This window comes from Pseudovibrio sp. Ad13 (genome assembly GCF_001623225.1).
Lineage (GTDB): Bacteria > Pseudomonadota > Alphaproteobacteria > Rhizobiales > Stappiaceae > Pseudovibrio.
Window position 1 is genome coordinate 1 of record NZ_LMCC01000009.1, and the last position, 56,810, is coordinate 56,810.

Genomic DNA, 56,810 nt, shown 5'->3' on the forward strand with positions numbered 1-56,810 from the left:
GGATGGGGGCAGGGCGCACAGAAGTGGCCCGTGCAATCTTTGGCGCTGATCCGCTGGATTCAGGTGAAGTCTGGGTTGATGGCCACAAATGCAAAATCAACAGCCCGTCGGACGCCGTGCAGGTTGGCATTGGTTATTTGTCAGAGGACCGCAAGCACTTCGGTCTGGCAACAGGCATGGATGTACGCGCCAATGTGGCTATGGCCAGTTTGGACCAGTTCTGCAATCGCCTTGGCGTGCTGAATGAAGCTGGCATGGCAGAGGTCGCGGCTAAGTACATCAAGCAGCTGGAAATCAGAACACCTTCTGACAAGCAGGAGCTTCAGTTCCTGTCTGGCGGCAACCAGCAAAAGGTGGTCATTGCCAAGTGGCTGTTACGCGACTGCGACATCCTCATTTTTGATGAGCCCACACGCGGCATTGATGTGGGGGCAAAATCCGAAATTTATAAGCTGTTGAACTCACTGGCAGAGCAGGGCTGCGCGATCATCGTCATCTCCTCCGAGCTGCCAGAGGTTATGCGCCTCAGCCATCGCATCGCGGTGATGTGCGAAGGCCGCCTGACAGGCATTTTGCCGGGTGGCAGTTCAACATCGCAAGAAGACATTATGCGCCTCGCAACACAACGCGACCCAGCTGCGCAAATTGTGAGTGAAGTACAATGACAGACACCACCTTAACCCCGCAAAAGAACCTTATCGGTCGTTTTGTGAGCTCCGGCGCGCACCAGAAGCTGCTCGCCTTTGCCAGCTTGATTGTGCTGCTCATCGGCTTTGGTCTGGCTTCGCCAAACTTCATGCAGATGTCCAACATGATCGCCATTTTGCAGGCGACATCGGTCAACGGCGTTCTGGCCATTGCAGCAACGCTTATCATCATCACCGGCGGTATTGATCTTTCCATCGGCACCATGATGACCTTCTGCGCCGTGATCGCCGGTGTGGTGCTCACATATTGGGGTCTGCCCCTGCCGCTTGGTGTTGTCGCTGCCATTGGCGCTGGTGCGCTCTGCGGTCTGTGTTCCGGCACATTCGTTGCCAAAATGAAGGTACCACCCTTCATCGCAACGCTTGGCATGATGCTGATTTTGAAGGGCCTGTCCCTCGTCATCTCCGGCACACGCCCAATCTACTTCAACGACACGCCGGGGTTTGATCTCATTTCCCGTGGCTCCGTGATCGGGGCTGTCTTTCCGGGCTTTCAAATCCCGAATGGTGTGTTGATCCTGTTCCTCGTTGCGATTGCAGCTGCCTATGTTCTGGGAAGAACTGTTTTGGGCCGCTACACCTTCGCACTTGGGTCCAACGAGGAATCCGTGCGCCTGTCCGGCGTCAACACGGATGCCTGGAAAATGGGAATTTACGCGCTTGCAGGTGGGATCTGCGGCATTGCGGGAATTCTCATCGCGTCCCGCCTCAATTCCGCTCAGCCAGCCCTTGGTCTTGGCTATGAGCTGGAAGCAATCGCTGCTGTGGTGATTGGCGGAACGTCTCTGGCCGGTGGTCGCGGCACCATCATGGGAACGCTGATCGGAGCACTGATCATGGCCGTGCTGACCAACGGTCTGCGTGTGCTTTCCGTTGCTCAGGAATGGCAGACCGTGGTGACCGGCGCGATCATCATTCTGGCCGTCTATGCGGATATGGCCCGCAAGAAAAAAGCTCATGCTTAAAAGCGGTTGGGGCGCTTTTGTCCCAGCATCTTTAGTGGAGCGAATTCTTATCGTTTGATTGAATCCAATCCAGCGGAACACGCTCTAAATTATTTCATTGGGAGGAAATATTATGTTTACACGTCGTACTTTGATTGGGGCCTTGGCCTCAGCAACATTGCTTGCAACCAGCTCGCTTTCATTTGCAGCGGATAAGGTTTACATCCCGCTGATCTCCAAGGGCTTCCAGCACCAGTTCTGGCAAGCTGTAAAGGCAGGTGCGGATAACGCAGCCGCTGAGCTGAACGTTGAAATCACTTTTGAGGGCCCGGACAGTGAAGCCATGGTTGATCGCCAGATCGACATGCTGGCCGCAGCACTGGCCAAGAACCCGGCAGCCATCGGCTTTGCCGCTCTGGACAGCCAGGCTGCTATTCCACTGCTGCGTCAGGCGCAGTCAGCTGGCATTCCGATCATCGCATTCGACAGCGGCGTGGAAAGCGAAATCCCTGTGGCGCTGGCCGCAACTGACAACGTGGCAGCGGCAAGCCTTGCAGCTGACAAAATGGCAGAGCTGATCGGCAAAAGCGGTAAAGTGGCCGTGGTTGCGCACGACCAGACCAGCCGCACCGGCATTGATCGCCGCGATGGCTTCCTCAACCAGATGAAAAACTATCCGGAGATTGAAGTTGTCACCGTTCAGTATGGCGGCGGCGACCAGCTCAAGTCCACCGAGCTGACCAAAGCGATCCTGACAGCTAACCCAGACATCAAAGGCGTCTTCGGCACCAACGAAGGCTCCGCAATCGGTGTTGCCAACGGCGTACGTGAAATGGGCAGCAAAGATGTTGTGATCATCGGATACGATTCTGGCCGTGCCCAGAAAGATGCTGTCCGCAGCGGCCTGATGGCAGGTGCGATCACCCAGAACCCGGTCGGCATCGGTTATGAAACCGTCAAAGCCGCCGTCATGGCCTCACAGGGCAAAGACGTCCCATCCAACATCGACACCGGCTTCTACTACTACGACGCCTCCAACATAGACGACCCAGAAATCGCAGCAGTCCTCTACGACTAGAGCGCGTTCCGTTTGATTGAATTCAATCAAACGACAAGAATTCGCTGAAAGTAAAGAAATTAGAGCGTGAGGCGTGAATGCAAATGAGCGCAACACGCTCTAAGCGTTACTCGGTTATCTGAGACAAAAACCAAAAGGCCTCTCATCGCGAGAGGCCTTTTTTGTTTTTAGCTCTTTGCAATTGAAATTAGCTTCCTCAAATCCTGCCTAAACTCCAACCACGGTTTTGCCTTTGCGGTGGGGCGGTTCCATTTTCGTTCGGACTGGCGCATCAGGTATGCGGCGTAGGTGGCGGCGAGGATGTTGCCGGCTGCAAGACCTGCGAGGATCCACCAGAGCCCGAACTTTGAACCTATGAAGAGCAACGGGAAGACCAGCACGAAGGTGCGCACCAGCATAATCTTCAGTGCAATGCGCGGCATCTGCAGGCCGTTGAAGATGGCGACGGTGACTGCAACAAGACCCTGAAATGCGTAGGAGACTGCAACGATCTTGAAGTAGATGCTCACGAAATTGATGACTGCTGGATCATCAGAGAAAATGGTTGCGATGGAAGGGCCAAGCAGAGCGAGGACGGCGAACAGGAGGATGCCGAGATAAAACGAGGCTTTGCCTGCAAAGATGACCGCCTGGTCGATACGTTCATGTTCCTTCGCCCCAAAGTTCTGCGCAATAAACGGTGTAACGGCCATGGAAACGGCGAAGATACCGATCAGGGCGAGGGATTCAATTCGCCCAACAATCCCAAAGGCGGCAACAGCCTGCGACCCATAATCAGCCAGTAGGAAGGTTGTGAAAATGCCGGTGGTTGGCACGAGCATCTGCATGGAGATTGTTGAAAGAGAGAACTTCAGAATTTCCGCAAGGCCAGCCAGAGCGCCGTCAAGTTTGCTCAAGCCAATTAGGTTTTGCCGGGTGAGGATGAACATCACACCCAGAAAGATGAAGCCAAAGGACAGCGCTGTAGCCCAGGCCGCCCCTGCCAGACCCAGCTCAGGAAATGGGCCAATGCCAAAGATGAGCAGATAGTCAAAGACCAGATTGATCACACCGGCAATGCCAAAAACCACTTCCGTTTGCTTGGTGATGCCAACAGCCCGCGCTGCGCCGCTGCCAACAATGCCAAGCATCAGCAGTGGGAGGCCCAGATAGAGCGTGCCCATGTAGGCATCAAGCAAAGGAAGGATGTCCTTTGAAGCACCAAGTGCGGAAAATGTCGGGCCAACAAACGCGCGCCCGGCCAAGCTGAGAGAGACGGCGACAAGGACCACTAGCGCCAGAGACACCATGGTCAGCATTTTGGCCTTCTGGCGTTCACCGGAACCCACCGCCCTGGCGATGACAGAGGAAACGCCAACTGAAAACCCCATGAACACTGCGGCAAACAGAAAGAAGGCACTGGAAGAGAACGCCAGAGCCGCCAGTTCATTGGACCCCAGCTTGCCGACAAAATAGCTGTCGACGATCTGGAACAGGAAGGTGGAAAGCATGCCAAGGCTGATGGGGGCTGCCATGCGCAAAAGCATTGTGTTGACGGGTACTTCCATCATGGGGTTGGACTGCGTGTTCATGGGTTCACTCACTGGCTTGGGATGGCATGCAAGGTCGGATCAGACGCCCCCGGGTGGAGAAACTGTCACCACCCGGGGGCGCTTCGGCCCATTTGTCGTTATTGGGGGGCCATCAAGCAGCAACAGGCACTTTTGGGGATGTCCCTTGTGCTGCGTGAACTTGTTGAACAGCGGGATCAGCGGCCAGTTTGCGCACCAGAGCGTCGATGTTCTTGTACTCAGATGTTGGCTTTTCAAACCCATAGGCCCAGCTTGCCATGGCGTAGAGGAAGGCATCTGCAACGGATTTTGTCTCGCCAACCATCCAGTCCCGGCCTTCAAGATGCTGGTCAATCTGCGTCAGAGCTTTGTCGACCAGCTGCTTTGCAGCGGCTTTCACGTCGTCATAGCCATTTGCATCTGTGGTGAAGCGCATTGGCATGAACACTGGCCAGAAATACGGGTGCAGCGTGCCGGAAAGGTAGGCAAGCCAACGGTGCAGATGCACTCTGTCTGCTGTGCCTGCGGCTGGTCCAATGTTCGCTTGCGGGTTCTGATCCACCAGATGCAGGAGGATTGCCATACCTTCTGGCAGAGCAAGGTCACCATCCACCAGTGTTGGCACAACACCAGACGGGTTTAGTTTGAGATACTCTTCAGACTTCATGGTCGGGAAATCGATGTGCTCGACTTCATAGGGCTTGCCGATCCATTCAAGAGCGATGTGCATGGCGGTGGCGCAAGTGCCAGGGGCTGAATAAAGTTTCATGGGATCTCTCGCTTTAACTATGGGTTTGATTGGGTTGGAAGGGGAGCTGCTGCTCCCCAATACTGCCGGTCACCAGGTCTGGTCAGGATCCACTTTGAACAGGTGCTCCATGAAGACGTGGGTGACAGCTTGCAGCTTGTCGGTGCGGGCATGGTCGCGCTGCAGTTCAGCAGGAACAACGTTCCAGGTGATTGGCTCGACGCCGGCTTCAATCATGCGTCGCATGCCGTTTTCGTGGCTGAGCTGGGTGATGGAACCGACGGCGTCTTCGGGCACATACACATCATAGCCAGCTGCTTCCGCTTCAATTGCCGGATAGGCGAGGCAGACATCCGTCCAGAGGCCGCCCATGATGAGCTTCTTGCGTCCGGTTGCTTTCACCGCTTCAACAAATTCTGGCTCTTCCCAGGCGTTGACGCTCGTGCGGTCAATAAAAACGGCATTCGGAGCAAGCTTCTGCAGTTCTTCAATCATCGGGTCATACCCGTTCAACCCCACGGCAACGTGGCTGAAGATGATCGGGATATCGTAGATGACGGCGGTTTTGATGAGGCCGGTTGTGTTGTTGATCAGCGTTTCATGATCAATGTTCTTTACCCCTGCCAGAATTGGCGGTTGGTAGTCGATGAGGATGAGTGCAGAGTTTGATGGGGACAGAAATGGATCTTCATCTGCTGCCCGAACCGGAGTGCCCTGATACCCTTCCGGGTAAGATGCGACACCGTTGACGGTCTTGATCTTTGGTGCGTCGGCAAGGGCCGGCAAACTGGTTGAAAAGAGTGCAATCCCTACGGCTGCGATCACTGGCTTCAATGCTGAGAACATCTGGTGTTCCTCGTGGTTGGAGTTGTTCTTGTGTGATGAACTTGCTGTAGGGGAAAATTAGGCGGGAATTTATTGTTGCACAATCTGCACTAAATGCGTTTTACTGTTTCCTATGTGAGTTAATGTGATGAGGCAGATATGGCTGATCTGAATGCAATCGCAGCCTTTGTAGCTGTCGCGGATGCGGGTACATTTTCCGGTGGGGCAGAGGTCATTGGCATCCCCAAAGGCAGCATCAGTCGCAAGATCAGCATTCTGGAAGAAGACCTTGGCGTGCGTCTGTTTCACCGGACAACGCGCAAAGTCACGCTCACGGATATCGGGCGATCCTTTTATGAGCGGTGCAAGCGCGGTGTGGATGAGCTTTCCGCAGCAACCCAGCTGGTGGATGAAAGCACGGCAACGCCCTCAGGCATCTTGCGCATCGCGGCCCCGGCTGCATTTGGGGAGGGAGCCTTTGGTGATGTGGTGGCGACGTATCTTGCCCGCTATCCCAAAACCAGAGTGGAGTTGTTGCTGAGCGATGAATATGTAGACCTGATTGAGGAGCGGATTGATCTGGCGCTGCGCTTCGGCGAGTTGCAGGATTCATCGTTGATAGCCCGCAAGCTTTCCTCCACCCACCGCATTCTCTGCGCCAGTCCAAAGCTTCTGGAGGTTTTAGGAGAGCCGAAAAAGCTGGAGGATCTGGCAGAGTTTCCTTCCATTGTTCACGGAGCCACATTGGGTCAGACCACATGGCGCATGGTGAACGGCAAAGGCACAGAGTTTTTCGCACGGCATAAACCAAGGCTGGCTGCCCAAAGCATCTCCATGGCATCCAGCGCTGCCGCTTTGGGAATTGGCGTTGCCTTGCTCCCGGAAAGAGCAGCCGAGGAGGCTCTGCAAACCGGAGCGCTGACACACATCCTGACAGGCTACACCACCCCAACACAAGGCCTTTACGCCATCTACCCCAGCAGCAAACAACTCTCCCTCAACGTCCGCACCTTCATGGACCTCCTAAGCACCTCCGACCTGCTGGCGAAGTAGGGGAGGTTTTGCAAAGGCTCATGTTCTCTACGTCTTCGCCTTGCGGAATACTGCGGGGGTGGCGCCGGTCCAGCGCTTGAAGGCGACGGAGAAGGCGGCTTGGTCGGCGAAGTCGAGCAGGAAGGCGACCTGTGCGATGCTGTCTGTTCCCACCAGCAAGCGTTTTGCCAGATCGCAACGGGCAGACTCCACCAGAGACTTAAAGTTTGTTCCTTCCTCGGAGAGTTTACGCGTCAGGGTCCGGCGGGTCATGCAGAGTTCTTTGGCAACCTCATCGCCGCTCGGCAGGCTGCCGGGTAAGCGGGAGCGCACCAGTTTGATGACTTTGGCAGACAAGCCGGTTCGGTTTTGCGGCAACTGGCTCAGTCGTTCCTCTCCATGTTTCAGCAAATGCTCTCGCAAAGCTGTGTCGGAAGTCGCGATCTGAAACTCGAACCCACCAGTGGGCAACCTCACGCCGTTGATTGATTGAACGCCTGTAACCTCGCAGTCTGCCAGCTCAGAAAGACGCGTGCAGTGCTCTGTGTCCTCACATTCCAACATGACGGACATTTTTCCAAAGCCATCACCTGCAATTTGCTCTGTGCGCTTGAGTAAGCCAAATACCAGAAACTCGCGATGTCTTGGGAATTGATGCGCGCTGAGAATGTCACTGCTCAGGCAAATGGTGGGCTCAGCTTCACTGCCATCCAGATCAAAGCGAAGATCCGGGTCTTCCAATGCGTAGTATTTTTGCGCGAAGCGAAACACCTGTCCGATGTTGTCACTTGCCTGAGCCAAATACGCCAGTAGTGTCTTCGCTCCCGGTGATGCGAGGCCAGCGCGAGCCGCGAAGGTTGGGTCCTCCAAAGCCTCGCAGGCTGTTTCCAGCGCGGCGGCTTCTCGTTGCAGATCTATTCTGGCTGTTGCGTTGCTCAGCTCTTCCACTGAAACACCGACAGCCTCCAGGATCTTGTCAAAGCCGAGAGCCGCGTTTGGCTCCCGCCCATATACTTGCGCTGCATGGCGCAATCGGTAGGCGCTTATGCGTGTCATGCTGACTTCCAATCTGTCTGAGAGGGGCGCCTCAACATTCTTTTGCGTCGATTAGCCTCTCAAATGTCCAGAAATCAAAAATCGATGGCCAGAACTCTAAAGAACGTCCTTTGCTCATACGTTAATTTACGAACATCAACAAACGGTGCTGCCTAGGACGGTAGCTTTCTAATCAAAGCAAAGGACATTCACCGTGAAGTCGATCATCCTTTCAAGCGTCATGGTAGTTGGCGCATTAACCACCGAAGCCTCAGCGGCAGGTGGTGAACCACGCTGGTGGGTTCCACCAGGAGAATCTGACAGTTACTCCATTGTCAGTATTGTTGTTTTCTTTCTGGCCTTTCTTTTGATTGTGCATCTTTATTCCCGCTTTGACCGCTATGCGGAACACAAGGCAAAGGGAACACCGCTTCGCACAACAGTGCCAGTGATGCTGACTGTAGCCCTTGCCTATGAAGTTATGCCGGCCCTGTCTCATTTCAGCATTTTGCTTCCGGCCTCCCTGATCCTCACAGCGATCGCTCGCGATTTTATGCTGTGGTGGACACCTAAAATGCAGGAGGCAAACAAATGATTGAGCTTCTTGTCACCTCTTTTCCTTTCGTGCTGCGGGTATGGTACCTGCGCTGGAAGGGCATGCCGATTACGCTTTACAACGTGCATTATGCCTTGGTTTTATGGGTGTTTATGGCTCTCGCCGTCTTCTTTGCGGTGTTCTATTACTACCCGAAGTCGTTCACCGGCATCGTGCCTTTCAAAACGGTTCCTGTTGTTGCCGAAAACGGCGGAACAGTCACGGAGGTCTTCGTCACTGGTGGCCACCGTGTCAAAGTTGGCGACCCGCTGTTCAGTACAGAAAGTGCAATGGAAAAGGCCAAAGTTGATCATGCAAACCGCAAGATTGACGAAATCAAAAGCGCTATCAAAACCGCACATCTGGAAGTGGAAACTGCAGATGCAGCGCTGGATGCAGCCAAAACAGGTCTGAATCAGGCTGAGATGACGTTGGCGGACCACGAAGAGCTTAAGATGAAAAACTCTGCAGCTTTCCAGCGAGCCCGATTGGAACGTGCGATTTCGCAGCGAGATACCAGTGTGGCAGATGTGAAAGCAGCGAAAGCAAAACTGGAAGCCGCAAAAGTGCAAGCGCACTCTACTCTTCCATCACAACTGGCAAGTGCCCAGTCCACACTTGAGCAGGCTGAAATAGAACTGAAAAAGACACGGGTTTACAGTCTGGTTGATGGTGTTGTTGAGCAAGTGACCCTGCATGTTGGAGCCCGAGCAGCACAGGCAGCAATGGCTCCGGCCATGGTGATCATCCCGGACAGAACCCAAAAGGAAGGTTCTCGTGTGGTTGCTGGTTTCTCTCAGGTTTCCCGCACTGAACTTTACGAAGGCATGGCAGCTGAGATCGCCTGTGAAAGTAACTTTAACATTGCGATGTTCCACACGGTTCTACCAGCACGGATCTCTCGCATTCAAAAGTCAATCTCCTCCGGCCAGATGGCACCATCCGGCAAGCTGATGGAACCAGGAGAACGCGCCAAACGTGGTCAGGTCGTTGCTCACCTCGATCTGGTCTACCCGGAACACCAGAAGTATCTGGTCCCAGGCAGTGGATGTGTTGTGCAGACCTATACAACAGACCTGAAAGGCGACATGTCAGGCGGTGTAACAGCCCACGTGATCTCAGCCCTCGGCGTCATCAAAGCAGTCGGCCTTCGAGTAAAAGCATGGCTTGGCCTTGCAATCGGAATTGGCCTTGCAGGATCCGCTCACTAAGAGCGATCAGATTAGAAAACCCAAAGAAAACAGGTTTCTCCCGAAGACGGAAAGTAAACCGATCAAGAACTCAAGGATCCGGACTGGTTCCGCTCGGGAGTACCACCGAAGAGAGCAGCCTAACTGGCAATCTGAGCACCTCGTTCTCTTCAAAGCAACCCAGTGGTCAGAGCAGTAAGGACCAGCGGCGAGAACCCTGAAAGCCGAAGCAAAACCTTACGACCACCAATAAAAAGAAGAAGAAAAATGTCTATCAAAGCCCTGACAATCGCAGCAGTTGCCCTCTCCGTTGGTTACACAGTGGATTATAACCCAAGACCTTCGCAGCCTGGCACCAAGTCCATCTCACCAATCTCCTTCAAAATCGGTGAGGCAAATGCCCAGACGGCAGAGCGCAATGCAGCTCGCCGGACCGCCCGTCGCACATCCCGCCGTGTCAACCGTCGCCAAGACATCGCAGGCTGCACACCTTACAACGCTTACTACAACTGCGGTGGCGTCTATTATCAAGCCATCGTCGAAAACGGTGCAACAGTTTATGTGGTTGTAAATCCATAAGGGAGACTACCGTCCCTCCCAGATGTCCCACCGTCCTGGCATCATGGGTGACCAGCCACAAAAGGCCTCTCATCGCGAGAGGCCTTTTTTCTGTTTGAGGAGCTGGGACCAGTGTTTGTCATATGTGATCGGTTCTCCCACATTCCAGCTTTGACACCTTGGAATTGCTGGTTTTAATATGGCGGAGTGATTGGATTTATGGAGCTCTGGGATGGTGGAACTGGGTGATCTTGCGGGGCTTTGGGAGAGGCTTGGGGGGGAGGAACTCCGGGGCATCTTTATTGGGCTCAATCGGGAGCAGGTTGAGGAGTTGGTTGCAGCGGCGGATGCGCGGCGCGTGGCAGGGCAGAAGCTGAGTGCTATTGATGGGCAGATTGTTGCGATCAAAGGGAATATTGCGCTGAAAGGGCGGGCAACGACGGCGGGCTCTGCTGTTTATGCCACCGAGATTGAAGCTGAGAATGCAGCGGTGGTGCAGCAGGTGATTGAGGCAGGGGGCATTCCCATCGGGCCTGCCAACATGACCGAGTTTGCGTTTTCTGGTATCGGGCTCAACCCCCATTATGGTAATGCATCCAACGGGTTGGATGCCGCGCTTATTCCGGGCGGCTCGTCCTCTGGCAGTGCAGCAGCGATCTCCAACGGCATTTGTGATCTGGCGATTGGCAGCGATACCTCCGGTTCTACACGGGTTCCTGCAGCATTTCAGGGCATTTGCGGGTATCGGGCGACCATGGGGCGATATCCCATGGAAGGTGTTGTGCCGCTTGGGGCGAGCCTTGATGTGCTGGGGCCGATGGCACGAACGGTTGACGGTATCTGCGCGCTTGATGCGGTGATGAGTGGCAAAACCTTGCCTGAAAACAAGGATGTAGAGGAACGAGCATTCCGTCTTGTTGTTCCGGATCTGGAAGGCCTTGGCATTTCCGCTGAGATTATGGAGATGTTTGAGCATTGCGTTGATACGCTTGTTGCAGCTGGTATCCATATCGTCCGACGTGATCTGCGACCAATTTTGAAGGCGCATCTGCTGTTTGCCGAGCATGGAACACTGGTCAGCGTGGAAGCGCGGGAGCAGATCTCTCAGTTCGTCGATTTAGGTGACCCAAAGATCGATCCTCAGATCAAAGCCCGTCTGGAACATGCCCTGCCCATGACGCCGAAGAAACTTGCTTACCTGCGTCGGCAACGAGCCGTGCTTCAGTCAGAGGTGGAAGCGCAGCTGAAAGATGATTTGCTGCTGATGCCGACTGTTCCTGACCTGCCACCTCTCATTTCTGAGGTTGAGGAAAGCATTGAGGCGTTCCAGCAGGCGAACGCTCAGGCTTTGCGGCTGACCATGATCACCGCCTTCCTGAACATGTCATCGCTCACTCTGCCGGTTGATCCGAGCAAGCCATCTCACAGCATTTCCATCTGTGGTGCTGCGGTCCATGATGAGCAGGTGCTGGCGGCAGGGCGCGCAGTGGAGCACGTGTTGAGATAGCATTCAACCAATGAGCCTCCATGCTCAGGCAGGCTGCTTTCTCGCCTGAGCATGGAGACTAAAGCTATACTGTTGTTTTCTGGTGTGATGACTTCCAGACCTCGACGGGTTCTTCCGAGCCATCAGAGACTTCGTAGAAGCGCTCTTTAATCTGCCCATCAAGAGACAGTGTAATGACAGCAAATCCGTTGCGAACCCGAGGTTCCTTATTTTTCAATGGCGTATGCGAGTAATAATCTATGTTTGGTTTGCCATCCAGACCGGAGGGAGCTCCATTCGGGATCGCGGCATTTCCAGAGCATCTTACTTTCGCAAACCGTCCATCAGGACCTTTCGCAGCAGGCAGCTGGTCGCCGTAGACAACACCCAGATGAACATGGCCCCAGTACCAATAGTCTGGCGTGCCGCCCAGATCTGCAAGAGTTTCATCCCACAGTGGTTCTCTTGAAAGGCCATCGAAGCTGATCGGATTATGATGGGTCAGGAGAATGACATCCTTGCCTTTTCTATCTCCAACGACTTGCTGTAACCAGTCTTTTTGGACACTCGATTTACTGCCGCCCAAGGTGCCGTCCATGAAGAGTGTTGAGGCGGACGAGTAGTAGGCACTGTCGAGGCCCAGCATCATCCAGTCGCCAAATTTCAGCGCGAAGAAACTGGCTTTCTGCTGCTCGTTGAAAGGCGTGTTTGCAGGTGTCAAAGCGATCTTAAAGTAACCGTTCGCTCCATCATACATTTCGTGGTTGGAGTTTAGTGTGAAGGACGTCCCGGCCATTTTGCCACCAGCAAAGCGGTCTGCGGGCCACATCTGGAGGAGGTTATCGTTCTCTTCACTGGATTCCGTGCCAGCGTAATAAACATCCCCGAGATGGATAATGTAGTCAGGATTATCAATCGTAGCGCTCTTGCTGATCGCATCCATCACGGCCTTGGCGGGGCCGCCATCGCTGGTGTAATCTCCAGTCCCCCAATCTCCAAGGATCGCGATGCTCACCTCGTTTTGAGAGGTCCCCGCCGCCAGATCGATGATGCCTGCTGGCGCGGTGTTGAAGGGCGCCTTTTTATTCGGGAAGAGGCTGCAGTAAATCACATAGACGAGGCAGACGGCCCACCCAACATCGGCCATCTCATATTTGCCGAAGCCCAAAATTGAGCCGTCTGCCATGACAATACCGCCAAGGTCGATTTGCTGTTTGATGGTGCTGTAATCATCCAGCAGAGGTGCCTTTAGCTGTCCGCCTGTTTCCCACTCCAGAAACTCTTTTACGACTGCAAACACATCCTCGTAATCTTCGGGTGGATTGAAGGTCCAGAAGAGGGACAGGCCGAACTCAATGTTTCCGCCTTCCAGATCGATTTGTGGAGGCGAAGACTTCAAAACACCCTGCTTGTTGAGCTCGCCAAACAGCATTCGCTCGCTGGCTTGCAAGGCTTGGTTCAGGCTAGGCCCTGCGACGGCTTTCGGCTTTGTATCAGTCGTTTTCAGATGCTGCAGTTGCTCTCTGATTTGACTGATCTTGTTTTGCAGATCGGTGTTTGGCGTGTTCATATTGTCCCCCAACTGAAGCTGAAACGTGCAGCGATCTCGCGTCGAAACCGCTGCACATGAGCATCATTCCCGCAGGCATTAGGCGACCTATGTATAAAGGTTGCAATACCTGCATTCTCACAGCTCATGACCGCTTCTGGGGGGTGAAGACAGTCTGAGATGTGGGCTGGGTGCTCAGCTCATTGCCTCTGTGAAGAAGATGAGTTTGTTGTGGTCGAGATCTCTCACATAAGCTGAAATGTAAGGACCTCGCTGGTTTGGATCGCCTTCGTTGGTGCCGCCCAGGTCGATGGCCAGTTTGTGGAGCCTTTTGACCTCTTCGACAGTGTCGACGCCAAAGCCAACCATTGCACCATTTCCATGCGTTGCAGGCTTCCCATCAATGGGCAAGGCAGTCGCAAATGCAAAATTCTCATTTTGCCAATAGGTCAGCCTTTCATTGGCCGCAACTTGCTTCGGTCCGCCTTGCTCGAAGAGTGAGTCATAGAACTTGGCGGAGGCTTCTCTGTTGTTTGTTCCGACAGTGAAATAGCCAATTTTCATCGTGTGATCTCCATGTGTTGAACTCGGGTCACCTCGGTTGTATTGACAAATAGGACATTTAATGTCCTATTTTTTCGATGGCGCGCACAAATTCAAATGGCAGATTAAGACGGATGGAATTGCTGGCTGTTCAGCTGAAGCAGGAAGAGCTTTGCACAGTCAAAGATCTGGCCCTTCAGCATGATGTCAGCGAACGCACGATCACTCGGGACCTTCAGCTGATGCGCGAGCAGGGCCTGCCGATTGATGCCGATCGCGGTCGTGGGGGCGGCGTTCGTCTGGACCGCAACTGGGGTGTTGGCCGGATGAACCTGGCGTACCCGGAAGCGGTCGATCTGCTGATCAGCATCGCGGTCTCAGAGCAAATGGACTCGCCCATGTTTCTGGCGAGCCTCGGTTCCGTTCGCCGACAACTGGTGGCTTCGTTCTCACCTGAAAAACGTCATAAGGTAAACCGCCTGAAGTCTCGTATCCTGATTGGATCCACCGCCTCAACTTATGTGCAACGGACGATCAATGCGCCCCCCAAAGATGTTGTGCAGGCGCTGCACCAGGCCTTCATTGATCAAGTGACGCTCACAATCGGATATAAGCGAGAGGACGGTGCAAGTTCCGAACGGCGGATCGAGCCTCACTACCTTATGTTGAATTATCCTGTTTGGTACGTGATCGCATTTGATCATCTGCGCAATGCGCCGCGCACATTTCGGTGTGATCGAATTCTGACGGCGGAGATGACGGCGGATCATTTCCGGCTGTTACCGAAGGAAGAGTTTCAGGAGACTTTAGACAAAAACGGCCTTCTGATATGATTGCGGTACAAACACTCATTTCAACGCAGGCAAAACGCGAGTAACGCAGATTTCACGTAAAAAACGCAAAATCGCGCAAGCTGTTCGTTCTGTCATGCATTCATGAGAAAATTTCCGCCTCAGATCAGCGGTAAGCTGATCCCCCTACTTGAAACACCTCACATACTCGATAAAATCTCTCAGCAATTTTAAGTATTTGTTGTTCCAGAGGATGATCCATGAAACTATTACACTCATGCGTGGCTGCTGCAGCACTCGTCGCGTTTTCGTTTAGCGCTCAGGCGGAAACCCGCGTCACTTATAAATCAGCGAAAACCTCATCCTCCTATTACCAGATGGCAGTACAGATTGCGGAAGCAATGAAGGAAGCCTCAGGTGGAGATATCATTGTAACCGTTGAAGAAAGTCAGGGTTCTGTTCAGAACGTGATGGAAACTGCGGTGCGCCCGGGCAACTACGTTTTCACCACACCGCCGGTACTGGTGAAGCTCGCCAAAGGTGGCAAGGCGATGTTCGAAAAACGGGCAAATCCCAAGTTCGGTGAAATCCGTGCACTGTTCCCGATCCCGTCTTTGACCATGCACTTTGTTGTTGGTGAAGACAGCGGTATTGAGAGCTTTGCGGACATGAAGGGTAAGAAAATCCTCATCGGCAAAGGTTCCTTTGGTGCGCGTGAAGGTGCTAAGTACCTGAAACTATTTGGCCTTGAAGGTGAAGTAGAGCTGGCGGATGTAGAGCTTTCCAACGCTGTGCCTGCGCTGAAGAACGGCCAGATTGATGGCTTTGTGACCGCAGGTTCCTACCCGGCGCCAAACGTGATTGAGGCTGCTGCTGGGACAGGTGTTGATGTTCTGTCTCTTTCTGATGACCAGATCGCTCAGACCAAGCGCACCAAACTGGTGATCCCGGCTGGAACCTATGCTGGTCAAGACGCTGACATCACAACAACTTCTCTGCCTGTTGTGGCTTACACAACAACACAGATGGATGATGCGACCGCATATGCGCTGACCAAAAGCTTCTGGGACCAGAAGGAAAAAATGGGCAAGGGCGCAGCATGGTGGAACGGCGTAGACAAGGATCTGCTCGGCAACATCAGCGGCAAAATCCATCCGGGTGCGCTGAAGTTTTATGATGAAGTTGGGTACACAATCACCGACGCGCAGCGCTAAGCGCATTCATCTTATCAAAAATTCAGGCCCGGAGTATATTCTTCGGGCCTTACTCATTCTGGGTTATTTCGTTGAATAGAATTCACCGTTCCGTCTGGCTGGTGCTCGGTCTGGCCACCGTGCTGTTTCATCTGGGTCTGATCTTTTCCGGTCTGGTTCCCAATCTGGTCAGTCGTCCGTTGCACATGGCACTGGCATTGCCTTGGGCGCTCATCCTGATGGCACGTAATCCCCTTGAGAAGGTGACGGGTTATGTGCTCACAGCCTTCGGTGTTTTCGCGGCTGGTTGGATTGCATGGAACCACTCGGACCTGTCGGATCAATACGGCTATCTTATTGATGATTTTCAGTTTTATCTGGCATTTGGCCTGCTGATCACAGTGCTGGAAATGGCGCGTCGGGCCATTGGCTGGCCGCTGCCATTGGTGGCGTTGATTGCGCTGGCCTATGGCATGTTTGGGCAATATATCCCCGGTGAGTTCGGCTATGCAGGCGTTCCGCTGGAAAGTTTCCTCGGCACCATGACCATTGCTGAAGGGGGATTATGGGGCAAGCTCACGGGAGTATCTGTTGGTGTTGTCGCGATCTTCGTCATTTTCGGTGCATTTTTGAATGCCGGTGAAGCAGGCGCTGGTTTCATGAATGTGGCTGCCGCCGCCGCAGGTAAGCTGAAAGGCGGAACGGCGAAAGTCTCTGTGATTTCATCGGCTTTGTTCGGTTCCATCTCTGGTTCTGCTTCCGCCAACGTAGCCTCTACCGGGGCGATTACGCTGCCTGCCATGACCAAACTGGGCTACCCGCGTGCACTTGCCGCTGCCGTGGAAGCTGTTGCCTCCTCAGGGGGACAAATCATGCCGCCGCTGATGGGAGCGGGCGCTTTTGTCATGGTGGAACTGACCGGCGTTCCCTACACCGGCATCATGGCTGCTGCGATTTTGCCTGCATTTCTGTACTTCTTCGCGGTCTGGATGGGCATCAACGCTTTCGCGCGGCGCTATGAGCTGAAAGGATTGGCAACGGAGGATCAACCGGACACACGTTCAGTTATCATCACATCGCTGTTCTTCCTCGTGCCGTTTACGGTGCTGCTCTGGGCGATGTTTGTGCTGGGTTATACCCCTCAATACGCGGCATGTCTGGCGATTATGGCAGCGGTTGTGCTGTTGCAGATCGACAAGAACTTCAAGGTAGACCTGCGGAAAATTGGCGGGCGCTACGAGCAGGCGCTGATGAACTCCGGCAAACAGGTGGCAATGATTGCGTCGATTATCCTCTGTGCCTCCATCATCATCGGCACGCTTGGGGTGACAGGCCTTGGGGTGAAGATCACCTCACTTATCCTCTCCGGCTCCGGCGGCATGTTGTGGCCAGCTTTGCTGCTGACAGCTCTGGCTTGCATGGTTCTGGGCATGGAAGTGCCAACAACTGCAGCCTATGTGATCTGCGTTTCTGTTGCTGGTCCTGCGCTCATTGATATCGGCCTGGAACCGCTTCAGGCACACCTGTTCGTGTTCTGGTTCGCGCTGCTCTCCACCATTACTCCCCCTGTGTGCGGAGCGGTGTTTATCGCTGCGGGCATGGTCAATGAGAACTGGTTGAAGGTCGCGTTGTTCGCAATGGCACTGGGGATTGGGCTATACCTTATCCCGTTGGGAATGATAGCAAATCCGACACTGATCACGCTTGTGAGTTCGCCAGTCTGGTCATTGCTGGCAACGGTGAAGGTGGGGCTTGCGCTCTCTGCAATTTCCTATGGCGTCATAGCACCGTTCTCACTACTTATCCGCGGTGGCCTGATTGCAGGTGGTGGTGTGCTGCTCTTCATCTGAGTGCATAAAAAACAGGCGCTGCTCTGGGTGAACAGCGCCTGCAAGTGTGATCTAACCCGTTGTCTACTCGGGAGACTAGGCAAACTGGGTTAGATTTGTGAGGTCCAAAACCTCATCGAACACCTGTGGAGCAGCGCCCAAAACAGGATACGGGGCACTTGGGTTCTCAGCCATCGGAAATGGGAGAATTTTCCCGCCAGCTTCAGTGATAAGGCAGTATGCAGCCATGCAGTCCCAGGCAGACATGCGCGGCTCAACGTAGCCAACCAAGCGCCCCGCAGCGACCCATGCCAACATCAATGCACCGGAGCCATAACGAGTGTAGCTCACGCCTGCGGACATCAGGTCTTCGAACATTTTACCGACCTGCGCAGGAGCAACGCGATCATTCGCGCCAACGCCCAGCATGCCGGTCTGCAGGTTAAATCGTTCGGTCACCCGAACAGGGGAACCGTTGAGTGTGGTGCCTTTACCGCGCAGGGCAGCAAAGCGTTCTTTGAGGACCGGAACATCAATGATACCGATGGCAGCACCGTCTTTGTCGGTTACGGCAATGCACACGCACCACCCTGGTAACCCATTGAGAAACGGGGCAGTTCCGTCAATCGGGTCAATGACCCAAGTGTAACCGGTTGTCCCTTCCACAAAGCCAAATTCCTCACCAAGCAACGCATCCTCAGGGAAGTGCTCGGCGATCAGGCTGCGGATTTTTTGCTCTACAGCCTTGTCGGCTTCAGAAACGACATCCTGCGGATGCCGTTTTGTGTCGATGTTCAAATCATCATGATTGGCGAAGTGCTCAAGAGCGAGCGCTGCCGCTTCATCGGCCATCTTTTGGGCCGCGTTGAAGCGTTGCTCTAACTCGGCAGCTTGGTCCAGAACTGTTTCGGTGGTCATTTTTTACCACCGATCAGTGCGAGACCGCGAGCGTCAAAGTCGATGCCAACAGAGGTTCCGTTTTCCAGCAGTTCATCAGTGTGGTTGTCTATGACGAACAGCAAGCCAAGGTCGCTCATCACTTCGTATTGGAAGTGGTCTCCAAGATAGGCTGCGCTTTTGATCTTGCCGGCCGGTCCACCATTCACATCTCTGCTGAGCTGGATGGAGTTGGCACGCGCTGCCAGTTTACCCTTGCCAATGCTGTGGTTACGGCTGCGCAGGTCAAAGCCTTTGCCGCCCACCAGCACATTTGCGGTGTCCGCATTCACGCTGCTAATGTCACAGTCGAGGATGTTCGCTTCGCCGATAAAGTCCGCGATGAACTCGGAAGCTGGGCTCTCGTAAAGCTCGTATGGCGTGCCATCCTGCTCGACAAGACCATCACGCATAACAACGATGCGGTCGGAAACTGCAAGCGCTTCTTCCTGATCGTGGGTTACGTAAACGGCTGTGAAATCAAGACGCTGCTGAATTTCGCGGATTTCAGTACGCACCAAACGGCGCAGGCGGGCGTCGAGGTTGGAGAGCGGCTCGTCAAGTAGCAGAACCTGCGGCTCCAGAACCAACGCACGAGCAACAGCCACACGCTGCTGCTGACCACCGGACAGCTCGGAAGGAAGACGCGGTGCTTTTTCGCGCAGGCCCACAAGGTCGAGACCTTTCAGAGCCAGGTCTTCTGCGTCTTTGAAGCCGCTGGATTCCAAGCCGTATTTCACGTTCTCAAGCACGCTCATGTGCGGGAACAGGGCGTAGGACTGGAACACCATGGACACGTCACGCTCGTTCGGTGGAAGACGGGTTACGTCATCGCCACCAATCATGATGCGGCCAGATGTTGGGGTCTCCAACCCTGCAATCATACGCAGGGTTGTTGTCTTGCCACACCCGGATGGCCCTAGAAGGGTAACCAGCTGGCCCGGTTCGATCGTGAGGTTAAGATCCGGGATTGCAGTAAAGTCGCCGTAGTTTTTGCCGGTATTTTCGAAGCGGACCTGACCAAATTTGGAATGTGTCATGCTGCGACTTCCTTCAGTTTACCCTGAGCAGGAGATTTTTGAGTGTTTTCCGGACGACGGAGTTTTCTTTCACCAACCAGCAGCTGGAAGATGAGAATGATGGTGACCATCACGAAGATGAGAACGGAGCTGTAGGCAATCGCCACGCCGTATTCGCCGTTCTCAACCAGACCGACCACATAGGCCGTCGCCATGTTGTATTTTGCGCTCACAAGGAAGATGACCGCAGAGATGGATGTGATCGCACGCACGAAGCTGTAGACCAGTGCCGCCTGAATGGCTGGACGCAGCAGCGGCAGGATCACTTTTTTCAGTGTACGCGCGCTGTTTGCACCCAGTGTCAGGGAAGCTTCATCCAGATTCTTGTCCAGCTGAGACATCGCCGCCACGCCGCCGCGCACACCCACTGGCATGTTACGGAACACGAAGCAGAAAATCAGGATCAGAGCGGTACCTGTCATCTGCAATGGTGGCAGGTTGAACGCCAGAATGTAGCTGATACCAATCACGGTGCCCGGAATTGCGAAGCTCATCATCAGGCCGAATTCAAAGGCGGATTTGCCCGGGAAGTCCTGACGAACGATGAGCCATGCGGATAGGATGCCAACTGCAGCAGTCAATGGGGCTGCGGCTAGAGCGATCCACATTGTGGTCCAGAAGCTGTTCCACGCAACGCCGGTAAAGGCAAAGCCGTTTTCAAACGAGATGGAGAACGCGGTGATGTAGTGCGCCAGCGTGACACTGTGGTCCAGACCCCAGACTTTCACGAAGCCACCGAACAGGATCAGGCCGTACACAGCAACGGTGAACAAGCTCCAGAGAGCAACAATAGTGCCGACCGGGATTGCAATACGCCGTGGCAGTTTTGAGTAACGGCCACCATCACCCTTACCAGTTACAGTCGCGAAGTTCCGCTTACCAAGCCACATCCGCTGCGCAAAGAAGGCAGAGAGTGTGAAGCCGAGGAGGATCATCGCCAGAACTGCTGCGCGGGACGGATCACTCTGTGCACCAACAACCGCGAAGAAGATCTCTGTTGAGAGCACGCCGCCGTTACCACCCAGAACCATCGGGTTGCCGAAGTCAGCCGTGGACTCGATGAAGCCGATCAGAAAGGCGTTTGCCAGACCCGGTGCCATCAGAGGCAATGACACTTTGCGGAAGGTTCTCCAGCGGCCAGAACGCATGGTCTGGCTTGCTTCTTCCAGCGACGGGCTGATGCCTTCAACAACGCCAACCAGCACGAGGAAGGAGATTGGTGTGAAGCTGAGCATCTGTGCAATCCAGATCCCCGGAAGACCGTAGATCCAGCGGCCCAGCTCAAGACCTGTTGCAGCTTCAATGGCCTCGGTGACAAAGCCTGTACGGCCCAGCATCAGGGTCAGAGAAAGACCAATCACGAAGGGAGGCGTGATGATTGGCAGGATGCTCAAGGTGCGCAGACTTTTGCGGAATGGCATCTGCGTGCGGGTTACGATCAGTGCAAACGCAAGGCCCAGGAGGGTGGAGCCTGCCGCTGTTGCAATCGCGAGGAACATGGTGCGCCATGCAATGCCGCAACTTCCGCCAACCAGACAGTTCAGCTTCCAGATTTGCGGATCGGTGATGTTCCGCATGACACCTTCAGTGGTGAAGTTGCCACGGAAATCCTGAAACGCGCCAGCGAACATGGACAGAATTGGGTAGAATACGAAGGTCGCTACAAGCAGGATCAAAAGCGAGACGGCGGTGAGGACAATCGCGTCGCCTTTGAGAGCGCCCTTTTCAGCCAGGCCAAATGAAATGAAGGTGGTGAAGGTAAGTGCGAGCAACACGGCACCGGCGCCAAACGCAGGCTGACCATCGATACGGCCAAATGTTGCTTCCAGCAGGCTCCAGTTCCAGCCACGCAGGCCAATGGAAAGGCCTTCCAGCACCATCCAGAACAGGCCAAGAGCACCGATGATGGCAATCAGTTTGCCACGGTGGCCCGGCGCAGATTTCAGGCGCAGATATCCGGCAGCACCAACAAGAGCAAACACGGGGAGCAGTTGCAGCTTTCCTAGGAAGAGCTGGAAAAAGCCCGGCCAATAACGCTCTTTGCTCAGTAGATCCAAGACCCATTCGCCGCCAAAAAAGCCGCTGCGAATGTGGAACCAAGGCAATATAAACAACCCAAGGACGCCGCATATAAGTGCGAGGTCCAGCCGACGATTTTCATTTGTCATTTGGAAAAACCAGATTTTTTGGGGAAACGGGGCGAGCGTTAACTCGCCCCGATCTCAATCAGTTTGCAGCAGCGCCAACTTCCATGTCCCAGCGTGCCAGCAGGTTTCTGCGGCGGTCACTGCTTCCGTATTCCGCAAAATCGTAGTCGATCAGACGTACGTTCTCGAGCTTAGGAGCAGCTTCTGGCTGGGTAGAACCCTTGTTGGATGGAATCTGGTAGGAACCAGTTTCCGCCATCAGGTTCTGTGCTTCTGGAGTTAGCACCCAATCGTAGAACACTTTTGCAGTGTCTGGGTTTGGCGCACCGTCAATGAGAGACATTGAACCGATTTCGTAACCGGTGCCTTCACATGGAGCGACAACCTCAATTGGGAAGCCTGCTTCAGCCTGTTTCACTGCATCGTGCATAAACACGATACCGAGACCTGCTTCACCGCGGGCCGCTGCTTTAACAGGAGCGGAACCGGACTTGGTGTACTGCGATACGTTCTTGCCCATAGCCAACAGGTATTCGAAGGCTTCTTCTTCACCCATCAACTGAACGAGAGTAGCAAGTGCGGTGTATGCGGTGCCTGAAGAGTTTGGATCTGCAATAGAGATTTCGCCCTTCAACGCAGGATTTAGCAGGTCAGACCAGCATTTAGGGCCTTCGATGCCCTTTTCCGCGAGGATCTCTTTGTTGTAGCCCCAGCCTAGTGCGCCAGAGTACACGCCTACTGTGCGGTAGCCGGAAGTTTCAGCCTGAGCAACAGCCCATGGCAGAAGTTCTTCCAGCATTGGCGATTTGTAAGCGACAGAGAGCTGATCGTTTGCTGCCTGCAGATGCGGATCTCCGGTTCCACCCCACCATACGTCCGTCTGCGGGTTGCGAGCTTCTGCACGGATCTTTGCATAAGCTTCGCCTGAAGAAAGACGGATCATGCTGACGTCAGCACCCGACTTTTCTTCAAACTTTGCTGCGAGCTTTTCGCACAGAGCGTTGTCAGCGGAGCAGATGACATTGAGTTCATCTGCAGACGCCGCGCTTGCACCAGCACCCACAATGAGGGTTGCACCCAACAAAGCTTTCTTAATGGATTTCATGTTTACTCCTCCCAAACACGTTGTGTACACGTGTACATAATATAGTCGGCTAAATTTTTGCAATGTCAACTTTATTCCAAGAAAGACTAATTTATTTTCTGGATATTTCCTGATATGCAGATGCAAACGTGTACAATAATCAGCGAAATTTGATGTCGGAAAAAGTGTCTTCAAGAAAGCAGCAGGTCAGGGCTGAGGACGTAGCGCGCCACGCTGGCGTGTCCCGTGTTTCTGTCTCCAGAACCTTTACTCCGGGGGCCAGTGTTTCTGACGCGACGCGCGCTAAAGTATTGAAATCCGCAGAAATACTAGGGTACCGCGTCAACCGCCTCGCAAGCAGTCTCAACCGCTCTGAAAGTGGTATCGTGGCGCTTGTCGCTGCTGAGATTGATACGCCGCACCGCGCTGCGATGATCGCTGAACTCTCTGAAAGGCTACAGGCTGCTGGTAAGGTAACAATGCTTATCAACACCAGTGGATATGAGGAGCGTGTGAAGGATGCACTGCTTCAGGCCATCAGTTTTCGCACAGAAGCCGCGATTATTTTGTCCGGTGCGCCCGATCCTTCCTTAGCCGACACATGTTTTAGCAATGGCATGAAGCTGGTTTTGATCAATCGTGAGGAAGATTTCCCGGGTTCTCTACAGATCGGGCCGGATAACAGGGCAGCAGGCAAGACCGCGCTGAAGGCTCTTTTGCGTGCAGGATGCAAGCGAATCGCCCTTGCAAACTCTGCAAATGCGACCTGGAGCATTGTGGAACGACAGAAAGGTTTCCTTGCCGCTGCTGAAGAAGCCGGGGTTGATGTTCTGTGTGAGGTGGATGGTTTCACATCCTATCAGGCAGGTCTGGAGCTGGGAACGGCACTGCTTGATCGTGAAGACCGTCCGGATGGCATCTTCTGTACGACAGACCTGATTGCGTGCGGTGTCATTGATGCTGCGCGTCAGCGATTTGGCTTGCGTACACCAGATGATCTTTCAGTCATTGGGTTTGACAATATTCAGCAGGCAGAATGGGAAGGGTATGACCTGACCACCTTTGCGCAGCCAACGGATCAGATCATCGACAAGTGCCTTGAATGGTGCACCACAGAGCAGCCATCCAGTGAAACGGTGAAGCTGCCCGCCAAGTTTGTGTGGCGTAACAGCGTGCAAAAAGCACGTGTGCCGATGAAGTAGCAGAGTATCAGGCTTGAGGAACGAGCCTGACCTGCTCGTAGGCCTCATAGAATTCTGCAAACATCTCCTGAATGCCTCGTATGGGAACGCCAAGGCTGTCGCGCTTGCTGAAGTCGAAGCGCGTTGGCGGTTCCGGGTCTTTGCCAAGTGGGGCCGGGAGTGCCTCTAGCGGCACGTATTCGGCAATCTCCTGATAAATCCGGCGCCAAGTCCAACTGCCGCTCACAGCAAAGTAGCGTCCGGAGGCCTCTGACTGCTCTAAAGCGGCCAATGACATCCTTGCAAGATCCTGCGGAGAGGTGAGGGACATGGACCCTGCTGGAACCGTGCTGTGCCAACCCGTTTTGCCATGCCGCAGTTTTGCAAGAAAGCTGAGGACGTGACCTTTCAAATGCGACGGCAGGAGAGGGGCACCCACCATCATGCTTGGCAAGAAGGTGCAAAGTTTCATGCCTTGCTGCTCGGTGAACTCTTCTGCCGCGGCTTCCATCACGGTCTTTTGTGCCTGCGCATACTTCTTCTGCTGAATTTGCATCTCGGCATCTGAAATGTCCTTGTCCTCCTGCTTTTCAAAGGAGGGGGTGGCTGGTTCTGCCGAGGCTGTGCTGGAACAGAGAACTGCTGTTTTAACGCCTTGCCGATTTGCTGCTTTCAGGATGTTCAGACAGGCTTGTTCAGCAGGGTGGGTGATCTCTTTCAAGCCGCGCTCGCGATCCAGCTCCGCAGCAGGCGTTCCGTCTACGCCGTGTTTGGTTGTTGGAATACAGGCGATGAACACAGCCTTCGCTCGTGTCATTGCCGCATCGAACCTTTCAGAGTTGGATGTATCCGCTGAAAACAGATGCAGCCTTTCTGCCGCGCCGGGCAAACGCATCAACCCGCTGACTTTATCAAGCTGGGAAATGTCGCGCATGGTGCCGTTGACGCGGTAGCCGCGCGCGAGGGCTTCTTTGACCATATAAGACCCGGCCAGCCCGCTGGCTCCTGCAACGCAAATGGTTTTGACTTCAGTACCCCTCATCAATCCCTCCAGTTCCAGCAGCCTGATGGCTCATCTGATTGGAACCATGCCAGCAGTACATTCTCATTGCACATCGGAAGTTCTGAGGCGAGCCCTCAGTAAATCTGAGAGGCCGTCCTCAGCAAATCTGAGGAGAGCATTTCAAAGAAACAATTGGAATGTGGGGCATGACTTGAGGTCATCTGGCACCAGAAAAAGACACCGCGCGATGAGCGGGCCAAGGTGCAGTCAACAACCTCCCCTAGGGTTCCGTCACTCATCCAAAGGCGCCAATCGCGCGGCACCTCCATCATCTTGAAATGGATTTTACAGAGAGGATTTTTCCATGGTCACCAATGACACTCCCGACAAAGCCCGCATTCTGATTGGGGCGAGCGCATCTCTGGATGCGACTCTGCTGCCTAACTATCTGCGAGAGATCAAGAATTCGATTGATTGCACTCTCACCGCCATGTTCACACCCAATGCCATCAACTTTGTGAACATGGACAGCATCGCGCTGTTCGTGGACCGGGTGATCTGCGGAGATGATCCGAAGGACTGGTCCACCGACAAACCGGGACGCATTGCAGCCGAGCACGATATTCTCGCTGTGATGCCAGCAACGGCGAATACGCTGTCTGGTGTTGCCAATGGATCTTCACTCAACCGACTGACCACTGTCATTCTGGCAGCTGAGTTTCCGGTGCTCATCTTTCCGGTGATGGGCGGACCCATGTGGAAGAAAGCCTCCGTCAGACGCAATGTGGCGCAAATCCGTGAGGATGGCTACGAGGTGTGTGATCCGGTATGGCGTGAGAATTTTGACCCGCATATGGGCAAGATCCACGGGCACCAGTCCTTGCCAGACCCTGAGGTGGTGGTGGAGCAGATCAAGAAGCATCTGCCTCAATATCAGGTTCGCAGAGAGCTTGAGCTGAGCTAACTTAAGCAGCTTTCCCGACCGACAAAAAGCCCGCCGCTCAAAAGAACGGCGGGCTTTCTCGTGATCCTGAAACAATCAGGATGCGGAGGAAACCGGTGCTTCAATTGGTTTGAAGACCTTGGTCTGAACCCAAAGCGCGACATACATACCCAGGCCGAATGAGACGTGCGTCATGAGGCTTTTCAGACGTGCGAAGTCTGGGTTCGGCCTGTTGGAGGCCATCACGCCAGCGCCAAGAGATGGCTGCATAACGAAGAATGGGAACACGATCATCACTACACCAAACAAGATCGCAAGGATCAGGGATGGTTTTTGCAGCTGACGGTTTCCAAAGATCATGACGAAGGCTGCAACGAAAATGATCCCCACTAGATAATGCACCGTCCAGCCAATGGCTGCTTCTCCTGCGATAGGTGCAGCGCGGCGGATGCTTTCGTGCGTGAATTGTCCGTCCAGCATGTGTCCCAGCCAGCGGCCAACCTCTGAGAAGTTGCTCTGCGGAATGCCAAAGAGGCTATCTGCTGCGATGGCCCAGATATCCATGAAGAGCGTTGCGCCAATGCCAACAAAGAGAATGCGGAGTGCTAAACCAGTTCGATTTTCCATAGTACCTGTTCCTTTAGATCTGCGGGTGCTTTGCCGGAAGTGGCGCTTGCAAGTGCTCCCTTTTCTGAGGTGATAAAAAAAGCAGGCCGCGAGGGGATTGGAGTGCGGCCTGCAAGTGCAAGCTAAGTCAGGAGGAGCTGACCTAGCGGCTGCCTGCACATTTCTTGGTGTCGCTGATTTGCTTCAGAGGCTGCAAAGAGGTCTCTGCAACGTAAGAGCCGATCTGGTAGCCCAACATGTCGCCAACAGCGTTGGAACGGCGGTAGTGAACGCCGCCAAGAACGCGGGATTCTGACTCTTCCTCAGCAAACTGCTGGAAGCTGACATAGTCTTTGGAAAGACCGCCCTTACCGTTGAAGGTGAAGGTCATTTTGCCGTCACCGAAGACGGATTCCATGACTTCCTGAGCCGCGCTGCCGCTGGTGCAATGCTGACATGGATATTCAGGATGCATTGGTGCTGGCACCAAAGAGCTCCACTCCATATCGGCCTTGAGGGTTGGGTGCTTATAGGTCTTGCCCAGAGCTTCCATTGCTGTTTGCGGACGCCACAACGCGTACTCATATTTTGCGTTGAAACCAGCAACCAATGCGTCTGTCAGGGCAAGGTTGAGAAGCGCCAGTGTGCGAGCTTCTTCCAGCATGGACAGATCACAGGACGCGCTGCTTTTGCGGGCGATCTGGTTCCATGCACCGGAGCCGGAGCCTGCGTGAAGCTTGGCGATGAAGACGTTGTCCTCGTTAGTCTGTGTTTCCTTGCCGCCCAACTTTACGACTTCACTCAAACCACGCTGATACTGCATGCTCTCCAGTGCCGGAGGTGGCGGCACGCGGAAATGCGTTGCAGAGGACAGAACAAATGGTTTCATCTCACGAATTTTCGGCGCAACCATCTGGCGTTTAGACGTTGGCTGATACACACCCGCTTCTGCTGGGCCCGGCGTGTAATCTACCGAGAAGTTAGCGTTGTCTGATGCGCGTGCTGCCAGAATTTGTTCCGCAACAGCTTGGCCCAGAGCAATGCCGGACTGGGGGCTCTTCAGGTTTGCAAGGCGCTCCTTTGCTGCAATTTCCAACTCCGCTTTACGCTCTGGCATAAGGGTCGACAGAACGTGCAGGGCCGCCTGAGTGACGGCTGCTTGCGCAGATGCATCCGGATTGGTTGAGCCAGTATACGCGTAAGGAGCGTAGGTGCCCTCAACTGCGTTTGCGGCATCGAACATTGCAGTATGCAAAATTGTCAGGGCGCGCTGGCGTTTGGCTCCAGGCCACTTTTCAGCGTTGAAAAGGCCCATGGCGGTGTCTTGCCAGTCAGCAGCCAATTCTGCTTTTGCGGCTCCACCAGTAATCACGAGCGCCAGAGCGCCACTGTAAGCAATTGTCTTCAACCAAGTAAATCGGGTCGTCATACTAAAACCTCGCAATTTGAAAACGGCTATAGCTAGGGATGTAAATTCGCTTTGCACAAATCGAAAGAATGGAAGACGGGCCTCAGTATTTGTGTGGGCCCGCCTGAGGGTGCTCAAAGAAATCCGAGCAGGTACCACCACAGCATGTCGATTGGGACAAGCAGGAACAAGCTGATCGCAAACAGCGTCAGGCACAGTTTGATGACGGCTTTTGGCGGTAGGTTCCCAACCTGAATGGCTGCAACCAGTGGCGGCGCCTGAAATGGCAGGAACACATTTGAAAACGCCATAACCTGTGTCATCAGGACAGTCTGCAAGGGCAGGCCAGTGGCATCAGCAAGATCCCCCGCGACAGGTGTCATCACGGCTGGCACACCCGGCAGGTTTGTTGCCATGGCAACCAGCGTCGACAGACCGGTGAGGACGGAAAGGTTCCAGATTGGAGTGTCCTCAGCGAAACCTGCTTTGCCGCCGACAGCCTGAACTAAGGCCTCACCCAGTCCTGCAGCTGAGATGACGGCACCCAGCCCCATGATGCCCGCAACGAACATCAGAGAGCCATAGCTCAGGTCCTGATTGATGCAGGTTTTGGAAGTCAGCTTGGCATTGGGCCAGAAGCAGGCGAGAGCCGCAGCAAGACCAACCCATGCTGGGCCAATTGGATGCAGGCTGTCCGTCAGCCAGAAGATGAGGCACAGGGCCAGAATGATCATCAGGCGCCGTTCAGGAGCACTAACGGGTGGTACGTCCTCTGTGGTCTCATGCGCGTCCTGCGGAAGCTTGTCCGGGAACAGGACCAGTGTCAGACCGATAAGGATGAGTGATTTCAGGATGCCCAGAACTGGGAAGTTCAGACGCAGGTAATCCCAATAGGAAATGCTGAGGTCATACAGGCTTTCGCTCATCCCCGCGAGGATCATGTTGGGGGCGTTGGCAGGCAGAATGGTGAACGCCGGAGCGAAGGTCGCAAAGGCCGCTGCACAAAGCATACCTGTGCGCCCGTTGGAGCCGGGTTTGAAACCGATCTGCGCAGCAAGGGCGGAGATCACCGGTAGCAAAATCATGATACGGCCAATGGAAGAGGGCACCACAAACGCCAGCGCCACACTGAAGGCAACAATGCTGGAGACCAGCCCGGCATAGCTGTTGAGCGGCAAACGCATCAACAGAACGGCAGCTCGTTTGTCCAGCTTGGTGTGCTTGATGGAGGCGCCAAGCACAAGGCCTGCAAACAGCAGCCAGAAGGTTGATGTCTGGAAGCCGGAGAACACCACGTCCGGTGGGGCAATGCCTATCACGATGGCAACGAAGAAGAAGGCGAGCGCGGTCCAGTATTCCGGCACCACACCTGTTGCCCACAAACCGAGGCAACCAACGGACAGGACCGCAGCAACGGCCATGCCAGCAGGCAGATAAGCGGAAGCCAGAAGGCCTGCGATTGTGGCAGCAATAGCCACTCCAAGAAACTGCCAGGTTTGTTTGGTGTTAAAGGAGGATTTTATTTTTTCGGGTGTGGGACTGAGCCCGGAGGCCGGAGCTGTGTCGTGCTGGGTGTGATCTGTCATAGCGACCTGTGATTCTGATTTTGAAAAATGAGGTGCCAGAACTATGATTTTTGCGCTTGCCAATAATCCAATCGATTTATCAGAGGCATAGCCTCAGCATTTTCGAATATGCTGATCAATGCGCCCTCAGGAAAGCTGAGGTAGCCTATCTGATAAATCGAATTTACTCGGATATCGTCTCCAAGTATCGATCTGTTGTTAAGGTAGGCTTTGGCTTTGGAGACGTTAAGTGTTTAATTTTGCAACCTATTACGGCTTCATAAATGAATAATCTGCAGGAAACCACGGTGTCTTCAGGCATCATCATGAACCCGATTGGCTTTGTACGCTCAGGCTTCTCAGAAACGCGCGAATGCCCGAAATCCAGTCGTCGCAACCCTGCCCAGAGCCAACTGGAAATTGCCTCTCCTTATGCGGATGCGCTTTTGAACATCACGATGGCCTCTCATCTTTGGGTGATGTACTGGCTGCACCACTCTGACGGAACCGCGCTTGTTCGGCGTGCCCGCGGAGAGGAAGCAGCACGTGGTGTTTTTGCCAGCCGTTCACCCAACCGCCCGAACCCGATTGGTTTGAGCTCGGTTGAATTAATCAAACGGGACGGCAACGTTTTGACAGTGAGTGGATTGGATTGCATCGATGGCACGCCAATTCTGGATATCAAACCCTATGTCCCTATAGAAGACCACCAGCCAACTGCGCAAATTGCGTGGCAGCCATGATCCGGAACCTGAGGATGCGCATGTTGCCGTGCGTCCCGCTCAGAAAGTCTGAGACATGCACATCTTTCACCAACCCCTTGTGCGCGTTGTAATTGCAGCTGTCGCGACTCTGCTGCTGACAATAGCTGCGGGGATTTCTGGTCCCATAAACCAGCTTGTTATAACCGATGCCCGCGGAGACCGCGGGATGTTGGCGCCTTATGTTCATGGCAGAAACGGCATTGGTTACCTCTACACCACATACGTTTTTGATAGCCTGTTGAGCCAGTCGAAAGACGGCGAACTGGTTCCTGCACTGGCGCGGCGCTGGACTGTTTCCAAGGATGGCTTGACCTGTGATCTGTATTTGGATTTGCGAGCGTCCTGGCATGATGGGCAGCAGGTTACAGCGGCGGATGCAGCTTTCACTTTTAGCTACATGAAGGAACATCCGTACATCTTTGTTTCCGTCGAGAATGTGAGAGAAGCCGAGGTTATCTCTCCTGATCACCTCAAGATCTTTCTCAAAAAGCCAGATGCAGGATTGCTGAACGGGCTCCTGCTTTCCATGCCAGTCCTGCCAAAACATGTCTATCAGGATGTGGTTGAACCACAGCGTTTTGCGGAACCGGATGCTGTTATTGGCAGCGGACCTTACCGCCTTGTTGAGTACAGCAAGGCACAAGGGCGCTATGTGCTGGAAGGCAATGCAGACTATTATCTGGGCAAGCCGAAATTCAAACGCATTGCGATTGTGAAAATGTCGACAGATGCGGCGTTGCGGGCGGCTCATGCTGGGGAGATTGACGTGATTTCCTATCTGCCTCCGGACCGTTTGGAACAGGCCGAAGTGATAGGCATGAACGTTGCCAAGGCGTTTAGCCACCATTCCTTGCGCCTTGGATTCAACCATAACGGACGCTTCAACGATAAAGCGCTTCGCCACGCGATCGCTTATGCGATTGACCGGCCTGCCATTATCGAAACTGTTTTCCAAAAAACGGCGGATGTTGCAGATACCGGGTTCATTCAGGAGGAGTCGCCCTGGCATTCTCAAGACAAGCATCCTGAGTATTCCTTTAATCCTCGGCGGGCCACTGATCTGCTGTTCTCTAAAGGGTGGGACCGAGGAGAAGATGGGCTGTGGTATCGTGATGGAGAGCGGGTTGTTTTACGCCTTCTTGCCAGCAGGCGCGAAAGCAAAACAGCGAAAGTCCTTGCAGAACAACTGGAGACCTTTGGCATAGAGCTGGAGGTTCGCATTTTAGAGCGTGCCGCGCTTCAGGACACTCTGTCTGAGGGCAATTATGATCTGGCCCTTTATGCCTCCGGTACTCTTGGCGATCCGAATGGAATCATGCGCCGTGTCTTTGGGCGTAAATGGGCTAGCGATGGCTATCAGGGTGAGCATCTGCAATCGCTGGTGATTGCTCAGTCTGTTGCAACCAATAAAACGGAGAGGCAGAAAATTCTGGGCGAATTTCAGAAGGCTTATTCTGAGGAACTACCAGCCTATGCCATCGCAAATCCTCACATGGTGACGGCTTACAACGATAAGCTTTCAGCCCTTCAGTTTATGCCCGGCGGTGTGGCGATCGGCGTCCCTTCAGCACTCCATAAATCCTATCTGGTTGATTGATCAGCTGGACACCCATTGTCAGCTGCCTTCGGGTGGCTGGCATAAGACAACCAACAACAGACAGGCCGTTCTTGTGGTACCTCCGATTATTTTAAACATGCTGTCTGGCCTTGGCATCCGCCTTCTGGTGTTTGCCCTGCTGGTTTTGCTGGTGTTCTTTTTACCGCGAATGCTTCCAGGGGATCCTGTTGAAGTGTTTCTTGCCTCTGATCTTTCTCGTAACCTCACTGGTGCGGAGAGTGCTGAACTCCGAGCCCAGTTCGGCCTGGCGGGAGATTGGCCGCAACAGCTTGGCGTCTACCTTTGGGATCTTATCAGAGGCGATCTGGGATACTCGGTTCCGCATGCTGCCCCTGTCTCGGAACTGCTCAGAGCATCTATTCCCTGGACCTTGCTTCTGATCACCTGCGCTGCGCCGATTTTTCTTCTGGCAGGTGCAGCTGGTGGCATTGAAGCTGGCAAGGCGCCTGGGGCTTTCTTTGACAGGATTGCGACTGGCGTCGTGACAGTTGTCGCCAGCATTCCGCCATTCACCTCAGCCGTGCTGTTGCTGCTTGCTTTTGGCATTGTGTGGCCCGTATTGCCTTCTGGGGGATCCGAGCCGTTTTTTCCCAGCAGTAACCCGTTGCAGCGGGATTTTGATATTGCCCGCCACGCTGTGTTGCCTGTGCTGGCCCTGTCGCTGCACGAAATATCCCGGTTCTATTTTCTGGCACGGGGAGAGGCGATCACGCTGTCTCAGCGGCCTTTCATTCTCAATGCCTGCGGGCGTGGCATCAAAGGCTGGCGCCTGCGCACGGCTTATTACGGGAGAAGCCTGTTTCCGGTTTTTCTGGCACGAATGAGTGATGCGCTGACTGGCTTGTTTGGTGCTGTCCTGTTCGTTGAGATTGTCTTCTCTTATCCCGGAACGGGGCACTTGATTTATAACGCTATTTTGGATCGTGACTACGTTTTGTTGCAGGGGGCGGTTATCGTTATGGCCGGTTTGGTTCTGCTGCTGAACTGGGTCATTGATGCTGTCGCAGCAAGCCTGGCGCGTAGAGGGTGATCTCATGCTTGGTTATTGGTCACCTATCACACAAAGTGCCGGTTTCATTTCACGAGGAGCGATTGCTGCCTCGGCTGTGCTGGTTATGGCAGGCTTCGCGCTGTCAGAAAGTTTGCCCCATTACAAAACCAGCCCGGATGTTTTGCAGGCCCCGAGCATGGACCACTGGCTTGGCACCAATGGAATTGGACAGGATGTTTTTGTCGGCCTTGTAAGAGCTGCTCCAATCACGGTGTTTCTTGCTCTCATCACAGCCACCGCGGCGTTGGTGCTGGCTTTGGCTGCATCCAGTCTGGCTGCGTTTGGCGGGCCGCGCATACGCAGCGCGGTCTTGCGACTGGTGGATGTGCTGCAGGTGATCCCGTCCATCCTGTTGTTGCTGTTGTTGGCGGCCTGGATACAGCCCGGTTTCCTTGGGCTTGTCGTGCTTTTGTCGCTGACTGGCTGGCATGAGGATGTGCGCGTTGCCCTGCCGATTTTGCTGCGGGAGCTGACCCGCGAGAACGTGCATTTTGCGCGGCGGATGGGGGCCAGTCGCAGATACTGTCTGCGCCACCACATCCTACCCGCGATCTGGCCCGCAATCGTTGGTTTGTTTTTGCAAAATGTACGGCAGGCAGCCCTCAAAACTGCCGGTTTCGGGTTTTTAGGACTGACTGATCCAAGGCTGCTGACCTGGGGCAGTATGATACAGGATTCAATGGACTATCTTTATACGGATGCATGGCTCTGGCTCTTGCTTCCGCCAGCGGGTGCGCTTTCTCTGTTTCTTGTTGGCATTTTGATTATTGGTGAAGGCTACATGTCAAACGGCAGCCTCAACGGAAGGGAACATCATGATCCGCGTTGAGCAGCTTAATCTTTACTATGGTCGCCAGTCTTTGCTTGAGGACGTCTCTTTTGAGATCCTCAAAGGGCAAACTCTGGCGGTTATTGGAGAACCCGGCGGTGGCAAGACGAGCCTCGCCCGCTCTCTTATGGGTCTCATTCAAGGGCGTAGGCTTGCAGAGGGTGAACAGCCACTGGCCTCCAGTCATTTCAGCTGGAATGGAGAGGCCTGGCTGGGAGACATGAATGTCCTACGCTCGTCACGCGCGCAATTGCAAGGCATGCGGGGATGTTCTGCAGGTCTGATCGTGCAAGCGCTGTCGGATGCATTAAACCCTCATTTGACCGTCCTGCAACATGTGCAGGAGATGCTGCAGGCACATGGGCTTTATGAGCGGGATGCGCTTGAGGAATGTGCCAGAGGAAATATTCCGGAGCGTCTTTTACATCGTTATCCTTCGGCTCTGAGCGGTGGCGAAATTCAGCGCGTGCTGACGGTGCTTGCTCTGGCGAACTCGCCTGAGTTTTTGATCATGGACGAGCCGACCGCCGCGCTGGACAGTTTCAATCGGGAAATCGCCATTCGCTCGTTTCAGGCCGGAAGTGAGGACCGCTGCCAGATGCTGATCACGCACGACATTGAACTGGCACGCCGTCTGGCAAGCCATGTAGCTGTGCTGCGTAAAGGCAGATTGACTGAGATCGGGACAGCTGAAGAGGTGCTCGACAGACCACGCAGCATCTACACCCAGCAACTGCTGAAACTGAGGCGAAACGCGCATAACTCAGCCCCGATCCTGGCAAGTGGAGAAGGGGGGTATCCGGAGTTGGAGGCACGTAGTGGTCATGGATTGACCCTTGATAAACTGCATCACAGCTTTGATGGAAGAACCTTGCTCTCCAACATTTCAGCATTTGTGCCAGCAGGCCGGTGTCTCGCGATTTTGGGGGGAAGTGGAAGCGGCAAAACCACGCTTGCGAGGTTGTTGAGCGGCTATGAAACTGTGCAGGACGGTTTCGTTTATTGGCAGAACGAGGAAGGGCGCGCCAAGTCGGTGGTGGCGTTGATACCACAGCACCCACACCGCGCTATGGCTTGTCATTTCACTGTCTACGAGGTCCTGAAAGAAGCGCTGATGCTGTCTGGCGGGGACCAGTCTGAGCTCACGCGGTTGCTGGAGCGGGTTGGCTTGCCGACGGATTCAGACTTCCTGCGCCGTAAAACCAGAAAGCTCTCCGGCGGTGAAGCGCAACGATTGGTGATTGCACGGGCACTGGCAATACGGCCTCAGTGTCTGGTAGCTGATGAACCGACCTCAGCTCTGGACATGCAGGCCCGCAGTCAGGTGCTGGAAATCCTGCGCAGTGTGATGCGCAACAAGAAGATGGCTCTGGTGCTCTTCACTCATGATCATGCCGCCGCCCGTTCGCTGGCAGACAAAGTCTGTCATTTGGAACAGGGCGAACTCATCTGCACCCAAGCACCGGAAACGAACGCTGCAAGCTGAAAAGAGGACCAGCACGTTTTGGCAACGTGCTGGTTTGCTTAGGCTGGGGCTACTGCAGCAGACCGTATCGAGCGCACGCGGTCTGAGAGCCAGTCCAGGTCGGGGTCTGCGATGCCGAGCTCTGTCAGGTGATCTGCTGTGTTCCAGAGGTAGTCACAGTTCGGGCCGCGTTCGCCAGCAGCTGTCGCGATGATCTGAGCTTGTTCTTCGGCGTTAAACTGGCCGTATTGCTCGTGCTCGCGGTTGACCACATAGGTGAGTGCCTCAACCTCGCGGCCATCCTGCAGTTTAAGCGTGGTGATGATTTCTCTATATGCCGGATTGAACAGCTCTCGTTTGCGCAGGTCTTCCAGCACCTTCTCCTGTCCATCGTGAGGAATACCCAAAGCCACACCGCTGCAATAAGCATCGGGTGCTGCATCCAGCGCCAGAACCAGGCCGTGTTTTTCAAATGTGCCGCGGTAGCGCAGCGAGCACAGGCAGAACCGGCGTTTCCAGCCATCAAGACGGGCGGGCACTTGCTCAACAGGTTCAAAGCCAGGGTGCCAGATGAGTGAGCCGTAGCCAAAGACCCAGAGAATATCTTCCATTTCTTTTCCCTTTTCAGGAGAACATTGAAAAGCACAAAGGGCACCGTGAAAGGCGCCCTTCGTGATCAAATCTCAGCTGATCAATCCATAATCAATTGATAGGATGCCACGAGACTGGTGTAAGGCGGCAGGAACACTGATTTCGGTTCCCCGTTCAGCAACACCGTGTCTTTTGCATCGAAATGCAGATGGATTGGTAGCGGCCCAAGCCAGTTGTTGGAGATCTTGCCAATGCGGTTGCCGCGGACAATCTTGTCCATTGGCTTCACCTGCAGAGTGGCCATGTCTAAATGCACATAACGATACAACGTGCCGGTGGCGCTCTGGATGGTCACACCAAAACGACCTACATGGGCAACAATGCCGTCTTCTGCTGCAACGGCCCAGTGCTTGCTGGCTTCACATGATGCCGGGCGAATGTCTTGCCCCTGATGGCCGCCTGACGCGCAAACTGGCAGATCGGCCCTGCGGAACTCGCAAAAGTTATCGCGCCATGGGTAGGAATAGTTCACCGGATCACACTCGGACCCGCCATCAGCCTTGAAGCCACCCGGTGCATAAGCGTGAGAGTTGGCATAGGCTGGGCCGGATTCCACCGGAAACCGCATGTTTGGGAAAAAGATGGCATGGCTTGCAACACCCTTGCCGGTGTCTGCAATCAGGTCACCCGGCTGCATAAAGCGGGAGCTGTCATCTGCGTGAGCGGAGAAGCCAAAGGTCAGGGCCAGACAGAGATAGATAAATCGCATCATTGGTTTGCTCCATTCACAACAAGGAGGGTCTGAACGACGCTTTGAAGAAAATCAGACTTACGGCAGCGCGTGTCTTTGATCGGGTTATCGCAGGTCAGGCGGATTGTGTAATGCGCCCCATAGCGGTTCAGATTGTAGTCTGCCCCGTTGCCGATGGATTCATGCGCTGTTGCCTTATGATGCTCGGTGAGATCTTCCGTTCCGGTCAGCACACTGTGAGAACCGAGAATGCTGATCTGCGCACCTTCCAGAGTGTAAAACGCAGCATAGGATGAGTTCTGGCTTCCGAACTGTGGTGTCTCCATCTTCGCATCACTGCCGAAAATCAAGACTGGCAGTTCAATGTAACTGAGCTTGCCAGTTGTAGCGGCGACGAACTTCTCCACGGCGGCTGGGTCCCTCGCGAGTGATCGCTTTGCAGCGGATTTGGCTGCTTGCCAATCGATCTTGGTTGGCACACGCTCAACACCATTCTTTGCCAGAGTGGGAGCGGCGGTTGTTGCTGCCAGAAGAGTGGCCGCTAATGCGACTTTGGCGAATTCCATAAAAGTCTCCTGTAAATGCAAAAGAGTGCAAAGCCCCGGCAATATCGGGGCCTGCATCAAATCATGCTGTTTCAAGTACGCGTTCTTCGCGCACGGGCGCTGCTTCTTTTGCCGCTTTCGCCTCCAGCCGTTTCATCTGGCTGATGATGTTGCGGCGGTGCATTTCTTCAGTGCCGCCCACAGCGCAAAACGCCAGTGCATCGCGCAGGAAGGTCGAAACCTCGCCCTGGTGATAGCCTTTGGTGCCGTAGAGCTTGAGCAGATCAATCGCACCACTGGTGATCGCTTCAGCCCCAACCAGCTTGGCAATAGAGCAGGTCATGCCGGCTTCCGGTGCGCCGGACAGAAGCTGTTGGAGCGCGCCATAGGCCGTCCACTTGGCGGATTCTGCGGAGATGCGCATGTCGGTGAGCTTCTTCTGCACGTACTGGAACTCAAGCACCGGCACTTCGAAGGTCTGACGCTCCTGAGCGTAGCGCATCGCTTCCTTCAGCATCGGCTCAATCATCCATGCAGAAACCAAACCGTAATACAGCCTGCCGAGGGAGACGAAGGTGATCAGGTTGCGCAGGCCCTTGCCGGGAACGCCAAGCAGATCACCGTAATGCAGCGGGATATTGGTGAACTTCATCGGTCCGGTTGGCAAATCCAGATTGCCGAGTTTCTGGTCGTAGTCGCCAACTTCAAGGCCCTTGGTGCCTGCATCCAGCAAAATGAGCGAGATACCGTCACGCGCATGACCATCCAGCTTGCACACGACAAGCGTGAAATCCGCCACGGGCGCATGGGCAATGTTGTACTTGGCACCATTGAGCATGAACGTCTCATTTGGTCCCGGTGTCAGCACAGAGGAGGTAGAGCGTACATCTGTGCCCGTATCAGGGTCCGCAATCGCAGTTGCGCTGAGCTTCCCTTTCAGGATACGGCCAAGGTAGTCCTTCTTCTGCGCTTCCGTGCCGAACAGGTTGAGTGCATGAACCATGCCTGCCTGCGCGATGACAGAAAGCAGAATACCCGGCGTGCGCACAGAGCATGCAAGACCTTCCAGAGCAGCGGTAAAGTCCCACCAGTCCGTGCCTGCACCGCCATACTCAGTCGGGACGATGATCTTCCAGAGACCGGCTTCTAAAAGCCGGTCCCATGTGCCCTGATCAAATGCCTGCTTGCCAGCGTGAAGCTCTGAGTGGTCAATCTGGCTGCCAATTTGAGCATACTTTGCTCGCAGAGCCTGTTGACGTTCATTCCATTGTAGATCCATCAGAGATCTCCAGATTTCAAAAGTGACGGATCTTAAGCTGGCTGATGATGAGCGGCAGGTTCTTGCAGAGCTGCAACCGCAGTCTTGAACTCATCCGGCACCGGATAGGTTGCCTGCTTTTCGTAATCAAACATCACGTGAGTGGAAGCTGCATTGGCAACCACGCGGCCATCTGCATCACCAAGACGCATTTCATGCTGCATCTCAAAACTCTTGCCACCAAACTTTGTCACACGGCTCAACACAACCAGATGGTCGCCGTAAAGAGCCTGAGAAACGTAGTCGCATGAGGTTTTCACCATGATGTGCGGCAGCTTTTCAGACTTAGGCAGCTTGAGCAGATCATGCATGTATTCCAGGTAAGCGGACTGCATGTAATCGTAGTAGATCGGGCTGCTCACATGACCCATTGAATCTGTATCGCGGTAGCGGATATCGATTGGTGTTTCATAAGCTTTCTGTGTCATGAAATTCCCTCCTGTTGGGGTTTTGAAAATCATTGGTGAATGAAGGTTGGGTCTGTGTTGCGGCCTGCAACGGGCCATGAATGGTGAAGCCCATAGGCACGGGGCCGTGCTTTGTCAGGACTGTCAGAGAAAACTCGTTGGCGGCGCACAGCGTGGTGATGCAGCCATCAGCCTCGCCTTTGGCGCACACAGCCGCGGCTTGCGCGTTGCTGGTGACGTACTTGCGCTCAATAGAGGCCGGGATCAGTTTTTCCGGTGCCGGATGCGTTGCGCAAAGGGCAGGTGTTTTGCCGGTAGAAGAGGCCAGAACCATGTTGTCGGTGTTCATGATGAACACGTCCATCAGTTTCAGTTGGCCGATGTGCTCGTAAATAATCGAATGAAGATGCGGGTAGGCAACGACACTCAGCAAAACGGACTTGCGGCATTGAGCAACGGCTTGCGCTGCAATTTCCATGGTCGGGTGAAGAAAGACTTCGGTGGTTTTGCAGTGACGTTGTACCCATGTCAGAGCTGCTCTCTCGCAGTTCGTGCCAGTCGGCCCCAGAGTGTGAACTTGTCGGACCCAGTCAAAGGACAGTGGGGCTGTTCCTTTGGCCAAATAGTCCGAGGCTTCAATATGTGCATCCATAAATTCTCTGATCCTTCACTTGGGAAGAAAGACTGAAAAATGCCGATGCAGGATTTGCGCGAGGCGCTCCCCTGACAAACTGCGTTGGCTTGTCGTTGTTCTTATGCATGGGCAGAGCGGTAGCACGCGCAGACTCCGATAAATCTCCGTTTGCTCTGCCGGTTTTGAGGTGAAATTTGTTCCTCGCGTCCAGTAATATTTTTTCGTGTGGCCCTATGGAGCCGGAAAGGTTTGCTTTAAACAAGCTGAAAAAACTGATGGCTTCCCTCAGGATAGATGAGGAATGCCTCAGCGGAAGTTATCGCTTCTAAATTATTGATAATACAGGCGGTTGCATAAAAAGAAGGCACCGCAAAAAAATGCGATGCCTTCAGAAGGGCTTAGTAATTTGGAGTTGCGCGAAATATAGACAGCGCTAGGCGGCAACAGCTTCGCTGAGAGCTTTGCGACCCATGTAATCATGAAGATCCAACATGCGTTCAAACCACAAATTGACGGGGTCACTCGGAGCAAGAATTGGATCTGGGCAGCACACTTTGCACCACTGCAAGGTGCCGAACAGTACATAATCTGCATGCATCGCCCTCTCACCACCGAACCAATCCTGATTGGTGAGCAGGTCGCGCACAGGGTTCAACTTCTCTGGCAAAGTGCTCAGTTCGGCGCCTCGCCCTGCGTAGACCTCTTCGAGAGGTTTTCCGAACCGTTTTTCGCGTGCAGGCCGGAAGTAGGCGCGGTCGGCATCACTCATGATGTTGTACATATCCATCACAGCAATCACCGCCAATGTCGGGTGCAGGACGGTTTTGCAGTAGCTCTCCACAAAGTGGGAAAGCTGGAGGCCACCAGCGCCATCAAACAGGCTGGGTGCCTCCTGATAGGTCTCTTCCAGATACTCGGCGATCTCAAAACTATCGCCTAAAAGCGTGCCTTGGTCGTTGAGCACAGGAACGCTGGTGAAAGATCCGTCTTCAATATTGGAAATGTCGCCAAAGGAAACTGGCTTCAGGTCAAAATCGAGACCCTTGTGCTTCAGGGACATCATAATTTTCCAGACATGCGGGGAGTAATGTTGCCCGGAGGCTCCGCTGAGGCTGTAAAGAAGTCTTTGCATGTGGCTTCTCCCGATGAGAATTAAACAATGGGTTTGCGCTAAAAAATTCCTCAGTATTCCGGATTGTTTTTGTCTTTAACGCCAACTGGGCAGAGCAGCCATCCGCCCAACTGGAAAGCAGAGTGCAGCGACTTCAGCCCATTGCTGAGCTGAAGTCTTGCAAATCTGGTTCTTTTGAAAGTGTCAGGAGGCGATGAGTGCCGCCTCTAGTGTTCGGTCGTCTTGAAACGAAAGGCTGGTGCAATTGTCTGTCGCCAGAATGGAGCGAACCGCTGCAATCACCGGGTCTTCTTTCCGGCAGGACAGGTGCGCAAACAACACGCGGGCTGATTTTTGCACCTGAGAGAGTAAGACGATATCACCCTGGTTCTCTTGTGGGTTTGTTGAGTTGGCATGAACGAGCCCGATACCAACACCGCTGGCAATCAAAGCACGTGTAACCCCCTCATCATCCACATTGATCACCCGCTTGGGCCTGATACCGTGCGTGTCCAGAAGATCCCTTGCCACACGCCCGCAACAGGAGTCGCCACTTGGGTAGATCCACGGCACGCTTTCAAGTGCCTTCCAGTTCACCTCAGCCGCAACGGGCACAAGATCCGCAGGGGCTGCGAGGTAAACGCAGAAATTGGAGATCTCCAAGGTAGACAGTCCGGCGTCATCCTCACCTGTTTCCGTGTAAAATCCGGCGTCGAGGCTGCCATTGCGAATGCCTTCCAGCACCTTCACAGAGGGGCGGTGTTGCAGCTCAACTTCAACCTCGGGGAACTCCTGAGACATAGCCGCAAGCAGATTGCTCACAACGCCTGTGCTGGAGTTGCGGCCAGCGCCGAGGGTCAGGCTACCGGCAAGACTGCCGCGCAAGCGGGATGCTTCTTCCAGAAATTTCTGGTGCCGATCCAGCAATTGATGTGCTTCCGTGAGGAGGCGTTGCCCGTCGGGTGTAACAGCCATTCCACGCGGTGTGCGTTGAAAGAGCGTTAATCCCAATGTCTCTTCCATATTTTTGATATGCGCACTGACAGCTGGCTGACTGCGAAAGAGCAATTCTGAAGCTTTGGTTATGCTGCCTTCGCGCGCGACCGTCACGAAGGTTTTGAGTTGATGAATGTCCATCCTTTTCCTTCCAATAAGAAAAGAGTTTCTTGAACGTATTCGGCTCTGAAAAGGACAATAACTATGCTCAGCCGTTGGCTTTGGGCTAGTGTGCTGGCACCCGGTTAACGGGTATGCCCTGCTATCACCCTACGATATCTCTGCAGTCAGACCAAGTCTACTTTCGAAGGCCTGTCCTTCTGAGAGATGCATGTCCGGTCATGTTGCCGGGCCGGACGCTGCGCTCCTGAAATCCTTGTGATAGCGATGTTTGATTCCGCCGCGATAAGTAAATTATTTTGAGGGTTCGATGAATAATTTGATTGCTCGTCATCATATAAGTAGTTTGTTTCCGTGGTTTGGTTTAGTGATTTTAATTTTGTTATATTTATTGATGTGAGAATTTGTTTTCATGAATATAGGAATTATATTTATTTAATATGACAATACATAACCAATGAATATTGTATAGTGCTAAAGTGAATTATTGATAATCACTTAGAGTTAGAATTTTGTTTGCTTGACGATGTTTTGAGCAGATGGGGCAAAAGATGATTACTTCCTTGGCACATTGACGGGAACCGTGAGGGCGAGCTGACAATGTGTCGGGAGCATGAGTGTCAGCTTGACTATCTTATCCAGTTGGTTTGGGGGGCAAGTTGCTTAGCGAATTTGCATCTTTGTCATCTCGTCACTCAGCCAGTTGATGAAATCCCAAACCGGGGCTGAGGGGATAGACGTTTCTGGCAAGACAAACTGAAAAGCGCGCTGGCAAGGGAGCGTCTCAGCAAACGGCTCTACAAGCGTGCCTGCATTCAATGCATCTATGATATAGAGGTCTCTGAGAATGGCAAAGCCACGTCCGGCAATAGCGCTTTGCAGGATAAGGTCCGTGTTGTTGAAGGTGAGCTGCTGCACCATCTGGCCGGAAAAGTCAGGCCAACTGGCTTCCAGATACTTCTGCCAGTGGAAGGCCTCGTCTTCATGAATGAAATCAGCTTTGGCAAAGAGCTCAACTGGTGTTGAATGCGGTGCCAGACGCTCTCCTGCGATGGTCTCCAGATAGTTTGGTGAGCACACCACACGCATCCGCTCTTGCGGCAGGGGAATAAGCGGAGACGCGCCGAGATCGCCCTCAGGCTTGGGCAGCAAGCGCAGCGCCACATCGAGCTTTTCCTCCGCAAAATCAACGAAGCGATTGGCTGCACTGATCCGGATCGCCACATGCGGGTGCAAAGCGGAGAATTGAGCTAAACGCGGGACCAGCATGATGGAGGCGAGAGACGGTGCAATGCCGATTGTGAGCTGCTTTCGTGCGGTCTGGCTGGCGAGGAGGTATGAGAGGTTCTCTATACCATTGTTGATTGCTGAGACTTCCGAAAGGATATCCTGAACCAGCTCCGTCTGCTCCAGATTGCGCCCGTTCATGCGGAACAGCTTAACGTCCCAACGCTCTTCTAACTGCCTGATATGATAGGATACTGTTGGTTGTGAGACGTTCAGTTCCCGCGCGGCCGCGGAGATAGATTTGTGCCGTGCAACTGCCGCAAGTGCACGTAATTCCTGAAGGGTGGGGACGAAACGTCGAGAGATGGCCATGAATGATGTATAGAGTTTTTCTATACATGGATCAATCAGACTGATTTGTCTTGCTCTAACCCGCACTTATAAACTGCCCAAAACTTTGAGAAATATCCGTCATAATGACGAATTTGGGGGTTGGGATGTTTAAAAATACCGGGAAAGCCATCTTAGGGGCTGCACTATTTGTCTCTGCAAGCGTTGTTGGCATGAGCGCACAGGCGGGAGAGGCTCTGGATGCGATCATGAAGAGCAAGACGTTGCTCGTGGGCTCTAACTCAGATTACCGCCCGAATGCCTTTATGGGAGACGACAACCAGCTGCAGGGCTTTGATATTGACGTTTCCAAAGAGATCGCAAAGCGTCTTGGTGTTGAGGTGCAGTTTGTAACGCCGGGTTGGGAAATCATGACTGCGGGCCGCTGGTCTGGCAGATGGCATATGGTTGTCGGGTCCATGACCCCAACAAAAGCCCGCGCACAGGTGCTGGATTTTCCTGCCGTGTACTACTACACCCCGGCAGCTTTTGCGGTTCACAAAAACTCCAAGGCAACATCGCTTAAGGATCTGGACGGTAAGGTGATCGGCGTTGTGGGCTCGTCCACCTACCACAAGTACCTGGAGCACAAGCTTGAGATTGATGCGGTTGGCGCACCGGCGTTCGAATACGCTGTGACACCGGGTGAAATCAAACTTTACAGCGATATCAACGAGTTTGACGAACTGTCTCTTGGTGACGGCGTGCGTCTTGATGCATTGGCGCAGTCCGTTCCTGTTATTCAGCAGGCGATGAAGAAGGGCCTGCCGATCAAACAGCTGGGTGATCCGATCTTTTATGAGCCGCTGGCGATTGCGATTGATAAAGGCGACAAAGAGCTTAGCGACAAGCTGGCCTCCATTGTTGAGGACATGAAGAGTGACGGTACTTTGACCAAGCTCTCCGTGAAATGGCACGGCGCGGACCTCGTGAGCGTAAAGTAAGATCATGGTCACACTCACCAATGGCGCTTTCAGGCAGGGTCCGGCCCGCCTGAAAGCAGCGGCAACGCTCGGATCACTGGCCTTTGTGATCGCGTTTTATCTCGCGTTCAATCAAGGCGTGATCGGGTCATTCCTTCGCCCTGCGATGAGTGAAGAAACACTTGCCAGCTGGTGGGGGCGTTTTTCTGTATCCATGGTGATTTTCCTGCTGGCGTCAGGGCTGGGGTTTCTCATACTCAGCCTGTCCCGGCGCGCTCAGCTGATCACTGTGTGGCTTCTGCTTGCTGCAGGAGCTTTCGGGTTCTTCCTGAGCTTTGAGCTGAGTTTTGAGTTTATCGGGCGCAAACTGCCCTTTCTGATAACGACAGGGGCATTCACCACGCTCTATGTCTCTGCCATTGCGATCACACTGGCCTTCATCTTTGCCTTGCTGGGTGCCACCGCAAAGCTCTCCGGCATTGGGGTGGTTGAGGGTGTCGGGGCATTTTATACTTCGTATTTTCGCGGCGTGCCGCTGTTGGTACAACTCTTCCTGATCTATCTCGGCCTGCCGCAGATTGGCTATGTCATTTCGCCCGTTCCAGCAGCAATCATCGCGCTGTCGCTGGTGTATGGGGCGTACATGACCGAGATTTTCCGCTCTGGCATTCAGTCGATCTCACTTGGGCAATGGGAAGCTGCGGATGCGTTGGGCTTGCCGCGTTTGTTGACGTTTCGAAAAGTCATCCTGCCCCAAGCCATGCGGGTTATTGTGCCGCCAACGGGCAACCAGTTCATCGCGATGCTCAAAGATTCCTCGCTGGTTTCCGTCGTCGGCGTCTGGGACATTATGTTCATTGCACGAACGCAAGGACGATCTGACTTCAAGATTCTGGAGATGCTGATCACCGCCTCCATCATCTACTGGGTCATGTCGGTCATGCTGGAATTTGTGCAACAGCGCATTGAGACACATTACGCAAAGTCGCTGAAGCGATAATTATTCTTCCATTGATTTTGAGCGCGTAGGTGCGCCGCGAGTTTTCGTGCCCTGAAGGGATACGCTTATGACAAGCAACACTGGCAAAACCACGTCGCAGAGCGTGGCTGCTGATAAAAGAACCATTGTCGGAATTTTGGCGAATTCCTCAGAAGATGCGGGCCTTGGAACGCAAACCATTGATGATAAGTACCTGACAGCCGCATTGCAGGCTGTTGGGGCAATCCCTCTCATCATCCCAACGCTCCTGAAGGAAGCAGAACTGGCTCATGTGCTGTCGCTGGTTGACGGGCTTATTCTGACAGGCGATGCCTCCAACATTCAACCTGCGTATTACAACAATGACGGCACCTTGGAGAGCCATGGCCCGTTTGATGACAAGCGCGACACCTCTGCATTTGCGCTGATCCGTGCCGCTTTTGAAAATGACCTGCCACTGCTTGGAATTTGCCGTGGCATGCAGGAAATGAATGTGGCTTTCGGCGGCACAATCCGAAATGACCTTTATGCGAACCATGAGTTTTCGCTGCACCACCCCATCGACTACACGCTGCCACCAAAACAAAGATACGGGGCAGCTCATCAACTCATCCTTGAAGAGGATGGACTGCTGAACTCTATCCTTGGTGAAGGCGACCATCAGGTAAACTCTCTGCACGAACAAGCGGTTGAGACGCTTGGAGACGGGCTGGTGCTTAATGCTCTTTCTGAGGACGGTGTGATTGAAGCCTTTCACCATCCAGACAAAGCGTTCTTCCTTGGCATTCAGTGGCATGCGGAGTTTGAAGCCGTCAGCAATCCCGTTTCCACCCGCATTTTTGCGGCCTTTTCTAAGGCGATGCTGAGCGCAGAAGATGTGAAGGCGTTCCTGTAATTCTTCTCAATTCAAAACGGATTGCAGCTATTTACCTAGGAAAATTCGAACCAATCTCAACTAAGTGTCCTCTGATTATTCAATGGTTCCGCTGAGTGGTTGAGACAGGGTTGTATCATTGTGAAAAGGTTCATTGATGAATGGAAAGGCTATTTTGGAGACCTCCCTCCCTATAGCCATTACCTCCGTGATGTACTGCCCGAAAGGTGGGTCAGGTTCCATGCACTACCGGATACAAGACGATACGCAGAAACGCCGGAAGAAGCTGCAATTGTCTTTAACAGAGGCAGGGTACTGGCCAATCGGATTTTAAAGGAGGGGCAGAATTGCCTCTTCATCTCGTATTTCCCGAATTTCGATAAGTATCCTCTCCCTTACAGTCACAAGCTTCTTGATCAGTTTCGTCTGAAGTACTGGTTCAAATGGAAGTATGAGGATGACCCATGGGGCGAAGAGGAAACCATAGGCTTTTACGGCAATGAGGTGCGCTGGTTTCCTGAGGTCTATCGCGAAGCTCTTAAAGATGCAGCACAGGATGAAGAGCGTTTTTTACTCATGAACCGGGAAACATCACGCATATTTGCGCCTTATGACGGCGGCTTCGATTGCTTCATGCAAAATGCAGAAGAAGTTGCCCGCCTTAAATGTGAGTTTGCAGAATGGCTTTCTCCCAGTGACTCTGGTCTATAATGTTTGAAAGGCTAGAGCGCGATATAGGGGACTGGACATATGAAGTTTATTGAAGCCGGGGTGCTGAACATCGCCTATATGGATGTTGGGCCAAAATCAGGTGTTCCAGCTGTTCTGCTTCATGGCTTTCCGTATGACGTGCGCAGCTATGATGAAGTCTCCGTCATTCTCGCCAATCGCGGTTTTCGATGCATCATCCCTTACTTGCGTGGCTACGGGCCTACCCAATATCTGTCTCCGCAAACGCCGCGCTCCGGTCAGCAAGGCGCATTGGCCTTTGATCTGCGGTCACTGATGGTGGCTTTGGAGCTGCCGCAGGCGATTGTTGCGGGCTATGACTGGGGTGGCCGGGCAGCTTGTATCGCCGCAGCCCTCTGGCCGGAAAAGGTGAGGGGGCTTGTGAGTGGCGGGGTGGCCTACAACATCCAGAACATCCCTGCAGCCTACCGACCTGCCTCGCCTGAGGAGGAACAGCTCTGGTGGTATCAGTACTATTTCCAGAGTGAACGTGGCCGCAATGGTTTGACTGAGAACCGCGAAGATCTGACAAAAATGCTCTGGCAGCAATGGTCACCCACCTGGGAGTTTTCTCGCCGAACCTTCCGCGAAACCGCCGAGAGCTTTGACAATCCTGATTTCGTTGAGACTGTCATCCACTCCTACAGACACCGTTTTGGGCTGGTTGAGGGAGACCCCGCTTTTGAGAAGATCGAGGTTCTGCTCACCGCGCAACCGAAGATCAATGTGCCAGCCATTGCATTGCTTGGTGCCAATGATGGCGTAAGCCCACCGCGGCACAGCAAAGGGCACGAAACAAACTTCAACGGATATTATGAGGCGCGTCTCGTTGAGGGTACAGGACATAACCTGCCACAAGAAAACCCTGAGGCCTTTGCCGCAGCAATTATTGAAATTGCTGACAAAACAGAATAGTCAGCCGCGTTCTCGTGGTGGGGAGAGAGGGAAGAACCTCTCTCCAATCGCTGGATTAAGCGGCTGATAAGGTCAGCGCGTCCAGCTCTTCAAACGGTAAACCAACATACTCTTCTGCCAGCGCTCGCTGTTGGGTCTCGTTTTGCAGCAGCAGCTCATAGCTGTTCTGCTGGATTTTGGCATCGAACCCGTTCATGTCCGGGAAGACGTGCATCAACTGCGTCATCCGCCACGAGAAATTCTCAGAGCTCCAAACACGGCGCAACGCCAGCTCGGAATAACGCTCCAGATGAGTGGATTGATTGCTCTTGACCTGCTCAATCAATCCGCGTGAGAGATAGAACACGTCAGAGGCTGCGAGATTGAGCCCCTTCGCTCCGGTTGGTGGCACAATGTGAGCAGCATCGCCTGCGAGGAACATACGTCCGTATTGCATTGGCTCAGCCACGAAGCTGCGGAGTGGTGCGATGGATTTTTCAATAGAGGGTCCGGTGACGATATCTGACGCTACATCCGCAGGGAAGCGGGCGATCAGCTCTTCCCAGAACCGCTCATCGGACCAGTCAATAACACTGTCTGTCAACGGGCACTGAATGTAATAGCGGCTGAGCAGGCGGTTTCGCTGCGAAGCGAGTGCAAAGCCACGTTCATGATAGGCATAGACCAAATCCGGCAGAGGTGGCACTTCTGCCATGATGCCAAGCCAGCCAAACGGATAAGCCCGCTCGTAGGTGCGTAAAATGTCGTCAGGAATGGTCTTGCGGCTGACACCATGGAAGCCATCACAACCAGCAATGTAGTCGCAGTCCAGATGACAGGTCTGCCCGTCCTTCACGTAGGTCACAGAAGGCTTGTCAGAGGTCACATCATGAAGGGTCACATCAGTGGCTTCGTTGATGATGTTGCCGCCAGCGCGTTCGCGGGCGTCATACAGGTCTTCGGTGATGTCGGTCTGGCCGTAGACCATCATCTCCTTGCCAGTCCATTTGTGCGTATCAATGAAATGACTTTCAAAGCCCTGCCGCGTAATCCATGAGCCTTTTTTGCTCTTACCATTCTGATCCATACGCTCCGCAAGGCCATAATCGCGAAGCAGCTGAACTGTACCGGTCTCTAAAAGACCAGCACGAATGCGCGAGAGAACATAGTCTTTGCTGCGCTGTTCCAGGACAACGCTGTCCACGCCGTTTTCGCTCAGGATGTGAGAGAGTAATAAACCAGCAGGACCGCCGCCGATAATCGCAACCTGAGTACGATCTCTATGGTGGGTCATGAAAAATTCCTTAGGTTCAAAACATCTGGCAGATCGCGGCAATGGGGTATGCGCTAAGTCAGAAGTAAAATGGATTGCGAATACACGTTTGAATAGTGTTCAGTGTTGCTGTTTATGATTGATATGTAAAATTGATTTATAGGCAGAAATTATAGCAAAATTGCTATCAGAGCGCTTTGATCCATTCGGTTGTCTCAGCAATGAATGCGGCCAAGACAACCTGTCGTTTTGCGTTTAGGAAAGGACTCTGGGCAGCCAAAGGGTTAGCGCTGGGAAGCTCACCAGAATTGCAACACGCACCAGCTCGGCGCCAAAGAACGGGGCAACACCTTTGAAGGTCTGGATCATCGGCGTGTCTTTTGCCAAAGCTGAAATCACGAAGACATTCATGCCCACTGGCGGTGTAATCAACCCAAGCTCGACGACGATCAGCGCCAGAATTCCGAACCAGATTTTCAGGTCTTCAGTGCTCATGCCGTACCCAGCGTCGTCAGCGCCCTGATACATGCCACCGTTCAGCTCCATGAGCACAGGCCAGAAGAACGGGATGACCAGCAACATCATGGACATGCTGTCCATCAGGCAGCCAAGCGCGATCAGAGCCAGCAGGATCAGCAGCATCACCGTCATCGGTTCCAGGCCAGAGCCTGCTATCCACGCCGCCGTCTCCTGCGGCAATCCAATGCGGGACATGAATATCTTGAGCAGTTCCGCACCCAGCAGGATCAGGTAAATCATGCCGGAAGTCGCTGCTGTCTCCTTCAGCGCCTCGATCATATCGCTGAGGGACAGATTGCGTTGGAGCAGCCCAAACAACATGACGAGAAACACACCCACAGCAGCTGCTGGTGTTGGATTGTAGAAGCCGAAATAAATGCCGCCGATGACAAGTCCGAAAACGGTCAGTACAGGCAGCACGCCGAGAGAGGCTGCGAGGAACTCTTCTCGCGTTCCAGCGCCACCTGCAGGGCCAGATGAGGGACTGACGAAAACGTAGAGCGCGATCACCGCGAGGAACAAAAGAACGGCCAAAATACCCGGAATAAACGCAGCAACGAACATAGTAACGATGTTCGCCTCCACGATCACCGCATAGATGATCAAAACGACGCTTGGTGGGATGAGAATGCCCAGAACTCCGCCAGCTGCGAGCGTGCCGGTGGCCAAAGCGCCTGAATAATTATAACGCTTCAGCTCTGGCAGAGCGACTTTACCCATGGTTGAGGCGGTCGCGAGTGATGATCCGCAAACAGCGCCAAACCCGGCACAGGAGGCAATCGCTGCCATGGCTGTGCCGCCCTTCATCCAGCCAAGCCATGCATTGGCCGCTCTGAACAGGGATTGGCTCAAGCCGGTTTTCGAGGCGAGCGCACCCATCAGAATAAACAGCGGAATGACAGAGAGATCGTAAATGGCGAACTGGCCATATGCCAATGTTTTCAACTGACTAAGCAGCAGCATTGGGCCATTGACGAGCGCAATCCCAACGCCGCCGACAAGTATCATCGCGTAGGCAATCGGGATACGGATGACAATGAGGAACACCAAAATGGCGAGGGCTCCAAAGCCCATGATAAGACTTTCCGCCATCAGGTTCTCCGAGTCAGATCTCTGGTGTTTTCACTCAGCGTAATAATCGCCCCAATGCTCAACAGAAAAAGCGAAATCAAAACAGGGACATACGCATACCAAACAGGGATTTGCAAAATTGCGGTGGTGTAATCGTACTCTCTTTGATCAGACATACCATGGTACATCCGCCACAACAGCAGCAACCCAAACCCAAACGCTATCAGCGATGCGATCAACGCCAGAAACGCTTTCAAACGAGGACCAGCCTTACTGGTAAAAATGTCCGCTGTGACATTGGCATCAGTGATTTGACAGAAGGGCAGGAAGGAAAAAACTGCGATAGCAACGCCGATCTCAGTGAGCTCGAAATCCCCGGGAAAAGGAGCTGCCCACATGTTGCCAAGGGTGGAATAGATGTTTATCGCGACCACCGCCAGCAGAACTACACCGCCGGTAAGTGCCCATGCTACAATAAGTTTTTCGAATGCACCGGCAATGCCGGTGCGTCCGAGTTTTTGAAAGGCGCCCATAGCTACTCGCTGTGCTTGGAAATCAATGCCTGTGCTTTTGCAACAATCGCGTTGCCATCAATGCCTTTTTTGGCGACTTCTGAGGTCCATTTATCAACGACCGGAGCCAGAGCTTCTCTAAAGACAGCTGTTTCTTCTTCAGAAAGAGTGATGTGTTTGTTGCCTGACTTTACAGCGAGGCCGATGCCAAAGTCATCTGTCGCACGCCAAACTTCACCAACCTTTGCCCACCACTCAGGACCAGACGCATCACGGAAAGCCTTCTGAATGTCTTCAGGCAAGCCTTCCCAGCGCTCTTTGTTCATGGAAACCTGAAAGACAGAAGTACCAAAGCGCGCTTTGCCAGCACCTTCGATCTGATACTCGGTCTGTTCCTGAATTTTCAGCGGTGGAATGATTTCCCAAGGAATAAACGCCGCATCAATCACGCCTTTTTGCAGAGCAGTCGGCAGCTCGGGAACCGGCATAGCTGCAGGAGACGCGCCAAGTGCTTCAATCACCCATGCACCGGTGCGCGATGGCGTACGAATGCGCATACCTGCCATATCAGCCGGACTGCGGACTTCCTTGTCGCGTGTGTGAAGGCCTGCGCCTGCGTGCACGTGCAGGAACATGACTTCCAAGCCCTTGTATTCAACTTCAAGATCGCTCTTGAACATGTCGTAAAGTGCAAGGTTTGCCGCGCGTGGATCATCCAGGAATACGAACGGAAGTTCCATCACTTCAGTGCGTGGAAACAAGCCCGGTGTGTAACCGTTCAGGGTCCAGACGAGATCAACAACGCCGTCACGAACCTGGTTGACCAGCTCTGGTGGACGACCGCCAAGCGACATGGACGGGTAGATCTCGATTTTGACCTGGCCGCCGGAATTTTCTTCAACGGCCTTTGCCCATGGTTCCAGCATTTTGGTCTGCGCTGGCGCTTTGGGGCTTAGAAAGTGGTGGAGCTTAAATGTGTATTCTGCTGCACCTGCCATAGAAACACTGGCAAGCAAAAGTGCTGTAGAAGCGCAGAAGCCTTTGAAATTACCAAACATAAGTATGTGACCCTCCTGAAGAATGGTCGAAACCAAACAAGCCTTCCTGATCCTGCTACTTGGGGCAGTCTCATCTCCCTAAGGCCGTCAAATTCTTAATCACGATCCGGATGATCCGCCAAGGGAATTCTTAGGAATCACCACTGTGAAATCGGAGAATTACATATACTTTTCAAAATGAATAATGAAAAATACCGTGCTTTTCATGCCGTATTGGGTATCAATATGCACCTTGAATTCGCGCAGGCTCAGTGAGCTGATGCGCGCGCTTCTTCCTTCTCGCTCAGTCCCATAAGGATCTCGGCAAAGCATTGAGCCGCCGTATCCAGCGTTTCGCCTGCGCGCATGTTGAGGCCGACAGAGCCGACCGTCGCACGGGTATCAATCGGCAACTCCACGAACTGGCCGCATTCAATCTCGCGGGCAATGACACCCCGTGAAATGATCCAGATTGCGTTGTATTCCTGTGTGAAGGCCCTGCCAAACGAGTCAGAGACGGTTTCGATTGCCTGCTCTGGTTCAGGAATGCCGTGTTCAATGAAAAGCCGATCGACGAACGGGCGAATAATTGAGGCTGCAGAAGGGATTAGCACCGGATGAGCATCCAGCTCATTCACGCTGATCTGCGGTTTTCCTGCGAGGGGATGGTTCTTGTCGACGGCAAAAACGACACGCTCGCGGTAATGCGGCTCGAACACCAATCCCTGCATGTTCTCTGGTGCTGGCAGGCGGCCCATAACAAGATTCAGCTCACCATTTCTCAGTTGATCCAGCAGGACGTGGTTTTCTCCGGTTACGATATGAAGCCTGTTTCGCAACCCTGTATCAAGGAAAGCCTTAACGGCCTGCGGAATGAGCGATGCAGCCACTGTTGGCAGAGCGCCAATGCGGACCATCGGGCCGTCGCTATAGTTGAGCTGAGATAATGCATTGATGCCGTTACGGGCAGCGGCAAGACTGGTGCCTGCATGACGCAGGAACACCTCACCGTAATGGGTGATACGGATCCCGCGCCCATCTTTTTCAATCAGAGGCTGCCCGCATATTTCTTCCAGTTCGCGAATAGTACGGGTGACGGCTGGCTGGGTGAGATGAAGCACCTCCGCAGCGCGGCTCACGCTGTTTTGGCGAGACACTTCCACAAATGCTTCTAAATGCCTGAGCTTTAATCTGCGTAAGTTATTCATAACAATCTCAATATGATTAGTCTGGATAATATCATTATTCATTTTGAAACAGACATGCAATTGATCCGTTTAGGGGGATGCGCATGCACTTCATAGAATTAAACTCTACAACGCTTCACTTCAGTAAGACCAATTCAGAGTCAGCAGCACCAGCGCTTGTTCTGATTAATTCATTGGGAACGGACTTTCGCATTTGGGATGAATTTCTGGTTCATCTCGGGCATCAAGGCGAAGTTCTGACCTATGATAAACGTGGGCATGGTCTTTCTAGTGTTGGCGATGAGCGGTATTCGATTGACTTGCATATGCGTGACCTTGCTGCGCTCATGGACAGCCAGTCCATCAAGAATGCAGTGATTTGCGGTGTATCTGTAGGGGGCATGATCGCAATGGCGCTGCAGGCCGCCCGGCCTGATCTGGTGAGCGGGCTGATCCTGTGTAACACCGCACCGCGCATCGGTGACGCACAGACGTGGCAAGAGCGTATCAACGCAATTGAGGCCAACGGGATGGAGGGGATCGCTGATACAGTGATGTCTCGTTGGTTCTCAGCGGGCTTTCAGGCAAAATGGCCAGAAGCAGTTGCAGGATATCGGAATCTTTTGTGCCGAACACCTTTGGACGGATATATCGGCACATGTGCAGCCATTCGGGACGCTGATCTGACCTGTCAGGCCGCACAGATTGACGTGCCTGTTCTCTGCGTTGCTGGTGAGGACGACCAGTCTACACCGCCAGAACTGGTTGAGGAGATGGCAAGCCTCATTCCGAACGCTAAATATGAGCGGGTGGGAAACTGCGGACATCTGCCAAGTCTGGAGCAACCTGAGTATCTGGCGCATCTTGTTCGGCAGGCGATTTCTCGTTGGCCAAACAGGGTTGACCAGCGTGAACTGCGGCAAAGCGAAATTTACAAACAAGGCATGCAGACACGACGGAGAGTGTTGGGAGACACTCACGTGAATGCTGCTGAAGTTCAAAAGAGCAGTTTTGATGCGCCTTTTCAGGAGCTTATCACTGAAGCGGCTTGGGGGCATGTGTGGTCGCGGCACAACTGGACATTGCGAGAACGGTCCATTGTAACTATTGCGCTTCTCGCTGCGTTAGGGCACCTAGATGAGGTGGCCATGCATGTGCGGGCTGCAAGAAACACCGGGGCAACACGGGAAGATATAAGCGAAGCTCTGCTGCACACCGCAATTTATGCCGGTGTGCCAGCCGCAAACAGCGCCATCAAAGTCGTCAAAAATGTTTTCGCGCAGCTTGATGCGTCAGGGGAGTGAGATGAGCAAGCCAACGACCAATGCTGGTCCGTTCTTTCCACGAGACCGGAACTGGCATCCTCCGGCATTGTCGCCTAACTACAAAACGAGCGTGTTGCGGTCTCCGCAAAAGGCGCTTCTGTCTCTCGGAAATACAATCAGCGAAACCACCGGACCAGTCTTCGGCCACAACATGCTGGGTGAGCTGGATCAAGATTTAGTGCAGAATTATGCCAAACCGGGTGAAAGTGCGCAGGGAGAGCGCATCATTGTCCATGGCCATGTTCTGGATGAAGAAGCCAGACCAGTTCCGAATGCGCTGGTAGAAGTTTGGCAGGCCAACGCTGGTGGCCGCTACCGTCATAAAAAAGATGGCTACCTTGCGCCGCTTGACCCGAATTTCGGCGGATGTGGTCGCGTCATCACGGATGAGAATGGATACTATGCTTTTCGCACCGTTCGTCCCGGCCCGTATCCGTGGCCAAACGGGGTGAATGACTGGCGCCCGTCCCACATCCATTTTTCGCTTTTTGGTTCCGGTTTCGCGCAGCGCCTGATCACACAGATGTATTTTGAGGGCGATCCTCATATTCCGCTGTGTCCGATTGTGAGGACGATCAATGATCCGGCTGCGATTGAGATGCTGGTTGCCAAACTGGACATGAACCATTCTGTGCCAATGGACGCTCGTGCCTACCGCTTTGATATCGTCCTGCGTGGCCGCCGCTCGACCATGTTTGAGAACCGTATGGAGGGCAATTGATATGACTAAGCTGGAGTATCTGAAAGAAAGCCCAAGCCAGACGGCTGGTCCGTACGTTCATATCGGCTGCACACCGAACTTCATCGGGAACACAGGGATCTTCAAAGAAGACCTTGGCGCGCGCATGGTGAATCTGCAAACCAAAGGCCAGCGCATTACCATTAAAGGTCGTGTGTTTGATGGAACCGGAACGCCTTTGAAAGACGCCATGCTGGAAATTTGGCAGGCAGACAGTGAAGGTCTGTTCAACAGCCCGTCAGAAACGCGTGGTAAAGCTGATCCCCACTTTACTGGATGGGGGCGCCAGCCGGTCAATCTGGAAAGTGGTGAGTTCTGCTTTGAGACTGTGAAGCCGGGGTCTGTTCCGTTTCCTGATGGCAGGACACAGGCACCACATATTAACTTCTGGATCGTTGCGCGCGGAATAAACATTGGCCTCAATACACGCATGTACTTCCCGGAAGAGGACGAAGCCAACGCAGTTGATCCGGTGCTGGGCAGTATTGAACATCGCGTGCGCGTATCAACGCTGATCGCGAAGCAATCCGGCGACACCTACACCTTTGACATTTACATTCAGGGTGAAAACGAAACCGTCTTCTTTGATATCTGATTGATAAATATGGCTGAATTTCTGTCTTTAAAAGATGCGGTCACGAAATACCTCAAAAGCGGTGACACTGCCGCTTTTGAGGGTTTTACGCATCTTATTCCCCACGCCGCTGCCCACGAAGTTATTCGGCAGGGCATTGATGAACTCGCTGTCATTCGCATGACGCCTGATCTTATTTATGATCAGCTCATCGGCATGGGGCTGGTCAGGAAATTGATCTTCTCCTACGCGGGTAATCCGGGTGTTGGGTTATTGCGACGTGTGCGTGATTCAATCGAAAACGGCTGGCCGCGCTCCATCGAGATTGAAGAGCACTCCCACGCCGCTCTTGCCAATGCATATGAAGCTGGGGCTGCTGGCCTGCCATGCGCCGTGTTTCGTGGTTATATGGGCACAGAACTTCAGCGCGTAAATCCGAATATCAAGAAAATCAATTGTCCCTTTACGGGGGAAGAACTGGCCGCTGTTCCATCCATTCGGCCCGACGTGGCTTTCATCCACGCTCTTAAAGCAGACCGCAAAGGCAATGTGCTGATCGAAGGAATTGTGGGTGTCCAAAAGGAAGCCGTGCTGGCTGCTACGCACTCCATTGTGACGGTTGAGGAAGTGGTTGATGAGCTGGACACGCATATGAACGCGTGCATCCTGCCACACTGGACCGTCTCCGCTATTTGCGAAGTGCGCGGCGGGGCACATCCGTCTTATGCGCAAGGGTATTACGGCAGAGACAA

55 protein-coding genes (1 of these 55 running past the window's edge) are annotated in these 56,810 nt (G+C 53.6%); 27 read left to right on the forward strand and 28 right to left on the reverse strand.

The genetic code is table 11. From position 1 onward, the window contains the following. From PsAD13_RS11390 to PsAD13_RS11400, 3 genes are all read left to right on the forward strand, one after another. Positions 1-665 (forward strand): ATP-binding cassette domain-containing protein (locus PsAD13_RS11390; RefSeq protein WP_153040881.1); only part of this gene is annotated, 665 nt, incomplete at its 5' end. Further along, positions 662-1,672 (forward strand): ABC transporter permease, encoded by a 1,011-nt coding sequence (locus PsAD13_RS11395; protein ID WP_063318246.1) that lies wholly within the window; start codon positions 662-664, stop codon positions 1,670-1,672. The genes PsAD13_RS11390 and PsAD13_RS11395, both read left to right, overlap by 4 nt. 112 nt (positions 1,673-1,784) lie before the next feature. Further along, positions 1,785-2,729, forward strand: coding sequence for an ABC transporter substrate-binding protein (locus PsAD13_RS11400; protein ID WP_063318247.1), 945 nt, complete (start codon positions 1,785-1,787; stop codon positions 2,727-2,729). A 167-nt stretch (positions 2,730-2,896) separates the two neighbouring features. On the opposite strand, the gene PsAD13_RS11405 is transcribed toward PsAD13_RS11400, so the two are convergent. The 3 genes from PsAD13_RS11405 to PsAD13_RS11415 all read right to left on the reverse strand — a co-directional run bounded on the left by PsAD13_RS11405 (position 2,897) and on the right by PsAD13_RS11415 (position 5,873). Continuing rightward, complete coding sequence (locus PsAD13_RS11405; protein ID WP_063318248.1) at positions 2,897-4,300, reverse strand: MATE family efflux transporter; 1,404 nt, start codon at positions 4,298-4,300, stop codon at positions 2,897-2,899. A gap of 112 nt (positions 4,301-4,412) precedes the next feature. Further along, positions 4,413-5,048, reverse strand: a complete 636-nt coding sequence (locus PsAD13_RS11410) for a glutathione S-transferase N-terminal domain-containing protein (protein ID WP_063318249.1) — start codon at positions 5,046-5,048, stop codon at positions 4,413-4,415. Positions 5,049-5,117: 69 nt separating this feature from the next. Next, the gene (locus PsAD13_RS11415; RefSeq protein WP_063318250.1) at positions 5,118-5,873 is read right to left on the reverse strand and encodes a hydrolase; all 756 of its coding nucleotides are present in this window, start codon (positions 5,871-5,873) and stop codon (positions 5,118-5,120) included. A gap of 138 nt (positions 5,874-6,011) precedes the next feature. Between PsAD13_RS11415 and PsAD13_RS11420 the strand changes: the two genes are divergently transcribed. Continuing rightward, entirely contained in the window at positions 6,012-6,905 is an 894-nt protein-coding gene (locus tag PsAD13_RS11420; protein WP_063318251.1) for a LysR family transcriptional regulator, read from the forward strand. Positions 6,906-6,932: 27 nt separating this feature from the next. Here the strand turns inward: PsAD13_RS11420 and PsAD13_RS11425 are convergent, their stop codons facing one another. After that, positions 6,933-7,940 carry a helix-turn-helix domain-containing protein gene (locus PsAD13_RS11425; RefSeq protein ID WP_208986550.1) on the reverse strand — a complete coding sequence of 336 codons (1,008 nt, stop codon included), beginning with the start codon at positions 7,938-7,940 and terminating at the stop codon, positions 6,933-6,935. A 193-nt stretch (positions 7,941-8,133) separates the two neighbouring features. On the opposite strand from PsAD13_RS11425, the gene PsAD13_RS11430 reads away from it, so the two are divergent. The 4 genes from PsAD13_RS11430 to PsAD13_RS11445 all read left to right on the forward strand — a co-directional run bounded on the left by PsAD13_RS11430 (position 8,134) and on the right by PsAD13_RS11445 (position 11,769). Next, a complete protein-coding gene (locus PsAD13_RS11430) occupies positions 8,134-8,514 on the forward strand; it encodes a hypothetical protein (protein WP_152986716.1) in 381 nt (126 codons plus the stop codon). Next, positions 8,511-9,725 carry a hypothetical protein gene (locus tag PsAD13_RS11435; protein ID WP_063318252.1) on the forward strand — a complete coding sequence of 405 codons (1,215 nt, stop codon included), beginning with the start codon at positions 8,511-8,513 and terminating at the stop codon, positions 9,723-9,725. Before PsAD13_RS11430 ends, PsAD13_RS11435 begins: the two co-directional genes overlap by 4 nt. A gap of 246 nt (positions 9,726-9,971) precedes the next feature. After that, positions 9,972-10,283: a hypothetical protein gene (locus tag PsAD13_RS11440; protein WP_063306847.1), complete on the forward strand. Its 312-nt coding sequence runs from the start codon at positions 9,972-9,974 to the stop codon at positions 10,281-10,283. A gap of 211 nt (positions 10,284-10,494) precedes the next feature. Then, entirely contained in the window at positions 10,495-11,769 is a 1,275-nt protein-coding gene (locus tag PsAD13_RS11445; RefSeq protein WP_208986552.1) for an amidase family protein, read from the forward strand. Positions 11,770-11,833: 64 nt separating this feature from the next. Here PsAD13_RS11445 and PsAD13_RS11450 read toward each other — a convergent pair whose 3' ends face one another. Beyond that, entirely contained in the window at positions 11,834-13,318 is a 1,485-nt protein-coding gene (locus PsAD13_RS11450) for a metallophosphoesterase (RefSeq protein ID WP_063318253.1), read from the reverse strand. Positions 13,319-13,492: 174 nt separating this feature from the next. Further along, positions 13,493-13,861 carry a VOC family protein gene (locus PsAD13_RS11455; RefSeq protein WP_063288009.1) on the reverse strand — a complete coding sequence of 123 codons (369 nt, stop codon included), beginning with the start codon at positions 13,859-13,861 and terminating at the stop codon, positions 13,493-13,495. 113 nt (positions 13,862-13,974) lie between these two features. Between PsAD13_RS11455 and PsAD13_RS11460 the strand changes: the two genes are divergently transcribed. The 3 genes from PsAD13_RS11460 (at position 13,975) to PsAD13_RS11470 (ending at position 17,674) form a co-directional block, all read left to right on the forward strand. Continuing rightward, positions 13,975-14,673 (forward strand): WYL domain-containing protein, encoded by a 699-nt coding sequence (locus PsAD13_RS11460; protein ID WP_063318254.1) that lies wholly within the window; start codon positions 13,975-13,977, stop codon positions 14,671-14,673. Between the two features lie 218 nt (positions 14,674-14,891). Continuing rightward, complete coding sequence (locus PsAD13_RS11465; protein WP_063318255.1) at positions 14,892-15,845, forward strand: TAXI family TRAP transporter solute-binding subunit; 954 nt, start codon at positions 14,892-14,894, stop codon at positions 15,843-15,845. A gap of 71 nt (positions 15,846-15,916) precedes the next feature. Beyond that, positions 15,917-17,674 (forward strand): TRAP transporter fused permease subunit, encoded by a 1,758-nt coding sequence (locus PsAD13_RS11470; RefSeq protein WP_063318256.1) that lies wholly within the window; start codon positions 15,917-15,919, stop codon positions 17,672-17,674. Positions 17,675-17,749: 75 nt separating this feature from the next. Here PsAD13_RS11470 and PsAD13_RS11475 read toward each other — a convergent pair whose 3' ends face one another. From PsAD13_RS11475 to PsAD13_RS11490, 4 genes are read right to left on the reverse strand one after another with little or no spacing between them, the layout of a single operon-like run. Beyond that, entirely contained in the window at positions 17,750-18,571 is an 822-nt protein-coding gene (locus PsAD13_RS11475; protein ID WP_063318257.1) for an inositol monophosphatase, read from the reverse strand. Next, the gene (locus PsAD13_RS11480; RefSeq protein WP_063318258.1) at positions 18,568-19,629 is read right to left on the reverse strand and encodes an ABC transporter ATP-binding protein; all 1,062 of its coding nucleotides are present in this window, start codon (positions 19,627-19,629) and stop codon (positions 18,568-18,570) included. Before PsAD13_RS11480 ends, PsAD13_RS11475 begins: the two co-directional genes overlap by 4 nt. Further along, complete coding sequence (locus PsAD13_RS11485) at positions 19,626-21,836, reverse strand: iron ABC transporter permease (protein ID WP_193777043.1); 2,211 nt, start codon at positions 21,834-21,836, stop codon at positions 19,626-19,628. Before PsAD13_RS11485 ends, PsAD13_RS11480 begins: the two co-directional genes overlap by 4 nt. 58 nt (positions 21,837-21,894) lie before the next feature. Further along, entirely contained in the window at positions 21,895-22,920 is a 1,026-nt protein-coding gene (locus PsAD13_RS11490; RefSeq protein ID WP_063306853.1) for an ABC transporter substrate-binding protein, read from the reverse strand. 152 nt (positions 22,921-23,072) lie between these two features. On the opposite strand from PsAD13_RS11490, the gene PsAD13_RS11495 reads away from it, so the two are divergent. Next, entirely contained in the window at positions 23,073-24,101 is a 1,029-nt protein-coding gene (locus PsAD13_RS11495; protein WP_063288016.1) for a LacI family DNA-binding transcriptional regulator, read from the forward strand. A 7-nt stretch (positions 24,102-24,108) separates the two neighbouring features. Here PsAD13_RS11495 and PsAD13_RS11500 read toward each other — a convergent pair whose 3' ends face one another. Then, positions 24,109-25,122 carry an NAD-dependent epimerase/dehydratase family protein gene (locus tag PsAD13_RS11500; protein WP_208986554.1) on the reverse strand — a complete coding sequence of 338 codons (1,014 nt, stop codon included), beginning with the start codon at positions 25,120-25,122 and terminating at the stop codon, positions 24,109-24,111. A gap of 325 nt (positions 25,123-25,447) precedes the next feature. Here PsAD13_RS11500 and PsAD13_RS11505 point away from each other — a divergent pair, with 325 nt between their 5' ends. Continuing rightward, the gene (locus PsAD13_RS11505; RefSeq protein ID WP_063318259.1) at positions 25,448-26,047 is read left to right on the forward strand and encodes a flavoprotein; all 600 of its coding nucleotides are present in this window, start codon (positions 25,448-25,450) and stop codon (positions 26,045-26,047) included. A 75-nt stretch (positions 26,048-26,122) separates the two neighbouring features. On the opposite strand, the gene PsAD13_RS11510 is transcribed toward PsAD13_RS11505, so the two are convergent. The 3 genes from PsAD13_RS11510 to PsAD13_RS11520 all read right to left on the reverse strand — a co-directional run bounded on the left by PsAD13_RS11510 (position 26,123) and on the right by PsAD13_RS11520 (position 29,626). Then, on the reverse strand, positions 26,123-26,653 hold the full coding sequence (locus PsAD13_RS11510; protein ID WP_063318260.1) for a DUF2938 domain-containing protein: 531 nt from the start codon (positions 26,651-26,653) through the stop codon (positions 26,123-26,125). A gap of 142 nt (positions 26,654-26,795) precedes the next feature. Next, positions 26,796-28,061: a vanadium-dependent haloperoxidase gene (locus tag PsAD13_RS11515; RefSeq protein WP_063318261.1), complete on the reverse strand. Its 1,266-nt coding sequence runs from the start codon at positions 28,059-28,061 to the stop codon at positions 26,796-26,798. Between the two features lie 113 nt (positions 28,062-28,174). Continuing rightward, complete coding sequence (locus PsAD13_RS11520; RefSeq protein WP_063318262.1) at positions 28,175-29,626, reverse strand: SLC13 family permease; 1,452 nt, start codon at positions 29,624-29,626, stop codon at positions 28,175-28,177. A gap of 263 nt (positions 29,627-29,889) precedes the next feature. Between PsAD13_RS11520 and tsaA the strand changes: the two genes are divergently transcribed. Genes tsaA through PsAD13_RS11545 form a run of 5 tightly spaced genes read left to right on the forward strand, consistent with a single transcriptional unit; the run spans position 29,890 to position 35,353 of the window. Then, positions 29,890-30,348, forward strand: a complete 459-nt coding sequence (gene tsaA / locus PsAD13_RS11525) for a tRNA (N6-threonylcarbamoyladenosine(37)-N6)-methyltransferase TrmO (protein ID WP_063302710.1) — start codon at positions 29,890-29,892, stop codon at positions 30,346-30,348. 55 nt (positions 30,349-30,403) lie between these two features. Beyond that, positions 30,404-31,966, forward strand: a complete 1,563-nt coding sequence (locus tag PsAD13_RS11530; RefSeq protein ID WP_063318263.1) for an ABC transporter substrate-binding protein — start codon at positions 30,404-30,406, stop codon at positions 31,964-31,966. Next, positions 31,959-33,017: an ABC transporter permease gene (locus tag PsAD13_RS11535; protein WP_244275155.1), complete on the forward strand. Its 1,059-nt coding sequence runs from the start codon at positions 31,959-31,961 to the stop codon at positions 33,015-33,017. The genes PsAD13_RS11530 and PsAD13_RS11535 overlap by 8 nt, the downstream gene beginning before the upstream one ends. Further along, positions 32,983-33,867: an ABC transporter permease gene (locus PsAD13_RS11540; protein WP_244275156.1), complete on the forward strand. Its 885-nt coding sequence runs from the start codon at positions 32,983-32,985 to the stop codon at positions 33,865-33,867. The genes PsAD13_RS11535 and PsAD13_RS11540 overlap by 35 nt, the downstream gene beginning before the upstream one ends. Then, a complete protein-coding gene (locus PsAD13_RS11545) occupies positions 33,854-35,353 on the forward strand; it encodes an ATP-binding cassette domain-containing protein (RefSeq protein WP_063318265.1) in 1,500 nt (499 codons plus the stop codon). The genes PsAD13_RS11540 and PsAD13_RS11545 overlap by 14 nt, the downstream gene beginning before the upstream one ends. A 38-nt stretch (positions 35,354-35,391) precedes the next feature. On the opposite strand, the gene PsAD13_RS11550 is transcribed toward PsAD13_RS11545, so the two are convergent. From PsAD13_RS11550 to PsAD13_RS11590, 9 genes are all read right to left on the reverse strand, one after another. Continuing rightward, positions 35,392-35,943 carry a gamma-glutamylcyclotransferase gene (locus PsAD13_RS11550; protein ID WP_063318266.1) on the reverse strand — a complete coding sequence of 184 codons (552 nt, stop codon included), beginning with the start codon at positions 35,941-35,943 and terminating at the stop codon, positions 35,392-35,394. A gap of 80 nt (positions 35,944-36,023) precedes the next feature. Further along, positions 36,024-36,695 (reverse strand): M23 family metallopeptidase, encoded by a 672-nt coding sequence (locus PsAD13_RS11555; RefSeq protein ID WP_063288024.1) that lies wholly within the window; start codon positions 36,693-36,695, stop codon positions 36,024-36,026. Next, entirely contained in the window at positions 36,692-37,240 is a 549-nt protein-coding gene (locus PsAD13_RS11560; protein WP_063292861.1) for a hypothetical protein, read from the reverse strand. The genes PsAD13_RS11555 and PsAD13_RS11560 overlap by 4 nt, the downstream gene beginning before the upstream one ends. Before the next feature lie 61 nt (positions 37,241-37,301). After that, the gene (locus PsAD13_RS11565; RefSeq protein ID WP_063318267.1) at positions 37,302-38,498 is read right to left on the reverse strand and encodes an acyl-CoA dehydrogenase family protein; all 1,197 of its coding nucleotides are present in this window, start codon (positions 38,496-38,498) and stop codon (positions 37,302-37,304) included. Positions 38,499-38,530: 32 nt separating this feature from the next. Beyond that, the gene (locus tag PsAD13_RS11570) at positions 38,531-38,965 is read right to left on the reverse strand and encodes a thioesterase family protein (protein WP_057461502.1); all 435 of its coding nucleotides are present in this window, start codon (positions 38,963-38,965) and stop codon (positions 38,531-38,533) included. Beyond that, entirely contained in the window at positions 38,946-39,596 is a 651-nt protein-coding gene (locus PsAD13_RS11575; protein ID WP_063318268.1) for a hypothetical protein, read from the reverse strand. The genes PsAD13_RS11570 and PsAD13_RS11575 overlap by 20 nt, the downstream gene beginning before the upstream one ends. Positions 39,597-40,011: 415 nt before the next feature. Beyond that, on the reverse strand, positions 40,012-40,710 hold the full coding sequence (locus PsAD13_RS11580) for a glutathione S-transferase family protein (RefSeq protein WP_063288027.1): 699 nt from the start codon (positions 40,708-40,710) through the stop codon (positions 40,012-40,014). A gap of 183 nt (positions 40,711-40,893) precedes the next feature. Then, positions 40,894-41,826, reverse strand: coding sequence for a LysR family transcriptional regulator (locus PsAD13_RS11585; RefSeq protein WP_063288028.1), 933 nt, complete (start codon positions 41,824-41,826; stop codon positions 40,894-40,896). Between the two features lie 642 nt (positions 41,827-42,468). Then, positions 42,469-43,404, reverse strand: coding sequence for a LysR substrate-binding domain-containing protein (locus PsAD13_RS11590; RefSeq protein WP_063318269.1), 936 nt, complete (start codon positions 43,402-43,404; stop codon positions 42,469-42,471). Between the two features lie 125 nt (positions 43,405-43,529). On the opposite strand from PsAD13_RS11590, the gene PsAD13_RS11595 reads away from it, so the two are divergent. The 5 genes from PsAD13_RS11595 to PsAD13_RS11615 all read left to right on the forward strand — a co-directional run bounded on the left by PsAD13_RS11595 (position 43,530) and on the right by PsAD13_RS11615 (position 47,842). After that, positions 43,530-44,366 (forward strand): transporter substrate-binding domain-containing protein, encoded by an 837-nt coding sequence (locus tag PsAD13_RS11595; protein ID WP_063296161.1) that lies wholly within the window; start codon positions 43,530-43,532, stop codon positions 44,364-44,366. 4 nt (positions 44,367-44,370) lie between these two features. Next, complete coding sequence (locus PsAD13_RS11600) at positions 44,371-45,345, forward strand: amino acid ABC transporter permease (RefSeq protein ID WP_057461496.1); 975 nt, start codon at positions 44,371-44,373, stop codon at positions 45,343-45,345. A gap of 67 nt (positions 45,346-45,412) precedes the next feature. Next, a complete protein-coding gene (locus tag PsAD13_RS11605; RefSeq protein WP_063318270.1) occupies positions 45,413-46,219 on the forward strand; it encodes a gamma-glutamyl-gamma-aminobutyrate hydrolase family protein in 807 nt (268 codons plus the stop codon). A gap of 120 nt (positions 46,220-46,339) precedes the next feature. Beyond that, positions 46,340-46,909 carry a hypothetical protein gene (locus PsAD13_RS11610; protein WP_063302702.1) on the forward strand — a complete coding sequence of 190 codons (570 nt, stop codon included), beginning with the start codon at positions 46,340-46,342 and terminating at the stop codon, positions 46,907-46,909. Positions 46,910-46,948: 39 nt separating this feature from the next. Beyond that, positions 46,949-47,842 carry an alpha/beta hydrolase gene (locus PsAD13_RS11615; protein ID WP_063288033.1) on the forward strand — a complete coding sequence of 298 codons (894 nt, stop codon included), beginning with the start codon at positions 46,949-46,951 and terminating at the stop codon, positions 47,840-47,842. A 55-nt stretch (positions 47,843-47,897) separates the two neighbouring features. Here PsAD13_RS11615 and pobA read toward each other — a convergent pair whose 3' ends face one another. The 5 genes from pobA to pcaQ all read right to left on the reverse strand — a co-directional run bounded on the left by pobA (position 47,898) and on the right by pcaQ (position 53,441). Then, entirely contained in the window at positions 47,898-49,115 is a 1,218-nt protein-coding gene (gene pobA, locus PsAD13_RS11620) for a 4-hydroxybenzoate 3-monooxygenase (protein WP_063318271.1), read from the reverse strand. 234 nt (positions 49,116-49,349) lie between these two features. Then, a complete protein-coding gene (locus PsAD13_RS11625) occupies positions 49,350-50,705 on the reverse strand; it encodes a TRAP transporter large permease (protein ID WP_063292850.1) in 1,356 nt (451 codons plus the stop codon). Further along, entirely contained in the window at positions 50,705-51,217 is a 513-nt protein-coding gene (locus PsAD13_RS11630; RefSeq protein ID WP_063292849.1) for a TRAP transporter small permease, read from the reverse strand. The genes PsAD13_RS11625 and PsAD13_RS11630 overlap by 1 nt, the downstream gene beginning before the upstream one ends. Positions 51,218-51,219: 2 nt before the next feature. Further along, the gene (locus PsAD13_RS11635) at positions 51,220-52,254 is read right to left on the reverse strand and encodes a TRAP transporter substrate-binding protein (protein ID WP_063292848.1); all 1,035 of its coding nucleotides are present in this window, start codon (positions 52,252-52,254) and stop codon (positions 51,220-51,222) included. 248 nt (positions 52,255-52,502) lie between these two features. Then, positions 52,503-53,441 (reverse strand): pca operon transcription factor PcaQ, encoded by a 939-nt coding sequence (pcaQ, locus tag PsAD13_RS11640; protein ID WP_208986556.1) that lies wholly within the window; start codon positions 53,439-53,441, stop codon positions 52,503-52,505. Positions 53,442-53,524: 83 nt separating this feature from the next. On the opposite strand from pcaQ, the gene pcaD reads away from it, so the two are divergent. The 4 genes in view from pcaD to PsAD13_RS11660 are tightly spaced (at most 9 nt apart) and all read left to right on the forward strand, a layout consistent with a single transcriptional unit that may run on beyond the window. Beyond that, a complete protein-coding gene (gene pcaD, locus PsAD13_RS28575; RefSeq protein ID WP_063318272.1) occupies positions 53,525-54,724 on the forward strand; it encodes a 3-oxoadipate enol-lactonase in 1,200 nt (399 codons plus the stop codon). After that, positions 54,708-55,466, forward strand: coding sequence for a protocatechuate 3,4-dioxygenase subunit beta (pcaH, locus tag PsAD13_RS11650; RefSeq protein WP_063318280.1), 759 nt, complete (start codon positions 54,708-54,710; stop codon positions 55,464-55,466). The genes pcaD and pcaH overlap by 17 nt, the downstream gene beginning before the upstream one ends. A gap of 1 nt (position 55,467) precedes the next feature. After that, entirely contained in the window at positions 55,468-56,079 is a 612-nt protein-coding gene (pcaG, locus tag PsAD13_RS11655) for a protocatechuate 3,4-dioxygenase subunit alpha (RefSeq protein WP_063318273.1), read from the forward strand. 9 nt (positions 56,080-56,088) lie between these two features. Then, positions 56,089-56,810, forward strand: the 5' portion of a protein-coding gene (locus tag PsAD13_RS11660; protein ID WP_063288039.1) for a CoA-transferase. It continues 133 nt past the right edge of the window; 722 of the gene's 855 nt are visible here — the first part of the coding sequence; the start codon lies at positions 56,089-56,091; its stop codon lies beyond the right edge, outside the window.

Bases quoted from the DNA above. Each gene is read 5' to 3' on its own strand.
- PsAD13_RS11435 (WP_063318252.1), top strand. From the start codon at position 8,511: ATGATTGAGCTTCTTGTCACCTCTTTTCCTTTCGTGCTGCGGGTATGG.
- PsAD13_RS11600 (WP_057461496.1), top strand. From the start codon at position 44,371: ATGGTCACACTCACCAATGGCGCTTTCAGGCAGGGTCCGGCCCGCCTG.
- PsAD13_RS11440 (WP_063306847.1), top strand. From the start codon at position 9,972: ATGTCTATCAAAGCCCTGACAATCGCAGCAGTTGCCCTCTCCGTTGGT.
- PsAD13_RS11425 (WP_208986550.1), bottom strand. From the start codon at position 7,940: ATGACACGCATAAGCGCCTACCGATTGCGCCATGCAGCGCAAGTATAT.
- PsAD13_RS11635 (WP_063292848.1), bottom strand. From the start codon at position 52,254: ATGTTTGGTAATTTCAAAGGCTTCTGCGCTTCTACAGCACTTTTGCTT.
- PsAD13_RS11405 (WP_063318248.1), bottom strand. From the start codon at position 4,300: ATGAACACGCAGTCCAACCCCATGATGGAAGTACCCGTCAACACAATG.
- PsAD13_RS11480 (WP_063318258.1), bottom strand. From the start codon at position 19,629: ATGACACATTCCAAATTTGGTCAGGTCCGCTTCGAAAATACCGGCAAA.
- pcaH (WP_063318280.1), top strand. From the start codon at position 54,708: ATGCGTCAGGGGAGTGAGATGAGCAAGCCAACGACCAATGCTGGTCCG.
- PsAD13_RS11595 (WP_063296161.1), top strand. From the start codon at position 43,530: ATGTTTAAAAATACCGGGAAAGCCATCTTAGGGGCTGCACTATTTGTC.
- PsAD13_RS11400 (WP_063318247.1), top strand. From the start codon at position 1,785: ATGTTTACACGTCGTACTTTGATTGGGGCCTTGGCCTCAGCAACATTG.
- PsAD13_RS11560 (WP_063292861.1), bottom strand. From the start codon at position 37,240: ATGGAATTCGCCAAAGTCGCATTAGCGGCCACTCTTCTGGCAGCAACA.
- PsAD13_RS11575 (WP_063318268.1), bottom strand. From the start codon at position 39,596: ATGGATGCACATATTGAAGCCTCGGACTATTTGGCCAAAGGAACAGCC.
- PsAD13_RS11485 (WP_193777043.1), bottom strand. From the start codon at position 21,836: ATGACAAATGAAAATCGTCGGCTGGACCTCGCACTTATATGCGGCGTC.
- pcaG (WP_063318273.1), top strand. From the start codon at position 55,468: ATGACTAAGCTGGAGTATCTGAAAGAAAGCCCAAGCCAGACGGCTGGT.
- tsaA (WP_063302710.1), top strand. From the start codon at position 29,890: ATGAATAATCTGCAGGAAACCACGGTGTCTTCAGGCATCATCATGAAC.
- PsAD13_RS11460 (WP_063318254.1), top strand. From the start codon at position 13,975: ATGGAATTGCTGGCTGTTCAGCTGAAGCAGGAAGAGCTTTGCACAGTC.
- PsAD13_RS11605 (WP_063318270.1), top strand. From the start codon at position 45,413: ATGACAAGCAACACTGGCAAAACCACGTCGCAGAGCGTGGCTGCTGAT.
- PsAD13_RS11590 (WP_063318269.1), bottom strand. From the start codon at position 43,404: ATGGCCATCTCTCGACGTTTCGTCCCCACCCTTCAGGAATTACGTGCA.
- PsAD13_RS11530 (WP_063318263.1), top strand. From the start codon at position 30,404: ATGCACATCTTTCACCAACCCCTTGTGCGCGTTGTAATTGCAGCTGTC.
- PsAD13_RS11420 (WP_063318251.1), top strand. From the start codon at position 6,012: ATGGCTGATCTGAATGCAATCGCAGCCTTTGTAGCTGTCGCGGATGCG.
- PsAD13_RS11625 (WP_063292850.1), bottom strand. From the start codon at position 50,705: ATGGCGGAAAGTCTTATCATGGGCTTTGGAGCCCTCGCCATTTTGGTG.
- PsAD13_RS11565 (WP_063318267.1), bottom strand. From the start codon at position 38,498: ATGGATCTACAATGGAATGAACGTCAACAGGCTCTGCGAGCAAAGTAT.
- PsAD13_RS11505 (WP_063318259.1), top strand. From the start codon at position 25,448: ATGGTCACCAATGACACTCCCGACAAAGCCCGCATTCTGATTGGGGCG.
- PsAD13_RS11570 (WP_057461502.1), bottom strand. From the start codon at position 38,965: ATGACACAGAAAGCTTATGAAACACCAATCGATATCCGCTACCGCGAT.
- pcaQ (WP_208986556.1), bottom strand. From the start codon at position 53,441: ATGAATAACTTACGCAGATTAAAGCTCAGGCATTTAGAAGCATTTGTG.
- PsAD13_RS11445 (WP_208986552.1), top strand. From the start codon at position 10,495: ATGGTGGAACTGGGTGATCTTGCGGGGCTTTGGGAGAGGCTTGGGGGG.
- pobA (WP_063318271.1), bottom strand. From the start codon at position 49,115: ATGACCCACCATAGAGATCGTACTCAGGTTGCGATTATCGGCGGCGGT.
- PsAD13_RS11580 (WP_063288027.1), bottom strand. From the start codon at position 40,710: ATGCAAAGACTTCTTTACAGCCTCAGCGGAGCCTCCGGGCAACATTAC.
- PsAD13_RS11515 (WP_063318261.1), bottom strand. From the start codon at position 28,061: ATGACGACCCGATTTACTTGGTTGAAGACAATTGCTTACAGTGGCGCT.
- PsAD13_RS11455 (WP_063288009.1), bottom strand. From the start codon at position 13,861: ATGAAAATTGGCTATTTCACTGTCGGAACAAACAACAGAGAAGCCTCC.
- PsAD13_RS11545 (WP_063318265.1), top strand. From the start codon at position 33,854: ATGATCCGCGTTGAGCAGCTTAATCTTTACTATGGTCGCCAGTCTTTG.
- PsAD13_RS11585 (WP_063288028.1), bottom strand. From the start codon at position 41,826: ATGGACATTCATCAACTCAAAACCTTCGTGACGGTCGCGCGCGAAGGC.
- PsAD13_RS11395 (WP_063318246.1), top strand. From the start codon at position 662: ATGACAGACACCACCTTAACCCCGCAAAAGAACCTTATCGGTCGTTTT.
- PsAD13_RS11540 (WP_244275156.1), top strand. From the start codon at position 32,983: ATGCTGTCGCAGCAAGCCTGGCGCGTAGAGGGTGATCTCATGCTTGGT.
- PsAD13_RS11510 (WP_063318260.1), bottom strand. From the start codon at position 26,653: ATGGAAAATCGAACTGGTTTAGCACTCCGCATTCTCTTTGTTGGCATT.
- PsAD13_RS11615 (WP_063288033.1), top strand. From the start codon at position 46,949: ATGAAGTTTATTGAAGCCGGGGTGCTGAACATCGCCTATATGGATGTT.
- PsAD13_RS11495 (WP_063288016.1), top strand. From the start codon at position 23,073: ATGTCGGAAAAAGTGTCTTCAAGAAAGCAGCAGGTCAGGGCTGAGGAC.
- PsAD13_RS11500 (WP_208986554.1), bottom strand. From the start codon at position 25,122: ATGAGGGGTACTGAAGTCAAAACCATTTGCGTTGCAGGAGCCAGCGGG.
- PsAD13_RS11475 (WP_063318257.1), bottom strand. From the start codon at position 18,571: ATGACCACCGAAACAGTTCTGGACCAAGCTGCCGAGTTAGAGCAACGC.
- PsAD13_RS11520 (WP_063318262.1), bottom strand. From the start codon at position 29,626: ATGACAGATCACACCCAGCACGACACAGCTCCGGCCTCCGGGCTCAGT.
- PsAD13_RS11450 (WP_063318253.1), bottom strand. From the start codon at position 13,318: ATGAACACGCCAAACACCGATCTGCAAAACAAGATCAGTCAAATCAGA.
- PsAD13_RS11415 (WP_063318250.1), bottom strand. From the start codon at position 5,873: ATGTTCTCAGCATTGAAGCCAGTGATCGCAGCCGTAGGGATTGCACTC.
- PsAD13_RS11550 (WP_063318266.1), bottom strand. From the start codon at position 35,943: ATGGAAGATATTCTCTGGGTCTTTGGCTACGGCTCACTCATCTGGCAC.
- PsAD13_RS11490 (WP_063306853.1), bottom strand. From the start codon at position 22,920: ATGAAATCCATTAAGAAAGCTTTGTTGGGTGCAACCCTCATTGTGGGT.
- pcaD (WP_063318272.1), top strand. From the start codon at position 53,525: ATGCACTTCATAGAATTAAACTCTACAACGCTTCACTTCAGTAAGACC.
- PsAD13_RS11465 (WP_063318255.1), top strand. From the start codon at position 14,892: ATGAAACTATTACACTCATGCGTGGCTGCTGCAGCACTCGTCGCGTTT.
- PsAD13_RS11410 (WP_063318249.1), bottom strand. From the start codon at position 5,048: ATGAAACTTTATTCAGCCCCTGGCACTTGCGCCACCGCCATGCACATC.
- PsAD13_RS11630 (WP_063292849.1), bottom strand. From the start codon at position 51,217: ATGGGCGCCTTTCAAAAACTCGGACGCACCGGCATTGCCGGTGCATTC.
- PsAD13_RS11555 (WP_063288024.1), bottom strand. From the start codon at position 36,695: ATGATGCGATTTATCTATCTCTGTCTGGCCCTGACCTTTGGCTTCTCC.